Below are 57,671 nucleotides of genomic sequence, written 5' to 3' on the forward strand. Positions count from 1 at the left end.
ACCGCCCGCCGTCAGGTCAACGGGTATGAAGTCGCCATCATGGCGGCCAGGAAATTTGTCCATGTTGCCACCTTACCCATGCAGGAGAATGAACGCGCGATCGCCTTGTGTTCAGCCCTTTTCGGTCACCGCTTCCGCGCCCAAACCAACGTACTGGCAACGTCATTGATCAACATTAATCCCATCGCTCACCTGGGGCTGGCGCTGTGTAACGTCACACGGATAGAAAGGCATGAAAGTTGGCCCCAATATCACTATCTGACGCCAGGGGTTGCCAATCTGATTACCTCATTGGAAAAAGAGCGCCAGACGCTGGCGCAACGCTTTGGGCTCACAATCCACAGTATTGAAGCACACTTTCAGCAATCTTTTGATCTGCCCGAAAGTGAACTGGCCGATATCGCAGAGGAACTTCATCGGCGGCGCGGAGGCCCGGCAGGCCCAACGACGCTGGATACGCGTTTTATTTTAGAGGACACACCGTATGGCTTGGTTTTTGCTGAAGCGATGGCGAAAAAAGTGGGATTGGCATTGCCACAACATACCTCAGTGATTAACGTGGTTGCCGCCATATGGGGACGGGATTTTCGCCGAGATAATACGATATTGCCGATGCTTGAATTAGAAAAAATGCCATTACGCGATTTGCAGCACTGCCTTTCTGTGGGTTATCACTCAAATGATATGAAAGCGACAACATCGTGATATCGGCGTCAGAAACGAAAATTCATCATAACAATAGCGATCGCCTCTGCATTTATTGGCGCTTCCCTTATACTACCCGGCAATAACCAAGACGAGTGGCGAGAAAAACCCGGTAATGATGAACAACGACGTCCTGCGCAGCGTGCGCTATATGCTGAATTTCAATAATGACCACCTGCTGAAGATCCTGGCGCTGGTGGAGATGACCGTCCCTCCCCAGCAGTTGGCGAGCTACGTCAAAAAAGAGGGAGAGGAAGGCTACCAGCCTTGCCCGGACATCGTGATGAGTTATTTCCTGAACGGGTTGATTCTGCAAAAACGCGGTCAAGATGAGAACCAGCCTGCACCGCAGTTTGAACGCAAGATGACCAACAATATTATTCTGAAAAAGCTGCGTGTCGCGTTTTCACTAAAAACGGATGATATTCAGGCGATCCTGTTGGCACAAAATTTTCGCATTTCAGTGCCGGAAGTCACCGCGATGATGCGCGCGCCTGAGCATAAAAATTATCGTACCTGCGGCGATCAGGTGATCCGCTACTTTCTGAAAGGGCTGACGGCGCGAGTCCGTAAAGGCTAAAAGCAACGCGTTAGCGAAAGGACGTGAGCGTTGCCTGACTGACCGCCGTAAAAGGCAGCAGCAACGCTCGATTTCTCGCACATATCAATGCTGTGTTTCATGCAGGATGGTCGTAACCAGTTGCTCCAGCTCTTCTTCCTCAAGCTGAGTGACCTGCTGCACGCTGTTCTTATCCATTCCCGTTAGCAATAAATTACGGGCAATTTGTCTGGCACTGTTTTTCATCCCTTGTTCAATGCCCTGCTCCAATCCTTGCTGAATACCGCGTTGGATTCCTTCCTCGAATCCCATTTTTTTCAATTGTTCTGCAATCGTCATAATGTCCTCCTGACCGGTTGATAGCGGTGCTGCCAGTGCATCAATAAAATCTGCGGGTTTGGATGTGTTTCCCGCTTGTGCAATATAAAATAACAGCGCCCGACGCTGCGTCAGCGGCACCGACCAGCGTTCAAATAGTAACCCAATTTCACGCGCCAACTCCAGCATATCACGGGTACGAACATGTTTCTGTACCAGTTCCAGTAACGCCATGCGTCGGTGCGTGCGAATCTCATCATCCGGAATAGCGGTTAAATCCACCAGTGGGAAAGGCTGTTCATACAACGCTTGTGCCAGTACGGGATCGGCGAAGCTGTCCAGCCAGCGAAGGCTGTAGGGATAAGGACGCGCTCTGCCATGGTAAAACAGCAGCGGCACCACCAACGGTAAGCGATCGTGTCCCTGATCCAGATGCTGCTGCATGGCAGCCAGACAATAGCGCAGCAGCCGGAAAGCCATCTGCTTTTCCGGGCGGCTTTGGTGTTCAATCACACAGTAAATATATCCTTTACCTGCGGTGGTACGCAGCGAGTACAGCACGTCCGATATCCGCGCGCGCAGCTTTTCATCAATAAACGACGCGGACTCCAGTTGCAGCGTGCTGAAATCACAGCGCTCGCGGATTTCATCCGGCAGATGAATAGTTAGAAAATCCCGTGCGACCACGATATCGCTGAGAAACTGTTTGAAGATCGCATCATGCGATGGCATTTCGTCCCCTTCCTTGTCAGACACTGGCTAAAACTCAGTGGGAGGATACTGGGAATGCGATATCAAAACAGAAAACAGCGTAGGAAGTGGAAAGCGCCTCGAAGAAAAACCTGCTTACTTCACATTCCAAATGAGGCGCTAATCATCGAAAGGAATTTGTTGCCGTCAGGCCGCTGCATGCTTTTCCATCATCAGCCGTGCAGGGGCTGCATCAACATGCAGCGCCGGATGACGGCAGAAGCGAACGACGTCACCCACCACCAGCAGGCTGGGCGACTGTGGCTGATAGCGGGCCAGCAGTGCTGGTAAGGTCGCCAGCGTCGCCGTTAATAATCGCTGATCCGGCTGGGTGCCGCGTTCAATAATCGCGACGGGCGTCTGCGCGGACAGACCGTGTTCGATCAGGCGCTGGCACAGTCGACTGCTGTGGCTCAACCCCATATAGAACACCAGCGTTTGCTGGCTGTCCGCCAGCGTCGGCCAGTCCAACTGCGGTTCGCCGTCGCGCGAATGGCCGGTCACGAAGCGCACAGACTGCGCGCAGGCACGGTGTGTCAGCGGTAATCCCACTGCCGCCGCACAACCTGTCGCGGCGGTAATGCCCGGCACCACATGACAGACAATTCCGGCCTGCTGGGCATAGTCCATCTCTTCGCCGCCGCGCCCGAAAATAAACGGATCGCCGCCCTTGAGACGGATCACCCGCTGTCCAGCTTGTGCCAATTCGACCAACAGCTGATTGATTTTTTCCTGCGACAATCGATGACAGCCGCGCGTTTTGCCGACGTCGATACACAGCGCCTGTTCTGGCACCAGATCCATAATCTCCGTCGACACCAGTCGATCGTAAACCACCACATCCGCCTGCTGGATTGCCCGCAGCGCCTTCAGCGTCAGCAGTTCCGCATCGCCCGGCCCAGCCCCCACCAGCCAAATTTCACCGCCGAGTACGGGCTGACGCCGCTGGCCTGCGGCCAATATTGATTGTGTTGTCATCATGTCACACCTCATTACGCCGTGGCGCTCAACCTGCTTTTTTCAATTCATTGACCGTTATCGGTACATGCTGACTCAATAACGCCTTCAGTTCGGGGATACAGGAACCACAGTTGGTGCCGCATTTCAGCGTGCCGCCTAACGCTGCCACGCTGTGACATCCCTTACGAATCGCACCGACGATGATCGCTTCGCCAACGCTATAGCAACTGCAAATCGTGGTTCCCTGCTTCACCTGTCCTTGTGGAGCCTGACCCGCCAGTAACGCGTGGCGTTCGTGCGGTAGCTGCGGTGGAGTGATAAACGCCTGACGCACCGCATCGCTGTCGATACGCAGCGTCTGTGCACTGACATAGCAGGCCAGCACTACGCGCCCTTCACGCCAGCCAATCAGGTGAAATACACCGTTGCCCTGCGCGATCTGGCACTGCATGTTTTCCAACCCATAATGTTCGAGCAGCCATGCCTGCCAATCGTCTACTGGTACACGATCGGCAAACAGATACTGCGTCACGCCTTCATGAGGGATCTTGCTCCAATAGGTTGTGGGCGGCGGCAGAACATCATGCTCTGTAGGTAACGTTAATGGCGCTGGAACGGGTTCGTCGGCAAAAAACAGCGTGGCCTGCCAGGCGGTATGCCAGGGCTGGATGCGGACTCGGCTGTGCTTACTTTCCGGCTGCCCGGAATACGGATCGGTAATCGGCGCAACTAAACTGTCAGCCCGCGCCTGAGCGCTGAACTGCTGATTCCAGTGCATCGGCACAAACACGCTGCCGCGCGCCTGCCCGACGTCGAGACGCGCCCGAGCCAGCATCCAGCCGTGCACCGATGACAGACGTACCAGATCGCCCGCCTGAATATCATGCGTCTGTGCATCCTGTGGATGAAGCTCGCAGTAGGGTTCGCTGATATGACGCATCAGCCGAGCCGCTTTACCGGTACGCGTCATGGTGTGCCACTGATCGCGGATTCGTCCGGTATTTAGCACCAGCGGATACGCCGCGCTCCACGGGCTTTGCGGTAGCGACGGCGTTACCGCCACCAGACGCGCTTTGCCGTCGGCATGCCAAAACCGCCCATCATCACTCAGTCGGGTTCGCCCGTGTGGGTATGCCGCATTCACTGGCCACTGTATCGGTTCCAACTGCTGCCACTGCTGATTACTGAGCGTCGCCAGCCCGCTGATATCAAACGCACGGCTGCCGTCATTCTCAAACCCGGACAGCGCCGCATGTTCACGAAAGATCTCTGCGGGATGCTGATAGGCAAATGCTTCGGCAAATCCCATACGCTGCGCTACCTGACTCAGCATCCACCAGTCAGCTTTGGCTTCCCCCGGTGCAGGCAGAAAGGCACGCTGACGGGAAAGGCGGCGTTCGGAATTGGTCACCGTGCCATCTTTTTCTCCCCAACCCAACGCGGGCAGTAAGATATCAGCGGTTTCTGCGGTATCGGTATGACGCATTACCTCGGAGACGATCACCAGCGGGCAGCGCTCCAGCGCCTGTTTCACCCGGTCGGCATCCGGCATCGATACCACCGGATTGGTGCCCATCACCCATACCGCCTTAATATCGCCGCGTTCTACTGCGCGAAATAGGTCTACCGCATTCAGGCCGGGCTGCGTCGCTACGTTATCGCTCTGCCAGAAACGTCCCACGCGATCGATATCCTGCGGCGTAAAGCCCATGTGGCAGGCAAGCTGATTAGCCAGTCCGCCTACTTCTCGCCCGCCCATGGCATTTGGCTGTCCGGTTATCGAAAAGGGACCGCTACCGGGTAAACCAATTTTGCCGCTCAGCAGGTGAGCATTGATGATCGCGTTACATTTATCACTGCCCGAGGACGATTGGTTAACACCCTGCGAATAGAGCGTCACCACCTTTTCACTGGTGCTGAACAGGTGATAGAAACACTCGATATCGACTTTATCCAACTGACAGAAATCCGCCACCTGTGCCACCGACCATGCTTGCGCTGACTGTAATGCTTCCTCCACGCCGGAAAAGCGTTCAGCCAATGCGGCGCGATCGATACGTGAACCTTGTGCAAGCCAATGCAGCAGGCCGTTAAACAGCCCGGCATCGCTGCCGGGCTGCAGTGGTAAATGCAAATCGGCGATATCACAGGTTGCAGTACGCCGTGGGTCGATCACCACCACCTGCATCTGCGGCCGCTGCTGTTTCGCCTGCACCAACCGCTGATACACCACCGGATGTGCCCAGGCGGTATTAGACCCCACCAGCACCACCACATCCGCCTGCTCAATATCTTCATAGTTACAGGGAACCGCATCCGCCCCCAGCCCGCGCTTGTAGCCAATCACCGCCGATGCCATACACAGGCGCGAGTTGGTATCCATATTGGCGACGCCAATAAAGCCTTTCATCAGCTTGTTGGCGACGTAGTAATCTTCCGTCAACAGTTGGCCTGAACCGTAAAACGCCACCGACTGCGGACCGTGCTGCTGCATCGTTGCCAGCAGCCGTTCAGCCACCGTATCGAGCGCCTGTTCCCAACTCACTCGACGCCCTTCCACCAGCGGCCACAGTAATCTGCCTTTCAAATCCAGCGTCTCTCCCAGCGCGGAACCTTTGACGCACAGACGCCCAAAGTTCGCAGGGTGTGCGGGATCGCCGCTGATTTTTACCGCCCCTTGCCCATCGTGTTCTGCCAGCACGCCACAGCCGACGCCACAATACGGGCAGGTTGTCCGACAGACGGGCGCGTTCATGATGCTTTCGCCATATCATTGTCTGCCAGACCGACGCTTTCCGGCACGGCCAGCGGTTGACGGCATACCCAAATTTCGTCATCTTCCACGCGCACCGGCCAGGCGCGAACATACAACGCACTGTCATCCGTGCTGACGCCATCCCGCAGCTTGAAGCGTTTTTTGTACAGCGGAGAAATCACGACCGGCTCACCCGCCACGTCACCCAGTAGCCCACGCGACAACACGTTCGCCCCGCTGCCTGGTTCGTGGTTTTCTAACGCGTACACCTGCTGCTCGCTGCCCGGCAGGTGGAACAGCGCAATTTGCTGCTGTCCGAGACGTGCCGCCATGCCTGCATGACGCGGAATGTCGCTCAGCGTTGCAACCTGCACCCACTCCGCTTCATGCGCGGCAGGTTTTAGCACAGCGGGTTCTGGCGATACCGTTTTCTCATGATCCTGTGCCGGACGGATCTGCCCGCGTTCTGGCACCATTACCACCGCTTCATCCGGGCTATCGCTGTTCAGGAAGCCGCGGAACAGCGCCAGACGTTCCGGGCTTTCCAGCGTGGTTTGCCATTCGCACTGGTAGGCATCCACCACGCGCTGCATCTCTTTATCTAACTCTTCGCCGATATTCAGGCTGTCTTCCAGAATCACCTGACGCAGATAGTCGATACCGCCTTCCAGATTATCCATCCAGGTACTGGTGCGCTGGAGGCGATCGCCGGTGCGGATATAGAACATTAATACCCGATCGATGGTGCGCAGCAGGGTTTCCGTATCCAGATCGCTGGCGAAGAGATCCGCATGGCGCGGTTTCATGCCGCCATTGCCACACACGTACAGATTCCAGCCTTTGTCCGTGGCAATCACGCCGATGTCTTTGCTTTGAGCCTCCGCACATTCGCGAGTACAGCCAGACACCGCCATTTTGACTTTATGCGGCGAGCGCAGCCCCTTGTAACGGTGCTCCAGTTGGATCGCCAGCCCGGTGGAATCCTGCACGCCGTAGCGGCACCAGGTCGAGCCCACGCAGGACTTCACGGTACGCAGCGATTTACCGTAGGCATGACCGGTTTCAAATCCCGCATCGATCAGCTCACGCCAGATCGCTGGAAGCTGCTCTAAGCGAGCACCGAATAAATCCACCCGCTGGCCGCCGGTGATCTTGGTATACAGGTTATAGCGCTGCGCGACCTGCCCGATTGCGATCAGGCCTTCTGGTGTGATCTCCCCAGCCGGAACGCGCGGCACGACAGAATAGGTGCCGTCTTTTTGGATGTTGGCAAAAAAACGATCGTTGGTATCCTGCAACGGCAAGTGCTGCGGTTGCAGCAGGTAGTCATTCCAGCAGGAGGCCAGCATCGACCCCACCAGCGGCTTACACACTTCGCAGCCCAAACCGTGGCCGTAACGCTCAAGAAGGCTGTCGAACGAGCGGATCTCATGCACGCGAATCAGGTGGTACAGCTCCTGACGCGAATAGGCGAAGTGCTCACAAATATCCTTCTTCACTTCGACGCCCAGTTGCGTCAGCTCATACTCCATCACCTGCTTAAGCAACGGCACACAGCCACCGCAGCCCGTTCCCGCCTTGGTGCAGGTTTTCAGCGCGCCCAGTTCGCCGCAGCCACCCGCCACCGCCGCCGAGATATCGCCTTTGCTGACGTTATGGCAGGAACAGATCTGTGCGCTGGCAGGTAACGCCGCCACACCCAGCCCTTTCGGCGCATCGCCAGAACGTGCAGGCAAAATCAGTCCTTCCGGCTGTGCAGGCAACGGCATGTCGTTGAGCATCATTTGCAGCAGCGTACTGTAATCGCTGCTGTCGCCGATCAATACGGCCCCCAGTAAACGCTTGCCGTCGGCAGACACCACGATTTTCTTGTAGACCTCGTTCGGGCCGTCCGTCCACTGGTAGCTTTGGCTTCCCGCCGTGCGCCCATGTGCATCGCCAATCGAGGCCACTTCAACGCCCAACAATTTCAGCTTGGTGCTCATGTCCGCACCGGTAAATGGCGTATCGCGCTGCGCCAGCGTATCCGCCACGCTGCGTGCCATCTGGTAGCCCGGTGCCACCAGCCCGAAAATCTGCCCTTTCCACAGCGCACACTCGCCGATGGCGAAAATCGCATCATCGGACGTCTGGCAGCGGTCATCGATCACGATGCCGCCGCGCGGCCCTTTCTCTAAATCGCAGCTATCCGCCAGTTTGTCGCGCGGGCGAATGCCGGCGGAAAACAGCACCAGATCGGTTTCCAATATGCTGCCGTCGGCAAAGCAGAGGCGATGTAGCGCCTGCTCGCCGTCGGTAATTTCCCGCGTTTCTTTGCTGAGATGAATCTGTACGCCCAGCGCTTCAATCTTGCGGCGCAGCATGGTGGCACCGCCGTCATCCAGCTGCACCGCCATCAGACGCGGAGCAAACTCCACCACATGGGTGTCCAGCCCCAGTTGACGCAGGGCGTTGGCGGCTTCCAGCCCCAGCAGACCGCCACCAATCACCACGCCGGATTTAGCTTTTTTCGCCTGTGCTGCAATCGCATCCAGATCGTCCAACGTGCGATACACCAGACAGCCGGGGCGCGTGTTGCCGGGAATCGGCGGAACAAAGGCATAAGACCCCGTCGCCAACACCAGTTTGTCGTAGGCGGTTTCTCTGCCCTGCGCATCACTCACGCACTGACGTTCACGATCGATAGCCACGATCTCGCTGGCACTGCGCAGCTCAATGCCGCTCTCGGCAAAAAAGCCGTCTTTCACCAGCGACAGCGAAGCGGCACTGCGGCCGGAGAAATACTCGGAGAGGTGAACGCGGTCATAGGCTTCATGGCGCTCTTCGCCAAAGACCACGATGTGATAATGCTGATGCAGGTCGCGCTCAACCAGTTGTTCAAGAAAATAGTGGCCGACCATACCGTGGCCGACGACCACCAAAATAGGTTTGCTCATGACAGGAATCCTTACAGCTTCAGGCTGTGGGTCAGAATCAGGGGAAGAAAGGCCGAAAAGCAGCGCGGCAGGCGGTATCATCTCGTCTTCAGTGGTGCTCTCCATCGCGGCCAGCAGACGCGGGCTGTCGTCAGTGTCGCCATACAGCAAGACACCGCACAGCCGACCGTCGCGCAGGAGCAGACGACGATAGTGCTGCGTCTGCGGATCAAAAGTGGTGTACACCTCATCATTCGGTGCCACGTTAATATCGCCGCCGCTGACTACGCCAATCCCTGTGACCTTCAGTCGCGTCGTCGCCTGTTCACGCTGATAGTCTTGCGGTGCATGTCCAGCAAGGCGCTGTGCCACCAGCGTAGCCTGCGCGAAACACGGGGCAACCAGCCCAAAGGTTTCGCCATTGAGTTCACAGCATTCGCCGATCGCGCTGATGTAGGGGTCGGCGGTTTGCAGTTGTCCATCCACCAGCACGCCACGGTTGCAGGGCAAGTCGCATTCACGCGCCAGTTGGCTGGCAGGAATCACGCCCGCGGTCACCACCACCAGACCCGCCGGAATCGTGCGGCCATCTGCCAGTGCGACCGCCGTCACCCCGCGTTCATCGCCATGCAGCGCCACAACCTGCACATCCGTCTCGCAGGCAATGCCGCGTTCGCGCAGGCTGTCGCACAGCAGGTCGCTCGCCGTGGCATCCAGTTGACGCTCCATCAGAACCGGAACGCGATGCAGCAACGTGACGTCGGCACCACGCAGTTGCAGCGCTGCGGCGGCTTCAATGCCGAGCAGGCCACCACCAATCACCACCGCAGGGACGGACTGGCGAATCGTCGTCAGCATCAGTTCGACATCATCCAGCGTGCGGAAGCCGCACACGCCCGCCAGATCGATACCCGGCATCGGCGGCATAAACGGCGTGGAGCCGGTCGCCAACACCAGATGATCGTAATGCAGTTGCCGTTGCGTCGTTGTCACCTCACGCTGCTGGCGATCGATATGGGTTACCCGCTCACCCAGCAGAGTGTTCACCGGCAGCGCCGCATCGTCGTCAATAGCAGCTGGCGTCAACAGCGTATCCGTAAACGCTTTTTCGCCGCTTAATACCGGCGACAGCAGGATACGGTTATAGCTGGCGCGCGGTTCATCACCAATCACGGTGATTCGGAAGCGCGTGGCGGCCAGTTGGCGCAGCACATCGACGAATCGCGCACTCGCCATCCCGTTACCAATCACAATCAGATGCGGTTTCATCATCGTTCCGGCCTCGCTGTCAGGCTGCTTTAGGCTGTTTTTCATATAAGAAATGCAGCACCTGCTGACGGTAGTGGTGGTAGCGTGGATCGTCGGCCAGCACGACGCGTGAACGCGGACGTTCCAGCTCAACTTTCATAATTTCACCAACCGTCGCCGCTGGGCCGTTGGTCATCATCAGCACGCGATCCGACAGCAGCACCGCTTCGTCGACATCGTGGGTAATCAGCACAATCGTGGTTTGCAACCGCTGCTGAATCTCCATCACCGCATCCTGAAGATGTGCGCGAGTCAGTGCATCCAGCGCACCGAACGGTTCATCCATCAGCAGGACTTTCGGCTTCATGGCCAGCGCACGGGCGATGCCTACACGCTGCTTCATCCCGCCGGAAATCTCATTAGGCCGCTTGTTCAGCGCATGCCCCATGTGTACCAGTTCCAGATTGTGGGCAATCCACTCATGCATCTCGTGCTTGTTCATCTGCCCGCGAAACACCTGCCGTACCGCCAGCGCCACGTTTTCGTAGGTGGTCAGCCACGGCAGCAGAGAATGGTTCTGAAAGACCACGCCGCGCTCCGGCCCCGGTCCGTCAATTTCACGGTTGTCACACAACAGGCCGCCGCTGCTCGGCAGCGTCAGACCGGCGATCAGATTCAATAACGTAGATTTGCCGCAGCCGGAATGGCCGATCAGGCTGATAGTTTCACCGGTGTGAATATCAAAACTCACCTGATCCAACGCCAGAAACTCACCGCTGGCGGTATTGAAACGCTGGCTCACCTGTTGCACTTGAATAATCGGTGTTGTACGCATCGTCGGCTCCTTAGCGGTTGTCATAGCTGAAACGGTTAGCAATCCACACCAGTCCCTGCTCAAGCAGCAGACCGATAACGCCAATCACCACGATGGCGATAATGATGTTTTCCACATTCAAGTTGTTCCACTCGTTCCAAATCCAGAAGCCGATACCGACGCCGCCGGTCAGCATTTCCGCCGCCACAATCACCAGCCAGGCAACACCAATTGACAGACGCACGCCGGTCAATACGTTAGGCAGCACCGCCGGCAGCAGAATTTTGTGCATGATGGTGAATTCAGAGAGCTTCAGTACGCGCGCTACGTTCAGATAATCCTGTGGAATACGGCGCACGCCTTCGGCGGTATTGAGAATCATCGGCCAGATGGAGCAGATAAAAATGGTCCAACTGGATGCTGGTTCGGCACGTTGGAACAGCAGCAGGCCGATAGGCAGCCAGGCCAGCGGACTGACCGGACGCAGCAGCGAAATGATCGGATTGAGCATGTTGGCCAGAAACGTAAACCGACCAATCAGGAAACCAGCAGGAATGCCGACCAGTGCCGCCAGTCCGAAGCCAATGCCAACACGTTGCAGTGAGGCCAATACGTTCCAACCGATGCCCTGATCGTTCGGCCCTGCGATGTAAAACGGATCGGCAAAGAGGCTGAGCGCCGCAAGCCAGGTCGTCCACGGCGTCGGGAAGTTTTCGCTGTTGAGCGCAGCAATCTGCCAGACCGCAACCAGCAGCCCCAGTCCGAGTGCCGCAGGAAAGAGTTGCTGAAACAGCTTGCGCAGCAGCGGGCGGTAGGCGAAAGCCGGTGCCGCCGGTGCTTTTGCAGGCGTTGCGGGTTTAGTTGGCAGCGGCGTAATTTCAGCGCTGTGTACGGTTTCCGGGGCGTTATCCGCGGTAATTGGAATGACCTGGGCCTGGTTTTTCATCATCAACCTCACTTATTTCTTCACGCTAAAACTGTTGGCATAACCCGCGGGATCGCTACCATCCCAGCGACGGCCATCGATGAGCACGCTGCTGCGCATGTCGCTACCGGGCAACGACACATTCCCCACGGCATCGGCCGCCTGCTTATAGATATCAATACGGTTAACCTGCTTCGCGACGGCCAGATAATCCGGCTCTTCGGTGAGCAAGCCCCAGCGTTTGTGCTGGGTGAGGAACCACATGCCGTCGGACAGGTACGGGTAGTTCACGGAACCGTCGTGGTAGAAACGCATCGCGTGTTCGTCTTTCCAGCTTTTCCCCAGCCCGTTCTCGTACTGGCCCAGCATGCGTCCGACGATGGTTTCTTCTTTGGCATTGATGTAGGCGCGTCCGGCAATGACACCAGCCGTTTCGCGGCGGTTGTCATCAGAGGCATCAATCCAGCGTGAGGCATCGAGGATCGCGGCGGTCAGCGCACGGGCGCTATTCGGATTGCCGTTCACCCAGTCGGAGCGGGTACCCAACACTTTTTCTGGGTGATCCGGCCAAATGTCTTGCGAGGTGGCGGCGGTAAAACCGATTTTTTCGCTGATGGCACGCTGATTCCACGGTTCGCCGACGCAATAGCCAACCATGTTGCCAATCTTCATGTTCATCACCATCTGCGGCGGCGGCACCACCACGGTGCGCACGTCGTTCAGCGGATGAATGCCAGCGGAAGCCAGCCAGTAATAGAGCCACATGGCGTGCGTGCCGGTTGGGAAGGTTTGGGCGAAGGTATAGGTGCCAGCCGGGCTGGCAGCGATATACTTTTGCAACGCGGCGAGATCCGTGACGTTGGCTTCACGCAACTGGTTCGCCAGCGTGATGCCTTGTCCGTTCTGGTTGAGCGTCATCAGTGCCGCCATGTTGCTCTGCCCTCCGGACAGCCCCATTTGCAGGCCATACAGCTGACCATACAGAATGTGTGCGGCGTCCAGCTCGCCCGATACCAACTTGTCACGTACCGCAGCCCAACTGGCTTCTTTACTGGGAACAATGGTGATGCCGTATTTCTTATCGAAACCTTTCACTGCCGCCATCACGACCGAGGCGCAGTCCGTCAACGGGATAAACCCAACCCGAATTTCCTTTTTCTCCGGCGCATCGGAACCGGCGGCCCAGGCGCTATTCATCAACCCTGGCAGCATCAGGCTGCCCCCCAGTGCGGCGCTCCCCAACAGAAATTGGCGGCGAGAGACGGTCATGCTTTTGGTTTTGGAATCACTCATCAACGACACCCTTGCGCAAAACACCTTTTCAGGCGGTAAAAACAAAAACGGCGTCCACAAGCCCATGCAGAATCTGCACGCTTATGGACGCCGTTGTCCGATTAACACCTTCCGCACCGCCGTTGGCCCGAAACGCATTATGAATGTTTGGTTGTTGCTAATGAGTTAAAGCAAGGTTTGTGCCAGCTATCACAGTTTTACATATTGCCGAGGGGAGTGGTTTAATCATGAGGTGAACTGAAATTTAGGTAACAATATGTAATTTAAGGTTATTGTTTCGTGCGCCAGAGTATTGCTATTTCTATGCTACGCCGTAGCACGCGCCCGACACGGGGCGCTCAGTCGTCGCCGCCCCGTGACCCGTGGCTTTTTCGCGAGAAATAACGTCGCTACGCGATACCTTCATAAAAAACAGCCTCTTAACGGACCGCCGTTGACGCGTTCCCGACGCGGCAACGGCTTTCGCGGCTTCCCTGCCGCTCATCCTAAGTCTGTTTTTTCTTCAGCGTTATTTACGCTTATCACAGCACAACGACAGCGAGAACCAGCTACGCACGAAACCACCTCATACTGTTGGTATTCCGTTATTTTACCTCCCACGAGGGCACTCCTTGCACCGCCAACTGGCAGAACACGCACAGTTCATGTGCATATACCCCTTAAGGGGTATCTCCGAATACATCTGCCACCGCGAGCATCGCCGTCGCGATGTCAATCAGCTTTTTATTCTGGCTCATCGCCATGCGACGCAGGGTTTTGTAGGCCTCTTCTTCGCTTAATCCACGGTGTTGCATCAGTAAGCCCTTCGCACGATCGATCTGCTTTCTTTCATTCAACGTGGCTCGCAGCGCAGCCAATTCATGATCCTGCGCCTGTAAGCGACGCGACTGTTGCTGCACCAGCGACAGCAGCGATCGCCCCAGCTGTGGGCTGACGCCGTCACTATGTAGCCAACCGGGCTGCACGTTTTGTCCTTCCACGTCGTGACCGGCGATAAATATCGAATAACCGGGATCGTCACCTTCCTGCTGCGCCATTAGCTCTTCAAAATCAGCCAGTTGATCGCTGCATGCCTTCTCCGCTGCCGCAATACGCGTTCGACAGCGCTGCATCAGCGTCAGCTCCAGTTCATCTTCCATTTTTTTCATTTCATCGATGCGCCGCGTGGCAACCGAAAACCAGTGCAGGCTATCGGCTTCCGACAGTTTTTCTATCGGGCTGCGAGTGCACACGATGCGACGCAGACGTTCAAACTCACTGTCCACCGCGATAGTGCGCCACCGCCGCTGGCTTTCTTCGTCGCTAAAATTCAGGAAGGTATCGAAACAGCGCTCCTGCCGTTCAATTAAGTCCAGTAGCTTTTGCCGGGTGTCCTCATCGACACTCCCCCCAGCATAAGCCGCCGCACCGACAGCACGCTCCTGCCCCGCCAGCTCTTTCCCTTGCATAAAACTGAACATGGCAATCAGCGCCCGGGAAATCCCCGGATCGGCCGCCGTGTCCGACACCTCAAAAACCAGCGCCAATAGGTTACGAATAATGTCGTTGAAAAATGTCATCGCCTGCGGCTGGGGCAGCAAACGTTGGCGAGTCTGCTGACGCAGTGCAGGCAGCAGACTCAGCGCATAGACCACGCTGGCAACACGGCTGAATAGGCGACTCGCCTGCGGCAATTCCGCCGTCATTTTTTCCAACCCGGCCAGATGCGCCATCAGATTCGTCTGCGCCACCTGTACATCCCTTTCACGTAGCATCAGCTCATCGGCGAAGAATCGACCGTCGGAGCAAAGAAACAGATTGGCCGTCCCTCGTTCGCGCTGTAGTAGATGCACAAGCTGGCTGATCTTTCCCACCAGCTCGCCACTTTGCAGCAAGTAACGCAGGCTGTTCAGCTCACACTGGCGCGAGGCGAGTAAAAATCGAATTGTCGTTGAAGGCTCTGCCACCATCGCTGTCTCTCCTGAAAAAATCACATTCAGGAATATGCAATTAGCGCGCCATTTGCACCCATTCACATTTGGCGGGAAGCAAGGACATGTTGTCCGCACGATGGCTGCCGAGCTCGTACACGTTTCACTTCAATTTTTAAACTCCGTTACTAAACCAGCCCCATCGCAAAAGGTACTCTCATCATCGTTACTAAAACTGTTTTATAGCCATCGGCATGATGCTGACATCGGCGTGGAAACAGAAAGAATCGCTGTAAAAGCCGCATCGTAGCGACGTCACAACCATAGGAACGCATGAGCATGGCGAATTTATCTGAACAAGAAAGCTGGATTGATGGAATTTATCAGCTTGAGACATCGGACCCTGTTGTTGCAGGCCCTGGGGGAATCTCCAACCGTCAGGCTGAGCAGTTAGCCAGCCGCACGGCTTACCTAAAAAAAATGCAGGAAACCACGGGCGAGAGTTTGCAAAAGCACCTCGCCGCCAGCGACCCGCATTCGCAATATGCCCCAAAAAATAGCCCAGCGCTGACGGGAACGCCCACCGCGCCAACGACAGCGCAAACGGCAAACAACACGCAAATTGCCACCACGGCATTTGTGAAATCGGCCCTTGCCGCACTGGTCAATGGTTCTCCGGCGGCACTGGATACGCTGCAAGAGCTGGCGAACGCGTTAGGCAACGATCCGCACTTCAGCACAACCGTATTGAATACGATTGCTGATGTGAAAACTGACGTAGCCAATAAGTTGAATGCCCATGCATCAACTCTTGATGCACATCCCCAGTACGCGCCGAAAGCGAGTCCTACATTCACGGGGACGCCAACCGCTCCAACTGCAGCATCCGGTTCTAATGACACGCAACTGGCCACCACGGCATTTGTGAAAGCAGCAGTAGCCGCACTGGTAAACGGTTCACCAGCAGCGCTAGATACGCTGCAAGAGCTGGCGAGCGCGCTGGGGAATGACCCGAACTTTTCCACAACGATGCTGAATGCGATTGCTGGCAAGCTGGCAAAAGACCAAAACGGCGCGGATATTCCTGATAAATCCCAATTCCGAAATAATATTGGACTAGGAAATGCGATGTTACGCGGTGATTATGGATTGGGCGGTAATGCTATATCTATTCCTGCAAATACAGATATCAACACATTTTTTAATACTGCGCCGTCCGGGATTTATGCTGGACACGACGGCGGGTATTTGAATATCCCACCCGGTGATATTTCGTATCTGTTTTTTTGGATGCCAACGCTAAACAACGTATACGGTGTACTGAAATGTCTGGGGCTGAACTCACAGCGTGAATATTATCGGCACCGCTTGAATGGCCAATGGCTGGACTGGCACGAAATATATAGCACTCATAGAAAACCCACGGCTAATGATGTTGGCGCATTTCAGTCGGGATTTGTAGGTACTGTAAATAATACTGATGTGGCGTGGAATGATAATTCGGGCGTTTATAATGCACAGAGGGACAGCTATAGCCAAATGATTGTGCATTTCAATGGCGGATGGGGCAGTTGCCCAGCGTTGCAGTTGCTGGCCGAGTATGGAAATGGCGGATTATCATATCGCACCGCGCGAGATGGCGAGGGATTTGAACAGTCATGGGCAAAAATATATACAACCCAATTTAAGCCGACGGCCAATGATATTGGCGCTCTCGCCCTCGGCGGTGGGGTGATGAACAACGGCATGAAAATCGGCGGGAATGTCGGTGTTGCGATGCCCGTGGATATGGCGATAGTCGGTATGCTATCTAACGATAACTATCGACAAATGATGGCGCTGGCTGGTGACGATACTATCGTCATCGGTAATCGCACGAGCAAACTTGGCATTGTTTCGCGCGATGAAATTTATTTCCGGAATAACGATAATGGAGTGTGGTATACGGTGTACCACACCGGAAACCTTACCCCGCAAACCATCGGCGCACTACCCACATCCGAACTGGTTGGCATGCCGCAGTTATTCCCCGGTGCAGTCGCCCCATCAGGCTGGCTGAAATGCAACGGCCAGCAGTTCGACACTGCACAATTTCCTGTTTTAGCGTCACGATACCCATCCGGTTTCCTGCCCGATTTACGCGGCGAATTTGTGCGCGGTTGGGATGATGGGCGCGGCGCTGATGCGGGACGTGCGTTACTATCTGCGCAGGGTGATGCCATTAGGAATATTACTGGCTCAGTCAGCGGGGCAATAGAGGAGGGGAATGGATACACTGGCGCGTTTTATCAAACAAGTGGAGGACCTGGCGGCAAAGGCGGTGCTGGCGATATGGGATTAGGTCTTGATGCATCCCGCGTCGTCCCGACAGCATCCGAAAACCGTCCTCGCAACATCGCATTTAACTACATCGTGAGAGCAGCATAATGAGCAACTATTCAACACAAATTAAAAACGCAGAACTGAACGAACGTGGGCTGGCAATCAATTCCGGCTGGATTACCGTTTATCACGTTAATCCGGCTACACGGGAATATCAGAGCGCCAGCTATGAATATGTTATGCAAGGTGTTGGCCTGCCAGCCGACAGCTACGCAGACGAACCGCAATTGCCGCCTGTCGGCCACGCCTTGCGCCGTCGTGCAGACGGTAAGGCATGGGAACAGGTGCCAGACCATCGCGGCCAGACGGTTTACAGTACGGAAACTCGACAGGCGCAGACGGTGATGCAGTTCGGTGAACTGCCTGAAAATATGACATTTCTGGCTCCAGCAACCGAATTTGATCAGTGGAATGGAGCGGCCTGGGTGACAAATCTGGAGGCGCAACAGCTTGCCGCAACCAAAAGCCTGCAGCAGGAGTTGGCAGCACGGCGCGCGACAGCAAATACCCGAATTGCCGAGCTGAACTACGCAGTGGACTTAGCCATTGCCACGGATGAAGAGCAAGAGCGGCTAACCCAATGGAAAATTTATCTGGTGACGTTGAACCGCATTGATCTCACCGCTGCGCCAGTCATGTGGCCGGTAGCCCCTTCCGTGTAATCGCTGGCACCCGTATTTCATCATACCAATTAGGTGTGCCGTATTTAGCATACGGCACACGCACATCATCTCCATCTTTTTAGTAAGGATATTCTGATAATTCCCCATTATTTTTATCGCCAAATGTAAAATAAAATAAAAAATGAAACTGTTATATTTACACATCTCAAATCTGTACTATTTTAATTAAATTAAATTTCCAACACCAATAAATAAACAGAATAAAAATCCAGCAATTAAAATAAAATGAAATTAAACACCAAGAGACAATTTTAAATTAAAATATAAAACCAAAATAATGACATTAAAGATAAAAAAACCGAATCAACAAACTGTACTATTTATCCTTCAGTTTTTGCACGCTATAATCCCTGCACGTTTTATTCACTATTCATTCTTATCTCACTTCAATCAGTGACGTTAATTTCTGACGGATGCAAATACCGTCAGCGGTAATTTATTCGCATTTTATTCATCACTATTTATTCCGGCAAGCATCGGAATAACAGCATTTTCCTGCCTGAAGCTAGGAGCCTAACATGTTTGATGTCGTTGAGCTGTCGCGGCTGCAATTTGCCCTGACTGCCATGTATCACTTTCTTTTCGTCCCGCTGACGCTGGGATTGTCTTTCCTGCTGGCCATTATGAACACGACTTATGTGTTGACCGGTAAGCAAATCTATAAGGACATGACCAAATTCTGGGGCAAGCTGTTCGCCATCAACTTTGCGCTGGGCGTGGCAACCGGTCTGACGCTGGAATTCCAGTTCGGCACCAACTGGTCTTACTATTCTCACTACGTGGGCGATATTTTTGGTGCGCCGCTGGCAATGGAAGGACTCATGGCGTTCTTCCTCGAATCCACGTTGATCGGCCTGTTCTTTTTCGGCTGGGATCGCCTGACCAAAGTCCAGCATATGCTGGTGACCTGGTTCGTCGCGCTGGGCTCCAACTTTTCCGCCCTGTGGATTCTGGTCGCCAACGGCTGGATGCAAAACCCGATTGCCGCCGAATTCAATTACGAAACTATGCGCATGGAAATGCTGAGCTTCGCCGAACTGGTGCTGAACCCGGTCGCGCAGGTGAAGTTTGTGCACACCGTGGCAGCGGGCTACACCGCCGGCGCGATGTTTGTACTCGGGATCAGCTCTTACTACCTGTTGAGAGGCCGCGATATCGCCTTTGCCAAGCGCTCATTCGCCATTGCCGCCAGTTTCGGTCTGGCTTCGGTGCTATCCGTGATCGTACTGGGCGATGAATCCGGCTATGTGATGGGCGATGTGCAGAAAACCAAGTTGGCCGCGATCGAAGCCGAATGGGAAACGCAGCCTGCACCCGCCTCTTTCACGCTGTTCGCCGTTCCCAATCAGGAAACGATGCAGAATGATTATGCGATCCACGTTCCCTACCTGCTGGGGCTCATCGCCACCCGTTCGCTCGACAAACCCGTCGTCGGCATTAAAGACCTGATGACACAGCATGAGATACGTATTCGTAACGGTATGACGGCCTATGGTCTGCTGGAGGAACTGCGCTCAGGTAACACCGACCCCGCCGTTCGCGCACGTTTTGAAGCCGCCAAGCGCGATCTTGGCTACGGCCTGCTGCTTAAGCGCTATACCGATGACGTCGCCAACGCCAGCGAAAACCAGATTCAGCAGGCAACCAAAGATTCGATTCCTCGCGTCGCGCCGCTGTATATCGCTTTTCGTCTGATGGTGGGCTGCGGCGTGCTGATGCTCGGCATTTTTGCTCTGTCGTTCTGGAGCGTCATACGCGGCCGCATGGGGCAGCGCAAATGGCTGCACCGCATGGCGCTGTACGGCATCCCCCTGCCCTGGATCGCGATTGAATCCGGCTGGTTCGTCGCCGAGTACGGCCGCCAGCCGTGGGCAGTCGGTGAAGTTCTGCCTACTGCCATCGCCAATTCTTCTCTGGAAGCACACGACATCCTGCTGTCGATGGGGCTGATTTGCGGACTGTACACGCTGTTTCTGATCGCAGAAATGTATCTGATGTTCAAATTTGCCCGACTGGGGCCAAGCAGCCTGAAAACCGGCCGCTACCACTTTGAACAACCGACGACACAATCCCTCGCGACACCTGCAAAACCTTAACGGGAGCCATAATAATGCTGGATTATGAAACATTACGTCTGATTTGGTGGGGATTGATTGGCCTGTTATTCATCGGCTTCGCCATCACTGACGGCTTTGATATGGGCGTGGGCATTCTGCTGCGCCTGCTAGGCAAGACCGATACCGAACGGCGGGTGATGATTAATGTGATCGCCCCGCACTGGGACGGTAATCAGGTCTGGCTGATCACCGCGGCGGGCGCACTGTTCGCCGCCTGGCCGATGGTTTATGCCGCCGCGTTTTCCGGTTTCTACTTCGCCATGATTCTGGTGCTGGCCGCTCTGTTTTTCCGCCCGGTTGGCTTTGATTATCGCTCCAAGCTGGAAAACCACCGCTGGCGCAACATGTGGGACTGGGGCATTTTCATCGGCAGCTTCGTCCCCACGCTGGTGTTCGGCATCGCATTAGGCAACCTGTTGCAAGGCGTGCCGCTGAGCGTTGATAAGTATTTGCGCCTCACCTACCACGGCGGATTCTTTGGCCTGTTAAACCCGTTCGGGCTGCTGGCAGGCGTCGTGAGTGTCGCGATGATCGTCGCACACGGCGCGATTTACCTGCAAATGCGCACCACAGATGCACTTCAGCGTCGCGCGCAAAAAACCGTCCTGATAGCCAGCGCGCTGATGAGCCTCACCTTCTTACTGGCTGGCCTGTGGGTCGTTACCGGAATTGACGGCTACGTAATTACCTCTGCACTGGATAAAGCGGCTCCGTCTAACCCATTGCACAAAGAAGTGGCCCAGCAGGCCGGTGCCTGGCTAACCAACTTTACTGCACATCCCGCGCTGTGGGCGATCCCCGCATTGGGTGTGGTTCTGCCGTGGTTCACCTGCCTCTTCTCGTGCGTGAACCGCTGCGGCTGGGGTTTTCTGACCTCGTCATTGACCATTGTCTGCGTGATTCTGACGGCAGGGATTACGCTGTTCCCGTTCGTGATGCCTTCCAGCTTCGATCCCAATGTCAGCCTGACCCTCTGGGATGCGACATCCAGCCAGCTTACGCTTCAGGTGATGACCATTCTGGCCTGCATTTTTGTCCCCACCATCCTGCTTTATACCAGTTGGTGTTACTACAAGATGTTTGGTCGGGTCGATGCGAGTTATATCGAAGCCAATAAGCATTCCGTTTACTAACGACTGAGGAGAAAGAAGATGTGGTATTTCGCCTGGATACTCGGCACGCTGCTGGCCTGCGCGTTCGCGCTGGTCACTGCGCTGGCGGTTGAGAACCATGAAGCGGGCAGAGACGCCCCTTGAGAGAACGCAGCGCCGCCATCGGGCGCTTCATCATTTTGTACTGATACCGTCATCAGGGCAGACGAAACCCGCCAAGGGCGCTAGAATGCAGACGCTGCGCCCAATCGGATGCCCTCTTTTAACCTGAAATCAGACGACGACATGACAACACCCAGACAGGACAAAACGCCGTGGTGGAGTCAGGGGAAAACCCCAGACTACCGCTTTTCATTAGCGAATGAGCGCACCTTTCTGGCGTGGATTCGCACCGCGCTGGCGTTTCTTGCGGGTGCGGTGGGTATCGATCAATTTACCGTTCATCTCGATCCGCTGGTGCGTCAGGGGCTGGCTCTGCTGCTGGTCGTCTGCGCTGCGCTGCTCGGCGGTCTGGCCTATCGTCGCTGGGTCAGCAATGAGAAGGCCATGCGTCAGGAAAATGATATGCCGTATACGCCGATGCTGCTGATCGTGACGCTGTTCATCACCCTCATTGCCATCGCGCTTGCCGCCATGATCCTGTTCGGGTAGCACATGGAGACAACACGCGATCCGGGGTTACAGCCGCAGCGAACCGGCATGGCCTGGACACGCACCCTGTTTGTGATGTTGATAAATAGCCTGCTGTGTTTTCGTTTAAGTATGGTAGATGACAGCCGCGCCGTTTTTGCCTGCGCCATCCTGCTTTTGTGCGTCTCCGCTCTGATGTCGGTACTGGCGATTCTGCGCTACCGCTTTAACGCCTGTTGCCAACCGGTGTTATCACGCGTCAGCCACGGGCTGATCGTCCTTACGTCATCGTCAATCGCGATAACCGCGCTGGTATTGCTGCTGCACTTCAGCGGCGTGTGGTAAGACACGGTTTTCTAAAAGAAAGGCGGTGAAGCCCAAATGCGCTTCACCGATTAGGCAGGTTATTCGATCGTACTTTCCGGGAACAGGAAGGGGTTGATGCTACTGCGAGAAAACCCTTCTTCCTCCATCTTCACATCCAGTACCAGCGAGGCCAGATCGTCGGCGATGGCTTCTACACGGTGATCTTTTTCCTGATACAACAGTTTCAGATACGTGCCACAGTGACCACAGCTTTCCGCTTTGATAGCGGAATTTTCGCTATCCAGCGACCAATAGTTCAGCTCGCTCGATTCTTCACAGTTACTGCATTTCACCCGCACCATGTGCCATTCGCTCTCGCACAGATTACAGTGCAGATAACGCAGCCCGCTGGAGGTGCCTAACTGCACCACGCCCGATACCGGAATACTGCCGCACACGGGGCAGAACTGGCGATGTTCGCCGGGAACGGCACGCGCTTTACCGGGCAGTTGGCTTGCCATCTGCGCCCAAAACAGCGACAGCGCCGCCCAGATGAACGGGGCTTTATCATTGCTCTCGGCACGAAACTCGTGTTGCAGCAGTGCCGTTGCCTGTTCTTCCAGCTCCTGCTCTGAGGCTTTTTCCAGATTCTCCAGCGTGGATAACACCTGTCCACTGGCATCCGGTTTTAATTCTTCGATCAACGCACGCAGTAGCGTATGCCAGTGTGCATCACGCGGGAACACCGCGATATCGAGCGGCGGACGTTCGCCGGACTGTTTCAGCACGTCACTCAGGTCAAGCTTCAACGGATGATCGTGCAATACCTTCTGCTGGGCTTCCACCACGCCTGCGGCGAAGGTGAGATAATCCCCCAGCGGGTGATCTTCAGCTAGCTGACGCAGACGTTCCGCACGGCTGCTGTACAGGCTTTTCAGATTGGCGAAAAGCAGCGGAGGGATATTTCCTTCCGTCATCGATTTTTCGTTCTGTTCTAACTGTTCCTGAGGAACAATGCGAATACTCATCAGGGGGATTTTTCCTGTTATTTACGTTGTCTATCCGATAGATTTCGGGATGCGGGAAGGCCGCCAGCGCGGTCCGAAAGATAGCGGGTATAGCTCACCTTTAGCCAAGATTATACCCATCATGCCTATCGACTTCCTGATTTCCGGCAAGGTTATAGCTGTTTTTCGCTATCAATAGGAGCGCTTCCTGTCATGACGTAGACAGTAGCAGAAAAGCAGCAAACCTCTCCACACCTCTAAAGAGGTGCTCGTGTCAGGCACTCGCCTATCTGCGTCCGAATCAGCGATGCTAAGACAATCACGCTTTGTTCACAGCGATCGTCCCATTCGTAGGAGGCGTTGAAGCGGAAATAGCGATCGAATTGGTCACCGGTCGTGAACATTTTCCCCGGTGCAATGCTGACGCCTCGCTCCAGCGCACAGCGGTATAGCGCCGTGCTGCTGACGCCTTCCGGCAATTCCAACCAGAGAAAATAGCCGCCTTGTGCATGATTAATGCGGACCTCGCCCGGAAAGTGTCGGCGTAGCGACTGTAATGCCGCATGTTTGCGCTGCTCCAGCGCCCGCCGCAGGCGACGCAGATGGCTGTCATAGCTGCTGGTCGCCAGATAGTCAGCAATCGCCAACTGCATCGGTGCGCTGGTTGATAATGTACTCATCAGTTGTAAACGCTGAATATTTCCCGCATAGCCCCCCGCAGCCACCCAGCCGATACGAAATCCCGCCACCAGATTTTTAGAAAACGAGGAACAGTGCAAGATTGTCCCTTTTTTATCCAACGCCTTCGCGGGCAGCGGACGTTGCAGGCCGGTGTAAAGCTCACTGTAGACGTCGTCCTCGACCAGCCCGACACCGTGTTTCTCCAGCATTGCCACCAGCCGCTGTTTCTTCTCCCAAGACAGCGTGTAGCCGAGCGGGTTATGGAAATTAGTCATCAGCCAGCAGGCTTTGATCGGGTAATCATTCAATGCCTGCTGCAACGCATCGAGATCGATGCCCTGCTGCGGATCGGTCGCGATCGCAATAGCCTTGAGCTTAAGGCGTTCAATCGCCTGTAGCGCACCGTAAAAAGCCGGAGATTCGATCACCACGTAATCGCCCGGCTCCGTCAATACCTGAAGGCTGAGATTAAGGGACTCCATCGCCCCCGCTGTAATCACAATTTCATCAGGCGAGACGGCAATCCCCTGCAACGCGTAGCGCTGAGCAATGTTCTTCCTCAGATTTTCGTTACCCGGGGGCAGATTATCCAGCGCACTTTGTGGTTGCATATGGCGTGCTACCGAGGCCAGTGAACGCGTTAACTGGCGCTGCGGAAAGAGCTGCGGATCGGGAAACGCCGATCCAAACGGCATCACCGTCGGATCTTTGCTGGCCTGAAGCACATCAAAAATGAACGCATTGACGTCCACGTCTTCGGTCAACTGAACGCGCTCCTGCCCCACGGGTGAATGCAGCCTGTCTGCCGGTAGTGCGGACAACTGCGGTGCCGCGTAATAACCCGATTGTGGACGCGACACAATCAGCCCCTGACTTTCCAGCAGTTGATACGCGTGCAGCACCGTCATCAGACTCATGCCCGCATGCAGTGATTTTTCACGCAGCGAGGGTAATTTGTCTCCCGGTTGCCAAATGCCTTCCTGAAGTTGCTCACGGATCTGGTGAGCGAGCTGTTCAAACTTTGCCATAGCGCTACGGTTTCGCCGGGTGAATCGATGATGATTTTTGACTCGATCGTCACCAACCAGTGACGGTCGAGAAACACTTTTTATCGAGAATGATGCGTTGTTCGCGGACTATTTCGCCGCATAGCGCTGTACAAAATCCAGCAGGATCTTGCGTGCCCAGATGGGTTCCTGCGGAATGTCCATCATCCGATCCACATCCCAACCACCCTGTCGCAGCGCCGTTTCATTATGGCGCAGGCACGTCAACATGACGTCCGCGCTGAATTCCGGGTGGAATTGTACCGTCAAGACTTTATCGCTGTAGCGGATAATCTGGCAACCATCCATCTCTGAGCTCGCCAGCACCTGCGCGCCTTCTGGCGCTTCCAGCACGGATTGCTGGTGGGTCAGGTAAGCGCTGAACTGCGGCGGATAGTCACGCAGTAAGGGATCTTGTGCCGCAACGTCGTTGGTTGTCACGACCTGAACACCGACTTCCTTGCCATTCGGGTTATCGCCTACTTTGCCGCCCAGCGCATCGGCCAGCAGTTGATGCCCATAACACACGCCCAGCAGCGGGACATCCGCGTAATACGCCTCGCGCAGCCAGCCAGCGGTGTATTCACTCCAGTCCAGCCGATCCGTAACCATCGACCACGAACCGGAGATAATCGCCGCCACCAGCGTATCAAACGGCGGCAGCGGTTCTCCAAGATCGGGACGAACTACCTGCACCGGCTGCGTTTTCCCCTCGACAGCATCGACAAACCACTTCCCTTGTTGCCCAACCTGAGACGCAATGCCTTCCGGCGGTTGACCCAACTGAATCACCAGCAATACCTTTTCGCTCATCGTCCTGTTCTACCTGTATTTGAAAATCACCCGTTTGATAAACCCGTCGTCTGAAAAACCACAGAATGCGGCGCTCGCTGCTTCTAACGAACGTAGCATTATGACTACATGAAAACCAGCCACCATGAAAATCTGCGCATAGGAAAAGCCATGCGCATTATTTGGTCATCGCGAAATGGGGCGGTTTGAGGGCGGAAATAGTCGGTTAGAGAGAGGGCTGTTGACGATAAGCCAGCGAGAAGACGTCGTAGAAATCAACGTCACCTTTCGTGCGTCGAATTTTCTCTATCCCCACTTTCACAGCGGACGGCACCTGTTCGTTACGTAGCAACTTATCCAATGTATCTTGCGATACATGGCGGATCGTAAACCACTCGCCGTTATAGCAAACGCGGAGATCCAGGGTATCGATGTCTTCAAAGCGATAGGTCGGATTAATATCCATCGAGAGTGCCAGCGACATCACCAACAGGAAGGCAGTAAAGCCAATCAGGTACGGCAAACCAAAATAAGGGGCGTAAAACAGGATCATCGCAACTGGCACGTAACTCACCAGCATCGCGGCAAACAAATAGGGATGTGACTGCATGAATTTGCGGCTAAAACGTATTTTATTGTCGCGTTTTTCTTCCCGATTAATACGTTCGATCTCTTCGGTCAGAAGGCGTTTTACTTCATCCATCGTCATCACCATCGTGCTTGAGGAATACAACACTGCTTGCATCGATTAGAACATAGCCACATGAGAGATAACAGATACAGTTTTCGACAGATTGACTATAACAGTTTGACTGATGCCGGGATGAATTTTCCCGACATCATTGACGACAAAATAGCGAGGATTACGGAATGGCAGGCATCGTGAGATCGGGATCGATCAGGTTGTAAATGTGATTACCGAATACCGGTTGTTGCAACAGTTTATCAACCGCCAGCGCCACATCCCAGCGAGAGACTAGTCCCAGTGTGGCCGCACCTTGTGTCAGTTGCGCATTGTGCGTCGCAACCACATCCAACAGGCCACCGGGACGAACAATACAGTGATCCAACGTACTGCTTTGCAACCAACTTTCTGCCAGCGATTTCTCACGTACTGCGAAACCAAACGCGGCTCTGGCGCGGGGCGACAACTGCGGCCAGCTATCGCCACAGCCCAGCGAGGTCACCAGCAGCATACGCTTGATACCCGCCTGTTCTGCACCGTCGATCACCGTGCGATGACCCTGATAATTTACCGTGCCGCCGCCCATTGTCGACACCACAATGGCAGAAGGCCCCGCCACACGACAGGCTTCCGCTACCGTTTCCGGGTCGCAGGCATCGCCTTCCACTACCGTCATTCCCTGCTCACGCCAGTGTCTGGCCTGCTCAGGATTACGCAATACGAGTACGACCGCCTGCTCGCACTCAATAGCTCGCTGTAATAAGCAGGCACCGACCCCATTGCCTGCGCCAAAAAGTAACCATGTCATACCTGCTCCGGTTGTAATTCACTCGCCAGCGCATGGAACGCCTCAACCTGAGCGCTCAGCAGCTGGCGGTGGCTGTCTCGTCCAAGGAAGATTTTAAACATCGCCGCACCAGTGGCATTAAAGAACACCACGGAGGCTGTGTCCATCCCCATGAACTTACGTTCAATAAACGCAATGTGCTGACAGCTCGTCGCACGGATATGTCCGCTCAGGCCATTTTTGCCACGTAAATTAAAATAACCGTGACGATGCGTCCCGGTTGGCAGCTCGCTCTTAAACTCCAGAATCGCATCCGCCGTGTGGCTGATGAGCGTCACTTCACCCCAGGTCGCAATCGTGTCCCAGACCTGATCGAAACGATCGCCCGTCGCCAGCGTACGCTGAGCCGCAGGCAGCGCCTCAACGACGGCAAACAGCGAAGTATTATATTTTCCGGCAATCTCTTCCAATGTGCCATCAGGGTTGGTTGCCAGTAATTCATTCAGTGTCATGGTCATGGTTGCGTCTCCGGTCAGTGCGCATGCTCTTCGGCATTAAGTTGAGGGATAATTTGTTGTAATGCCTGCATCAGGTTATTCGCCCAGAAGCGGCCATCGTTAGTCAGGCGCAGGCAGGTGGAATCGTCACAGGTTAGCCCCGCCTGATGCCACTGGCTCAGCAAGGGCTGAAGTTCACGGGCATGCTGGGTAAGCTGAGGCAGCTTGATACGACCGACTTCAATACCCGCCTGAAGCTGATGCTGCCACGGCCCGGTAGAACTGGCTGGCGTCATCATCATGATCGGTTTTTGCCCCTGATCGATCTGCTGATAATAGCGCTCCAGACTGCGCTCCATCATGTAGGCTTGGCCGTTTAAATTACCGCCTGCACCGCTTCCCATCGCCAGACAGTCCGCACCTTGCTTAATCAACAGATTGTACAAATTACGTTCACGGGTGGTCCGCGCCCAGTGGCTGTTGCTAAGCTGGTGCCAGCCCGCATCGGCTAGAAATGCCGCCCCCGTCCGGTAAAAATCACGTCGAGCGACCACATCAGGCAGTGCAACACGCTGGTTTTCAGCCGCTTTCGCCAGCGGCGTTGTCGGTAACAGATTAAGCGCATACAGATCGACGCCGTCTAGCGCTAAATCGCTGACGATCGCCAGATCTTCGCGCCAGATTTCCGGCGTTTGTTCCGGCAGGCCAAACATCAGGTCGCATACGACTGCCGCCCTGTCGCGTTCACACAGTCGCTCCAGGAAGCGAATTGATTGTTGTTTATCTGAGGTGCGTGCCATGCGCTGACGAATACGAGTATCAAACGTCTGAATCCCGATGGAGAAGCGGTTCGCCCCCGCATCCAGACAGGCATCGATCCGCTCATCATCAAAATCCATCGCCCGTCCTTCTACCGTGATTTCACAGTCTGGAGCCAGCGGCAGAGAGGTACGGATTGCGCGAATGATCTGCGACAGTTCATCGGCCGCCAGCGCCGTTGGCGTACCGCCACCAAAGTAAACCGCATGAATGGGCGCAGACTGATGCAGCGGGCTGTCCGCTTCCATCGCCAATTCCTGCAACAGATAGCGCGTATAGGTCGCGGTGCTGTCATCACGCAATTTGTTCTGGTAAAAGCCGCAGAACGTGCAGTGCGTGGCACAGAAAGGAATGTGCAGATAGAGCAGGCGCTTACGAGCAGGCAATGTTTGCTGCTTCAGCGCCTGCCAACCGGCCGGAATCTGTTCTGGTGAAAGTGGCACATGGTTGCGCCAAGGCATTGCCATACGTCGGGCGCCAAAAGGCTGCTCACCGGGCTCGGCATAATACGGCGTCAAATCGATGTTCATTAACGGCCCCCAAATAATCAATAAAATAAATTAAATGATAATTATTTTTATTTGGCAACCTGCCCGACAGGCAGAAAGGAGGCTGGTTATTCTTTCCGCATCATTTTTTCTTTAAATTAACCGATTTGCTTATTTTGTTTAAAATTTACCGAGTCAATAAACACAGTTATTTATCATTATTTTCATAGCATTAATCCGCTGCATCGCTTTTAAATGTTAAATAAATGAAAACAAAAACCACTACATTAAAGTTCGTTAACTTTAACAACCAATAAAATATTGCAAGTCATTATTTAATAACAAATGAGACTGGAGTCACATTTTCAAGAATTCATTTAAATTTAATTATTCCCCCTTGCGCCCAAATGATAACGTTAATGAGAATCATTAACTTTTCAGAGAAGAAGCCATGAATAAAAAGGCCACACGCTGGGCTCTATTTATGCTGCCTGCTATTTATAGCGGCGCAATTAGTGCAGCCACAAACGATTTATCTATAAATAATGCATCCACAAGCCATACGACGACAAACAGCGATGAAATAACCGTTATTAGCGCAGGGAGAACGGAACAGAATTTATGGGAAAGTCCCGTCACGATGCAGGTTGTCGATAATGAAAAACTGAATAAATATACCGGTGATTCTATTGCCGAAGCACTGCGTGATATTCCCGGCGTCGATATTACCGACACCGCATTAGCCGGTCGTAAACAAATACGTATTCGCGGTGAAGAGGCCTCACGCGTATTAGTGTTAATTGACGGACAAGAAGTCACTTATCAACGCGCCGGACCTAATTACAGCCTCGGATTATTAATTGATCCTTCTTATATCGAACGCATCGAAGTGGTAAAAGGCCCGCATTCGGTATTATATGGCTCACAGGCTATCGGCGGCGTGATCAACTTTATTACCCGCAAGGGCGGAGACAAGCCGCTGAGCGGCAAAATCAAAGCCGTTTACGACAGTGCCACCGCAGGCTGGCAGGAATCAGGTTTAGCCTACGGCTCTATCGGTAATTTTGATTATCGCCTTAGCGGCAGTTATAGCGATCAGGGCAACCGTAGCACACCGGATGGCCGCCTGCCGGATACGCATTTCCGCAACAGCGGCCAATCCGCCTGGCTCGGCTATCGCCTGGGCGATCATAAATTCGGCCTGTCGCTGGACAGTTTCAAACTCAGCACGCAGACCTACACCGATTCGACTGAATACGACAGCTTCAGCGTGCGTATTCCTGAATTGGAAAGAAAGAAGATTGGCCTGTTTTATGACTGGCAACTCGGCGGCGATGTGCTGAAAAACCTGCATCTGGATGCCTACCAGCAAAATATCACACGCGAATTCCGTAACGACCTGTCACAGAGCGGTAACCCGTTGCGTTATAACGGCATGGCGCTTTATCAGGGCAAAATGACGATGAGCACAGGAACCGATGACAGACAGACCAGTCGGGGATTGACCTTACAGGCAGATATCACGCCATTCACCGATCATACGCTGATTGCCGGGGGACAGTGGCTCTCCGATGTCGTGAAGCAAAATGCGTTCTCTGATGTTCATGCAGATGGTTTTCTCTCCCCTGTCTCACCTTTCCCTACCTCGGTTAACCCCAGCTCGGTATCCAACAACCACTGGCGCCAGAATAGCTGGGCACTGTTCGCACAGGATGCATGGAAAATAACGCCGGACTGGACGTGGACGCTAGGCGCACGCCAGTATTGGGTTGAGTCGCTCTCATACGGCGGACAAAAGACAGGCACAATAAGAATGAACAGCATGGTGATGCCGAACAACAGCACGTTCGCCACCAAAAAGGAAAATGACAGTACATTAGTGACCGCCAGCAGTCTGCACTATTCCGGTTTCGACAATATCCAACTGCGCGCCTCTTTTGCGCAAGGCTATGTCTACCCGACCCTGACGCATAAGTTTTACGACACGGCAGCGGGTGGAAATACCACTTATGGCAACGCCAGTCTACAAGCGGAAACGTCGGATAATTATGAGGTCGGCATGCGCTATAAAGATGAGAGCTGGCTGCTGGACAGCGCGATCTATCACTCACGCGCCAAAGATTACATCACCACGCTTAACTGCGCGGGTAACGCCATCTGTTCCGGCAGTACAGCTCAGGGTAGTCGCTACTATGCCAACGCCAACCGTGCAACCACGTATGGGATGGAAATGTATGCGGAATACCTCGGCTGGACACTGTCTCCTTACGTTAACGGAAACATCATCCGTCGTGAGCTAGAACTGCCGACCCGCAGCACCTATCGTACCGGGGAACCCACTTTTACTGGCAAAATCGGCCTCAAAAACATCACGTTATTCGAGCGCATGGAACTGGAATCCGATCTCTACTTCCGGGCAGCCTCACGCGCTAAGGATGAAACGGCAGATACCGCCGTCCAGCACAGCGGTTGGGCAACGGCCAATCTGGAATTCACCAGTACCTTCGGCAGCGAGAATCAGTATCAAGTCACACTGGCATTGAACAACCTGCTGGATAAACGCTACACCACCGCACATGAAAGCATTCCGGCATCCGGCTTCAGCACCGCGATTGGCGCGGCGTTCTCTTTCTGAGAACCATGATGAAGGCGCTTATCGCGTTAATGCTCTTTGGGCTGTCTTCTTTCACTTGCGTGGCCGAACCGCGCGTGGTGATTGCCGGTGGCTCGCTGGTGGAAATCGTTTATGCGCTTGGCGCAGGCGATACGGTGGTGGGCGTGGATCAGACTACCACTTACCCGCCACAAACAGCAGCGCTACCCAAAGTCAGCCACTGGCAGCAGTTGACGAGTGAAGGGATTTTATCGCTGCACCCAACGTTATTAATGACCTGGCAGGATGCCAACCCACCGCAGGTGCTTAACCAGCTTGAGCAGGCTGGCGTAACGGTAGCCCGTTTTACCCGCACGCCCAGTACGCCAGCGCAGCTGTTGAGTAATATTCGCCAGGCTGGCGCACTGCTCCATCGCTCTGAGGCTGCCGAGCAGTTGGCCACGCGCCTCTCTCAGCAGTTGAGTGCGGTATCAGAGCGGCTGGCAACACGGAAGGATCGCGTCAGCGTCGTGTTTTTGCTGAGTGTCGGCAGCAGTGCGGCGCAGGTTGCGGGAAAAAATACCGTGGTGGATAGTCTGATCGCGTTGGCAGGCGGGAAGAATGTTGCCACGCATAGCCAATATCGTATTTACGGCGGCGAAGCGCTAATTGCGGCCAATCCTGAGGTGATTGTCGTGACCACGCAAAGTGTGGAAAACGGCGTGGAGGTGCTGGCGGCAGTACCCGGTTTGACGCAAACCGCAGCCTGGAAAAACCAACGTATTATCGCGCTCGATCAGGCGATTTTATTGGGAATGGGGCCACGCGTCGCCGAGGCGGTGGAAGCCCTGAATCGCGGCTTTTATCCTTAACAAAACGAATACATCCCCTAGATAATTCGAGTTGCAGGAAGGCGGCGACACAGTGAATCCTCAGGAGCTTACATCAGTAAGTGACTGAGGTGAGCGAGGAAAGCCAACGCACATGCAGCTTGAAGTATGACGGGGATTAACGGCCTCAATAATGAGGCCGTATCACACACTTACTGAATACCCTGACTGCGCAGGTAATCTTCATAATTTCCGGTGAAATCGTTCACTTTATTTGGCGTCATTTCCAGAATACGGGTTGCCAACGAGCTAACAAACTCACGGTCATGAGAGACGAACAGCAGCGTACCTTCATACATTTCCAGCGCCATATTCAGCGATTCAATGGATTCCATATCAAGGTGGTTGGTCGGTTCATCCATCACCAGAATATTCGGACGCTGCATCATCAGCTTACCGAACAGCATACGGCCTTTTTCACCACCGGATAATACCTTCACTTTCTTCTTGATATCATCCTGGCTGAACAGCAAACGACCCAGCACGCTGCGTACTGCCTGCTCGTCGTCTTTTTCCTGTTTCCACTGGCTCATCCAGTCAAAAACGGTCAGCGTTTCATCGAATTCGTATTCGTGATCCTGTGCGTAGTAGCCGATTTTGGAGTTTTCAGACCACTTCACGGTGCCGCTATCCGGCTCGAAATCACCAACCAGCGTTTTCAACAGCGTCGATTTACCAATACCGTTGGTCCCCAAAATAGCGACTTTCTCACCGACTTCGATCATCAGCCCCAGTTTGCTAAACAACGGGCCGTTATCAAACCCTTTGCTCAACGCTTCCACTTCCAGCGCATTACGGAACAGTTTCTTATCCTGGTCAAAACGGATAAACGGGTTTTGACGGCTGGAGGCTTTCACTTCATCCAGCTGGATTTTATCGATCTGGCGCGCACGCGATGTCGCCTGTTTGGATTTAGAGGCGTTGGCGCTAAAGCGGCTGACAAACGATTGCAGTTCGGAAATCTGCGCCTTCTTCTTGGCGTTATCAGCCAATAAACGTTCGCGAGCCTGCGTCGCTGCCGTCATGTATTCATCATAGTTACCCGGATAAATACGCAGTTCACCGTAGTCCAGATCCGCCATGTGCGTACACACCATGTTCAGGAAGTGACGGTCATGCGAGATGATGATCATGGTGCTGTTACGTTCGTTCAGCACCTGCTCCAGCCAGCGAATCGTATCGATATCCAGGTTGTTGGTCGGTTCGTCGAGCAGCAGGATATCGGGATCGGCAAACAGCGCCTGAGCCAACAGAACACGCAGTTTCCAACCGGGAGCAATTTCACTCATTAAGCCATAGTGCTGCTCTACCGGTATCCCCACGCCGAGCAACAGTTCGCCCGCGCGTGATTCTGCGCTGTAACCATCCATCTCACCGTATTCCACTTCCAGATCGGCCACTTTATAGCCGTCGGCTTCACTCATTTCAGCCAATGAGTAGATGCGATCGCGCTCTTCTTTTACCGCCCACAGCTCGCCGTGCCCCATGATGACGGTATCCAGCACGCTGTATTTTTCAAATGCGAACTGATCCTGACGCAGTTTACCCAGACGTTCATTAGGATCGAGGAAGACGTTACCGCCGCTCGGCACCAGATCGCCGCCGAGAATCTTCATAAAGGTGGATTTGCCGCAGCCATTTGCGCCAATCAAACCGTAACGGTTGCCGCCGCCAAATTTAACGGAAATGTTTTCAAACAACGGCTTGCTGCCGAACTGCATGGTGATATTGTTGGTACTTAACACAGCACTTATACTCGAGTCGGAATGTGATTTGGCGCGCATTATGCCACAAGCGCGCGCCAGGATCGCGGTTAGTTTTGAGTAATATTTAATCGATAGCGCATACAGGAGAGAAATGCGATGCCTACAGTACGTCGTTTCAAACAGGTCGACGTTTTCACCCAGCAGCCTTTCAAGGGCAATCCGCTTGCTGTGGTTATGGAGGCGAAGGGGTTAACCGATGCGCAAATGCAGGATATCGCGCGTTGGACAAACCTGTCAGAAACCACGTTTGTCCTGCCCGCTACCGATCCCTTGGCGGATTATCATGTTCGTATTTTTACGCCAGAATCGGAGATGCCATTTGCCGGACACCCCACGCTAGGCACCGCACATGCCCTGCTGGAAGAAGGATTGCGCCCTAAATCGCCGGGTCAGTTGGTGCAGCAATGCGGCGTTGGCTTAGTTCCAATCAACATCGGTGATGACGGGAGTCTGGCTTTTCACTCGCCGCAGGCCACCATGGTTCCGTTTGGTGACGAGCACACACCGCTGCTGGAAAAAGCGCTTGGCATAACCGGTCTTGGTACTGCCCACATCGATAAGCGCTATTCACCCACCGCGGTACACATGGGCATTCGCTGGCTTGTGATTCGGGTCGACAGCGCCGACACCTGCCTTAACATCATACCGGATGCAGAAGCGCTCTCAGCCGCGCAAAACCTCAGCCAAACTAACGGCATCGCCATCTATGGCCCGCACAATAATGCGACGCCAGCCGATTATGAAGTTCGCGCGCTCTACATTGAATGCGGCCATCTTAAAGAAGATCCGGTTACCGGCAGTGCCAACGCCTGCCTGGCTGCGCTGCTTCGCCAGCAGCATTCCACGAATAATGTTACCGCACCACTCAGCTATCTTGTTCGACAGGGTACAATGCTGCACTGCGATGGCCGCATTACCGTAACGTACCTGAACGATGAACCATGGATCGGCGGACACAGCGTCACAATCGTTGACGGGACGTTGCAGTGTTAAAAGGGAGAGGTTTTATGGAAGCACCACTGGTAGATACGTTATTTACAGATAAATTGTATCAATTACGTCATCAGCCCCACCTACGCTTAACAATACAGGAAGAGAGCGATGCCGATGCGATCTTTACCCTAATCCAACAGGAAAAATCGCGTCTGCGGCGAACGTTGCCCTGGCCGGATTCCGTCAAAACCGTTGATGACACGCGTGAAACCATTCGCGGCAACAGAAAGGAATTCTTCGCCAAAACGGCCGCCGTGTATGTCATCCGCTGGGACGACATGCTAGCGGGCATCGTCTCCTTCAATACGATTCAGGATAAGGAAGGCGTCATCGGGTATTGGATCGCAGAAGAATTCGAAGGTAAAGGCATCGTTTCTCAGGCCGTCAGTACACTGATAGAAGCCTATGCCGATGCAAGCCTCATTGAGCGTTGTGTCATCAAAGCGTCAACCGCCAATACACGCAGTAACGCCGTCGCCCAACGGCTTGGTTTCCGTTTTCATCACACGGAAAAGAATGCCGAGAAGATTAGTGAGCAGTGGTTCGATCATAATATTTATCACTATTCCGCCTGACACGACTTCGTATTGTATTCCCTCACCTGATTCGCTGCTCTATCGGGCGCGCATCAGGTTCTTTTCGCCCCACTGTGCATTCCATTTGCCAATTCGTTATATTTTTGTGACTAACATCACAAAAATGTTGAAATCCAATTTCATCTCCGCTACCATTAAAAACGTGATGAACATCACACTTAATTAACCCGTTAGAGGAGTCTGAAAATGACTATGTTTCGTAAAATCAGCAAATTCTTCAAAAGAATGGGAGATGTTTATGTCAGCTACTGTGAACGTATTGGGTCAATCATCAGCCCGTTCTGATTGTGATATAAACAATCTCTAAAGCCGCCTTCTATCAGGCGGCTTTTGTTTTTCTTGCGCCCCTATTCCCGTTTATCTTCCTTTCTTTTTTGTCTACCCGCACAGCACAGATTTGTGTAGCACGCCGCATGCCTGAACATTCTCTTTTAAAAACAGCCCAATGCATTTCTCTCTCACGGCAAAATCACCATTAACAGACTATGCTTTCCTGTAGCTGTACTTGCTTCGCGTCCCCGACGTCTGCGTTAAAAGATATAAGGACATGACTATGAGTAAAGTTAAACAACAGGATATTGACCGTCTGATCGAATTGGTCGGTGGGCGTGAAAACATCGCTGCCGTCACGCACTGTATCACTCGCCTCCGCTTCGTCTTGCACGATGCTTCCAAAGCACATCCCAAAAACATTGAAGAAATGCGAATGGTGAAAGGCTGCTTCACGAATGCCGGGCAATTTCAGGTCGTGATCGGCACTGATGTAGACGAGTATTATAAGGCGCTGCTCGCTACCACGGGCAAAGGTGAAATCAATAAGGAAGAAGCCAAAGTCGCCGCCCGCCAGAATATGAGCTGGTTTGAACGCAGTATTTCACATTTTGCCGAGATCTTTTTTCCACTGCTTCCCGCGCTCATCAGCGGGGGCTTGATCCTCGGCGCACGTAACGTTATCGGCGATATCCCGATGCGCGACGGGCAAACGCTGGTACAGCTCTACCCAACCTGGCAAACCGTTTATGATTTCCTCTGGTTATTGGGCGAAGCCATCTTCTTCTATCTTCCTGTCGCCGTCTGCTGGTCAACCGTACGTAAAATGGGTGGCACGCCCATCCTCGGCATTGTACTGGGTATCACGCTGGTGTCGCCGCAGTTGATGAACGCCTATCTCATCGGCCAACAAACACCAGAGGTGTGGAATTTTGGCTGGTTCACAATTGAGAAGATAGGTTATCAGGCACAGGTTATCCCTTCCGTATTAGCCGGGATGGCGTTGGCGCTGATCGAAACGCGGCTGAAAAAAATCGTACCGGATTACCTCTATCTGGTGGTCGTACCCGTAACGTCGCTTATTCTGGCCGTTTTCCTGGCACACACGCTGATTGGTCCGTTTGGTCGCATGATTGGCGATGGCGTCGCCTGGGCCGTTAAAGCAGTCATGACAGGCAGTTTTGCCCCCGTTGGTGCTGCGCTATTTGGGTTTCTGTATGCGCCGTTGGTCATCACAGGCGTGCATCAAACCACGCTGGCGATTGATATGCAGATGATTCAGAGTATGGGAGGCACGCCCGTCTGGCCGCTCATTGCGCTGTCCAATATTGCACAGGCTTCAGCCGTCATCGGGATAATTCTCGTCAGCCGGAAAGCCAATGAACGCGAGATTTCTGTCCCCGCCGCAATCTCAGCCTTTCTTGGCGTGACCGAACCTGCCATGTACGGGATTAACCTGAAATACCGCTTTCCGATGCTATGTGCCATGATCGGCTCCGCTGCCGCCGCGCTTATTTGCGGCCTCTACGGCGTAACCGCAAATGGCATCGGCGTGGGAGGACTACCGGGCATTCTCTCCATCAAGCCACAGTTTTGGGGAATCTTTGCCCTCGCCATGCTGGTCGCTGCCGTGATTCCAATTGTGCTGACGTCGCTGGTCTATAAGCGCAAAATCCGCAATGACACGCTAGATCCCGTATAACTGTCCCACTCTCTATTCAGCCACGTCTGTTGAGCCGTGGCTATATCGCTACAGGAGGATTTTTCATGAGTACATCACTCCCCTGGTGGCAAAACGGCGTAATTTATCAAATCTACCCGAAGAGCTTTCAGGACAGTACCGGCAATGGCATTGGCGATATCGCCGGCATCACTTCCCGACTCGATTACCTGCAACAATTGGGCGTCGATGCGATTTGGCTGACTCCGGTTTACCTCTCTCCTCAGGTTGATAACGGCTATGACGTCGCCGACTACTGCGCCATCGATCCAACCTACGGCACCATGGCCGATATGGAAACGTTGATCGCCGAAGCACATCGACGCCATATCCATATCGTTATGGATATGGTGTTCAATCATACTTCTACGCAACACCACTGGTTCCAGAATGCTCAGGATCGCCGTAGCCCCTATCGCCATTTTTATATCTGGCGTGATGGTAATGACGGCGCACTGCCCAATAACTGGCGTTCAAAATTTGGTGGCCCAGCCTGGCAGTGGCACGCGGAAAGCAAACAGTACTATCTGCACCTGTTCGCCACCGAACAGGCTGACCTGAATTGGGAGCATCCGCGTGTGCGGGATGAACTAAAACAGGTCTGTGAATTTTGGGCAGATAAAGGCGTGGATGGACTGCGACTGGATGTGATCAATCTGGTTTCCAAACAGCAGGATTTCCCATCAGATGCACAGGGCGATGGACGCCGTTTCTATACCGATGGTCCACTTATTCATGGGTACTTACAGGAGTTCAGTCAGGATGTTTTTCAGCCTCGCGGCCTAATGACCGTCGGCGAGATGTCATCGACCTCGTTAGATCACTGCCGCCGCTACGCGGCGCTGGACGGCAGCGAACTCTCCATGACGTTCAATTTTCATCATCTGAAAGTTGATTATCCGAATGGGGAAAAATGGGCGCTGGCGGAACCTGATTTTATTCAGCTCAAGCAAATTTTTAATCACTGGCAACAGGGTATGCACAACCACGCCTGGAACGCCTTGTTCTGGTGTAATCACGACCAGCCGCGTATTGTGTCGCGTTTTGGTGATGAAGGTGAATTCCGTGTGCAATCCGCCAAGATGCTGGCGATGCTGCTTCACGGTATGCAAGGCACGCCCTATATCTATCAGGGTGAAGAACTGGGCATGACGAATCCTGGCTATACGCAAATTGAACAATATCGTGATATTGAAAGCCTGAATCAATTTGCCGAACAGCGCGATCGCGGCCAGGTAGATGACCACATATTAGCGATCCTCGCCAGCAAATCGCGCGATAACGGTCGTACGCCAATGCAATGGAATGGCAGCAAACATGCTGGATTCACGACCGGTACGCCGTGGATAACTCCATGCCAAAATTTCACCCACATCAACGCAGAGCAAGCGCTAGCAGATAAAGCGTCCGTCTTCTATACCTACCAGCAGCTTATCGCTATGCGTAAAGCCCTGCCGCTGCTGACGCACGGAGACTACCGGGATTTGCTACCTGACCATCTCACTGTCTGGTGCTATCAACGTATCTGGGAAGGACAGCGACTTCTGGTTTTGGCAAACCTCAGTAAACAACCCCAGCGCTGGCAGCCACCAACGGATACCCATGAACACCGCTGGCGGCTGTTATTCAGTAATTATTCTGATGCACAGCCCCAACCCGCCATTCTGGTACTACGCCCATTTGAGGCCATATATTGGGTACAAGGAATGCAGGAAAAAGAGGGAAAGGTTTAGAAAGTATCAAATATCAGGTGAGATGTAGCGGGTCATCCCGCTACATTGCCAATGATCTAACATGAGCCATTCGGCTGTTTACACTGATATTGCTCGTCATGTTGTATGGGATGACAGAGCGATGTTCTCAGAGAGAGATTTCATTCTCAGAAACATTCCAACTCAGTGCGGAAAAAATTAGCGCTTAGCCAGCAGCAATCCCAATACCAGACCGACGGTGGCACCAATGCCAATACCGTGCCACGGTTTGTCATGCACATAAACATCGGCTTTGTCGGCCACCTGCTTTGCACGTGCATAATAGCTGTCAGTCACACCGATACGGGCTTTAACTTCCAATAGTGCTTTTTCCGCCCCCTTCTTCAAATCAAGATAGGCTTGGTCTGCCTGATCGCCCGTATAACGCAGCACCTCATCTAACGTCTCGGACAGAAGTTTTAAATCATCATCGACACGAATTTCTTCAGGCTGTTTTTTTATCGCTGCCATAAAGTGCTTCCTTCTGTTATGAAAAGTCAGTAGTTATAAATCGTTGTCTTTTTAACTATAGACAATTTTTCCTGCCTTCTACGGCTTTAGCAGACCAGATCATTCCTAAAACGTACTTTGCTTACTATCACCACCTCCCGAAGTGGCGATAATTTTGCTGACAAAAAAACGCAGGGAGCGTTTTTCAACGTCGCTTGCGACGGCCCGAAGGGTGGCGAGCAGGAAGCTCGCCATAAAAAAACGCCGTTGACTCTCATCAACGGCGCTTCATTATTCAACCTGACATTCGTCAGTGGTTACATCATTGGCTGCGCCAACTGCACCAGAGAGATAAGCGGTTGCGGGTACAAACCAAGGAACAGCACCGCGATGGAGGAGATCAATACGACCACACCGCCAGCCGTTAAGGCCCAGTTATTTGGTGTATCACGCTGTAGCTGTTGAGGCGCATTCAGGAACAAGCTGACCATCACACGCAAGTAGTAGTACAAACCAATAGCACTACCCAGCACGACGGCACCGGTCAACCACCACAGCTCAGCATTCACGCCGACGGCCAGCACGTAGAATTTACCGAAGAAGCCCAGCGTCATCGGGATACCCGCCAGCGACAGCATCATCACGGTCATCACCGCAGACAGAATCGGTTTATGCCAGAACAAACCACGGTAAGAGAACAGCGAATCAGCATCTGGCCCGCGGTACGGGCTGGACATCAGGCTAACCACACCGAACGCGCCCAGGCTGCTGAACAGGTAACCCACCAGATAAACACCAACGGTTTCCAGCGCCAACTGATGGCTCTGAACCGCAATCAGGGCAACCAGCAAATAGCCCAGATGCGCGATGGAAGAGTAGCCGAGCAGGCGCTTGATGTTGGTTTGCGACACGGCCATCACGTTACCGAACAGGATCGACGCGAACGCAATGACGCCCAGCACGATTCTGACGGATTCGCTGTCAGCCACCGGTGCGTACAGGAACAAACGCATTACCGCACCGAAAACCGCAATTTTACCGGCTGTCGCCAGAAACGTAGACACGGGCGCAGGTGCACCCTGATACACATCTGGCGTCCACAGCTGGAACGGAACCAGAGACAGCTTGAAGCCCAGACCAACAATCATCATCCCCAGACCTGCCAGCAACAGCGGTTCATGGATTTGGTGATCGCTCAGGCTTTTACCGAGGCTGGCAAAGCTCATATCGCCCGATTCGGCATAAATCAGCGCCATACCAAACAGCAGGAAGGAAGACGCCGCCGCCGACAGCAGCATGTATTTAATACTGGCTTCCAGCGAACGTTTCAGGCGGAAGGCATAGCCGACCAGACCAAACAGCGGAAGAGAAAGCAGTTCAATTCCGATGAACAACGAAGCCAGATGATTGGCGCTCGACAGCAGAATTCCACCTAAGGCAGCAATCAGCACCAGCAGGTAGAACTCGTCACGGTTGTCTGGGTAGCCTTGCAGCCACGGATAGGCAAACGTGCTGGTTGCCAGACTGGCAAGCAGAACCAGCCCGGTATAAAACATCGAGAAGCCATCAACACGCAGCAGCGGCGTCACGTCCGTTGGGCCAACCTGACCGACAAAGTACAGTGACAGCAACGCAATATTCAGGCCGATAACCGTCATGGTTGCGTTGACAAAATGGTTGCGTCGCCACGCAATGCACAGCATCACAACCACTACCGTCAATCCGACGATCAACAGCGGCGATAGCGCAATTAGTTGTTGAAGAGTTATTGTCATGGCGAATTACGGCCTTGTTGTTGAAATAATTGAATCTGGAGCAGACGACATAAACCACTGCTGGATATTTGACATCGCGGCACTGGAGGTATCCAGAATCGGTTGCGGGTAAACCCCTAACAACACCAGTAATACCACCAACAGCAGCACGATAGACAATTCGCGGATCGACATACCCTTCAATGGCTCATCAGATTTAGGCGTACCGTAATAAGCACGCTGGATCATGATCAGCGAGTAGACCGACGCAAATACCAGACCGAAGGTTGAGATCACCGTAATGACTGGCACAACCTGATAGCTGCCGAACAGAATCATGAATTCGCCAACAAAGTTGCCCGTTCCCGGCATCCCCAGTGTCGCCACAGCAAAGAACAGAGACAGCGCAGGCAGGAACTTCAGACGCGACCACAGACCGCCCATTTCACGCATGTCGCGGGTATGCAGGCGCTCGTACAGTTGACCACACAGAATAAACAGACCCGCAGCAGACAAGCCGTGCGCAATCATTTGAATCACCGCACCCTGATAAGCCAGTTGATTACCAGAATAGATGGCAATCATCACGAAGCCCATGTGCGACACCGAGGTATAAGCGATCAGACGCTTGATATCCGTCTGTTTGAACGCCAGCCACGCGCCGTAGAAAATACCAACCACACCCAGCCACATAGCAATCGGTGCAAAGGCATGAGAGGCATTCGGGAACAGCGGTAGGCTAAAACGCAGCAGACCATAGGCTGCGGTTTTCAACAAAATACCAGCGAGGTCAACAGAACCTGCGGTAGGAGCCTGACTATGCGCATCCGGCAACCAGCCGTGCAACGGCACGACAGGCATTTTTACGGCAAACGCGATGAAGAAACCCAGCATCAGCAGATATTCGACGCCATATGACATTGGTGTCTTCAGCAGGTCTTCGTAGTCGAATGTCCAAACTCCAGTGGCATTGTGATGCACAAAGACCAACGCCAGAATCGCAATCAACATGATCAGACCGCTTGCCTGGGTATAAATGAAGAACTTGGTCGCCGCCGTAATTCTGGTTTTACCGTCAGAGCCTTTATGCCCCCACAGTGCAATCAGGAAATACATCGGTACCAGCATCATTTCCCAGAAGAAGAAGAATAGGAACAGGTCAATGGCAAGGAACACACCAATAACGCCGCCCAGAATCCACAGCAGATTCAGGTGGAAAAAGCCCTGATAGCGCTGAATTTCATTCCAGGAACAGAGAATTGCCAACACACCCAGCAGCCCCGTCAGCACGACCATCAGCAGTGACAAGCCGTCCAGCGCGAGGTGAATACCAATGCCAAAGCGCGGTATCCACGGCACAAAGTATTCAACCTGCCAGTCTGGCGCACCTTTCGGCGCTACGAGTGAATAACCGCCTTGCAACCACAGTTGTAAAGACAGTGCGAGTGTCAGCCCCATTGCAATCAACGCTATCCAGCGCGGTACTTTCGTACCAAAACGCTCTAACTGCCAACACAGCAGACCGCCGATAAAGGGGAGAAGAATTAGCCAAGGTAGTAGCATGGCGTTTTGTGTCCCTAAATTAAAGAAATCTGAAAACTTGCCGTGGCAGGCATTCCTTTATACGGAATGCCCTGCCTTTCATACGTTACCGGATACTGCCTTACACCAGCAGTAACAAGCCCAGCACCAGCACGGCACCAAAGCCCATAGAGGCAACATACCAGCGCAACTGACCATTCGCACTGAGCGCCAGCCCACGATTACCCCAACGGGTGATGATGGCAGGCAGGGTCATCAGTGCATTTAACGGATCACGCTGCAACAGCTTCGCGATAGCCAGATACGGTTTAACAAAGACATGGTCGTACAACCAGTCGAAGCCCCATGCATGGAACCACCAGGTTGAGAAGAAACGGCCTGGAGCACTGTTCGCAATGCTATTCACCGCCTGACGTTTACCCAGCCACAGCACAGCGGCAAGCAGAATACCGGCAATCGCCACCACGCCAGAGGTAATTTCCAATGTCAGCAACTGGCCATGTTCAAGTGCTGTTGTTGCCGGCAATACGCCATGCAACGGCGGAACAATCATCGCACCAATAAAGGTGGACAGAACCATCAGCACAACCAGCGGTAAGTGGTGAGAAATGCCTTTTCCTGCATGCGCCTTGGTTTTCTCTTCACCGTGGAACACGATGAAAATCATACGGAACGTATACAGCGAGGTCATGAAGGCACCGGCCAATCCAGCCACCATCAGATTGATGTGACCATTTGCCCATGCACCAGCCAGAATCTCGTCTTTACTGAAGAAGCCTGCGGTAACCAGCGGCAGTGCAGCCAGCGCCGCGCCCCCGACCAAGAAGCAAACATAAACCAGCGGAATCGTTTTGCGCAGGCCACCCATCTTGAAGATGTTCTGTTCGTGGTGGCAGGCCAGAATTACCGAACCAGAAGAGAGGAACAGCAGCGCTTTAAAGAATGCGTGCGTCATCAGGTGGAAAATCGCGGCATCCCATGCCTGCACGCCCAGCGCCAGGAACATGTAACCAATCTGGCTCATGGTAGAGTAAGCCAAGACGCGCTTGATGTCTGTTTGAACCAAGGCAGCAAAACCTGCCAGCACCAACGTGACTGCACCCACGATACCTACCAGATGCAGAACATCCGGGGCCATCAGGAACAGGCCGTTAGTACGCGCAATCAGGTAAACCCCCGCGGTAACCATCGTGGCGGCGTGGATCAGTGCAGATACCGGAGTTGGACCAGCCATCGCATCTGCCAGCCAGGTTTGCAGCGGCAGCTGTGCAGATTTACCGACCGCACCACCCAGCAACATCAGCGTAGCCCAGGTGATTTCAGGTGAACCTTCAGCCAGTTTCTGCGGTGCCAGAACCATCAGTTCGCGGAAATTGAGTGTACCCAACTCTTTGTAAAGGATGAACAGCGCAAAGGCTAAAAAGACGTCACCCACACGCGTAACGATAAAAGCCTTCATCGCTGCCGCACCGTTCTTCGGATTGGTGTAGTAGAAACCGATCAGCAGATAACTGCACAGCCCTACCCCTTCCCAACCGAGATACATCAGCAGCAGGTTATCAGCCAGTACCAGAACAACCATACTTGCGATGAACAGGTTGGTGTAAGCGAAGAAGCGAGAATATCCCTCTTCCCCACGCATATACCAAGAGGCAAACAGGTGAATAAAGAAGCCGACCCCCGTCACCACAGACAGCATCGTCACCGAGAGACCGTCGAGCACCAGCGTTACGCTAATGTCGAAATTGCCAACGGTCATCCATGTCCACAAATGCTGGTTAAAGAAGGTGACACCGCCGCTGTGCTGCTGAGCCATGAAATCAACCACAACCCAAGCGGTAACTAACGCTGCCAAACCAATCGAGCCAACACCGACCGTCGCGGACGTGTTTTCAGACCAGCGACCACGAGAAAATGCCAGCAGCAGAAAGCCGAGCAGCGGAAAGAGTATTGTTAAATAGAGTAAGTTCATCCGCGCATCTCACTGACTGTATCAATATTCAGGGTTTGACGACGACGATACATCTGCAATAACAGCGCCAGACCAATACTGGCCTCAGCCGCCGCCAGCGTAATCGCCAGAATGTACATCACCTGACCATCCGGCTGCTGCCAGTAACTGCCTGCGACAACAAAAGCCAGTGCAGCTGCATTGATCATAATTTCCAAACTAATCAACATAAACAGCAAGTTACGACGAATTAATAGACCAGTCAGCCCCAGAACAAACAAGATAGCGGCTAAAATCAATCCATGTTGTAACGGAATCATGCGCGTTCCCCCGTTATTTTTTTCTCAACGTCCTGGTTCGCGCCTTCTTTATTGATAACGTCACCACGTTTATCTTCACGACCAATGTGGAAAGCGACAACCAATCCCGCCAGCAGTAGCATTGACGCTAATTCAACTGCCAGAACATAAGGCCCAAACAGGCTGATACCCACGGCTTTCGCCTCAACAGGCGTGCCAGTGATGCCCTGCTCTTTCAGGCTCAGGATGGCGTTAACCACAATCACCAGTAACGCCAGTGAGAGAATGCTCGGACCGATCCAGACGCTCGGTTTCAGCCAATTCCGCTCTTGTTCTTCTACGGAATTACCGAGGTTGAGCATCATGACCACGAACACAAACAGCACCATGATGGCACCCGCATACACGATAATGCTCAGCGCGCCGGCAAAATTAGCCCCCAGCGAGAAAAAGACGCCCGCAATCGCCATGAGCGAGGTGACCATATACAACAATGCATGCACAGGATTGGTATGCGTAATGACGCGCAATGTCGCCAGTATCGCAATCAAACCTGTGGTATAAAAAGCGAATTCCATGCTAGCTCCTTAGGGCAACAGGCCTTTGACATCAATAGGTTTGGCTTCGTTTTCAGCTTCGCCTTTGTCTTTCCCATCGATTGCCATACCAGCCATCCGGTAGAAATTGTATTCCGGATATTTACCCGGCCCCGATATCAGCAGATCTTCTTTCTCGTACACCAGATCCTGACGTTTGTAATCGCCCATCTCGAAATCCGGCGTCAGCTGGATAGCGGTTGTCGGACAAGCTTCTTCACAGAAGCCACAGAAAATGCAGCGCGAGAAGTTGACGCGGAAGAACTCGGGATACCAGCGACCATCTTTGGTTTCCGCTTTCTGCAATGAGATACAGCCGACCGGACAGGCCACCGCACACAGGTTGCAGGCAACGCAACGCTCTTCACCATCGGGATCGCGCGTCAGCACGATACGACCACGGTAGCGCGGCGGTGGATTCACAGGCTCTTCTGGGTACATCCTGGTTTCGCGCTTCTTGAAAGCATTCGATCCCACCATACAGATACTGCGTATCTGGGTGCCGAAACCAACCACTAACTCTTTCAATGTCATGGTTTATTCACCCCTTCTTAAGCGTTGTACAAAATGACGGCCGCTGTTGCCAGCAGATTCAAAAGCGTTATCGGCAGACAGACTTTCCAACCGAAAGCCATCACCTGGTCATAACGTGGACGGGGTAACGAAGCACGAATCAGGATGAACATCATCATGAAAAAGCCTGTTTTCAGCGCAAACCAGACAAACGGAGGCAAGAACGGACCATGCCAGCCACCGAAGAATAAGGTTACCATCAGCGCGGAAACGGTCACGATCCCGATATATTCGCCCACAAAGAACAGACCGAATTTCATACCGGAATATTCAATGTGGTAACCATCGGCCAGTTCCTGTTCAGCTTCAGGCTGGTCAAACGGGTGACGGTGACACACCGCCACGCCTGCGATGGCAAACGTAATAAAGCCGAAGAACTGTGGAATTACGTTCCACAGATGTTCCTGAGAATCAACGATATCACGCATATTGAACGAACCCGCCTGCGCGACAACACCCATCAGTGACAGGCCGATAAACACTTCGTAGCTCACAGTCTGAGCGGAAGCACGTACCGCGCCGAGCAGCGAGTATTTGTTGTTACTCGCCCAGCCGGCAAACAGCACCGCGTAAACGGCCAGCCCCGCCATCATCAGGAAGAACAGGATACCGATGTTCAGATCGGCGACACCCCAGGTTGGTGTGATCGGCACAATCGCAAAGGCAATCAGCATTGACGTAAACGCGATCATCGGTGCCAGCGTGAAGATCACCTTATCGGTAAAATTCGGCACCCAGTCTTCTTTGAAGAACATTTTGATCATGTCAGCAACAAGCTGTAATGAACCGCCCCAACCTACCCGGTTCGGTCCATAACGTCCCTGGAAGAGGCCGAGCAGTCGACGCTCACCCATACTCATGAACGCGCCACAGGTCACGACAACCAGCAGAATCACGATCGCTTTTCCGACGGTGATCAGAATCTCGATTAATTCCGGCGTTAACCAACTCATTGTGCGGCCTCCCGCAGATTTTCAACGGTTGCACCCGCCAGCACCGGTGCGATACCCGGCAAGCCCAGCGGTAAACCAACCTGTCCCTGACTCAATGCCGCACTTAAGCGCAGTGGCAGACGTAGCGTTTGCCCTGCACAAGTCAATTCCAGCAACGCCCCCGAGTTTACACCCAGTGTCGCCGCATCAGCTGGATTCACCATCACGTAAGGCTCTGGCATACGCTGCTGAATTACGTCAGAACGCTGTGACATTTCGTCACTACCGAACAGGTGATAATACGGCGCAACGCGCCACTGACCCGCTTGTGGGACGAAAGCCGCAGGGATGTTGTCGAAGTACGCCAGCGAACCTTCTCCAGCTTCGATCATACGAACGCCAGGATCGCCATGACGCAAATGCCCACCCACTTCGTCCTGGAATTTGTTCCAGGCTTGCGGTGAGTTCCAACCTGGTGCCCAGGCAAACGGAATTTGCTGACGGTTGGCTGTCGGACTGTTGTTCCCTTCCATTGAGAAGGCAAACATCGTGTCTTTGTCAACAGGCTGACGCGGTTCATGCACGCTGATATTGGCACGCATCGCTGTACGACCGCTGGAGCGAATCGGTGAACGCGACAGTTTCTGCCCACGAATACGGAACGACGCGTCCGGCGCAGCATCTTTAATCGCCGCCAACTGCGGCAATGCCGTAACACACGCGTCAATCACGTTATCCAGCTGCGTCCAGTCAACCTGACGGCTGTTATAGGTGATATACAGCGAGTGCAGCCAGCGCCAGCTTTCCAGCATCACAATCTTGTCGTTGTAGTACGTTGGGTCATAAACCTGGAAGAAACGCTGAGCACGGCCTTCCTGATTCACCAGCGTACCGTCGCTTTCAGCGAAGCTGGCGGCAGACAGAATGATGCTGGCCTTGTCCATGATGCGAGTACGCTGATGATCGACCACAATCAGGTTTTCAGCTTTTTCCAGCGCCGCGTCAACGCGAGCGATTGGGGCATGACGGTAGAGATCGTTCTCCAGAACCACCACGCTATCGGCGTTGCCGTTTTCCAACTGCGCCAGCGCGTCATCCAACGAACCGCCGCCCATGATTGACAGCCCGATGCTGTTAGCAGCAGGTGCAACAAAGGTAATGCCGACGTCAGAGCCGCGATTTTTCAGCGCTTTAGCAACGTTTGCCGCTGCGGAGATCACTTCCTCGCTACCTGAATTGGTACCGGAGATGATGAGCGGCTTTTTCGCACCGGCCAGCGCCTGTACGATAATATCGACTTTCTGGTCAAGACCCGCAGCCAGATCGGTAACTGCCGGTGCGCTGCTATCCAGACCGTGTGCAATGGCAAAACCAAGGCGCGCCTGATCGGCAACCGGCGCACGATAGTTCCATGCCGCAATATCGTCCAGACGGGTGTTATCGACGTTGGTGACAAACAGCGGGTGCTTGGCATGCTGACCAATGTTCATGATCGCCGCAATCTGCCAGTCAGCCACTTTCTGTGCTGCCGCCATTTCGCGGGCTTTGCCTTTAACGGCTTGACGAACGGCCAATGCGATACGCGCGCCAGTTTGGGTTAGGTCTTCACCCAGAATCAGAACCGCATCGTAGCCTTCGATTTCACGCAGCGCTGGCGTTCTGACACCGCTTTCGCGTAGCACTTTCAGAATCAGTTGCAGACGATTTTGTTCTTCCTGCGCGATACCCGTGTAGAAGTTCTCTGCCCCTACCAGCTCACGTAATGCGAAGTTGCTTTCAATGCTGGCACGCGGCGAGCCGATACCGATCGTTTTCTTCGCCTGACGCAGCACATCCGCCGCACCTTGCAGTGCCTGGTCGGCATTCAGTGCGATCCAGTCATTACCACGACGTTGCAACGGCTGGTTCGGGCGGTCTTTCTGGTTGACATAACCGTAACCAAAACGACCACGGTCACACAGGAAATAGTGGTTTACGCTACCGTTGAAACGGTTTTCGATACGACGCAGTTCGCCATAGCGCTCACCGGGACTGGTATTACAGCCGACGCTGCACTGTTGGCAAACGCTCGGTGCAAACTGCATATCCCATTTACGGTTGTAGCGCTCGGAGTGCGTTTTGTCGGTGAATACGCCAGTAGGACACACTTCAACCAGGTTACCGGAGAACTCACTTTCCAGCGTGCCATCTTCCGGGCGACCGAAATAGACGTTGTCGTGTGCGCCATAAACACCAAGATCTTTACCATCCGCATAATCCTTGTAGTAACGAACGCAGCGATAGCAAGCAATACAGCGGTTCATCTCATGAGAAATAAACGGCCCGAGATCCTGATTACGATGGGTACGCTTGGTGAAGCGATAGCGACGGAAGTTCTGCCCCGTCATGACCGTCATATCCTGCAAATGACAGTTACCGCCTTCCTCACACACCGGACAATCGTGCGGGTGGTTGGTCATCAGAAACTCAACTATCGTCTTACGGAATAGCTTCGCCTCTTCATCTTCGATCGCGATGAACGCGCCATCGGTTGCTGGTGTCATACAGGACATCACCAGACGACCGCGGGTGTCTTCCGCGTTTTGATACTGTTTTACCGCACAGAGGCGGCAAGATCCGACGCTCCCGAGCGCGGGGTGCCAGCAAAAGTAAGGAATATCAAGTCCCAGAGTCAGGCAAGCTTCCAGAAGGTTGTCTGCTCCGTTTACTTCATACTCTTTGCCGTCTACATGAATAGTAGCCATAGTCAGCATGCTTCCATAATGGCCCGTGTTGCCACGGGCGCTAATCAAAAATTCTGTATACCCTCATCTTTCAAGCCGCAAATGCGTTGGCTACCTGCGCCTTGAAATCTATTGGGTTTATGAGGGTGGCTTATTTGCGTCACCCTGCGGATACATTCACTGCATCTCGCACGTATTGAGCGATAGCTTACCAGCGCTCTTTCAACAGGTTAGGCTGAATACCGCCAATCGCCTTGAGGTTGCCTAAATACTGTTTAGAGATACCCGCTTCGAATTCTTCCCGGAAATACTTGATGGCACTTTGCAGCGGTTCGACCGCACCCGGCGCATGCGCACAGAAGGTGTTACCCGGTCCGAGGAAGCGGCAAAGCTGCTCTAGCGTTTCGATATCGCCAGGCTGACCTTCGCCATTCTCCAGCGCACGTAAAATCTTCACGCTCCACGGCAAACCATCACGGCACGGCGTACACCAGCCACAGGATTCACGGGCGAAGAACTCTTCGAGGTTACGCGTCAACGAAACCATATTGATCTCGTGATCGACGGCCATCGCCAGCGCAGTACCCATACGGCTACCTGCTTTCGCAATGTGCTCAAAATCCATGGGTAGATCGAGGTGACTTTCCGTCAGGAAATCCGTACCTGCACCGCCCGGCTGCCAGGCTTTCAGCTTCAGACCATCGCGCATGCCGCCCGCGTAGTCTTCCAGAATTTCACGCGCAGTCGTACCGAACGGCAGTTCCCACAGACCTGGATTCTTGACCCGACCCGAGAAGCCCATCAGTTTCGTGCCTGCATCTTTACTTTTACCCGCAGACAATCCCTGATACCACGCTGCACCGTGCTCGATAATTGCCGGTACGTTACACAGTGTTTCCACGTTGTTGACGCAGGTCGGCTTACCCCAAACACCCGCAGACGCTGGGAACGGTGGCTTGGAACGTGGGTTGGCACGACGGCCTTCCAGCGAATTAATCAGGGCAGTTTCTTCACCGCAGATGTAACGCCCGGCGCCCGTATGCACGAACAGCTCGAAATCAAAACCGCTGCCCAAAATATTCTTGCCCAGCAAGCCAGCGGCTTTTGCTTCTTCAATTGCGCGACGCAGGTGAACCGCAGCTTCGATGTATTCACCGCGTAAGAAGATGTAGCCGCGATAGGCTTTCAGTGCAAAGGCGCTGATCAGCATGCCTTCAACCAGCAGATGAGGCTCTTGCTCCATCAGCAGGCGGTCTTTATAAGTACCCGGCTCCATCTCATCCGCGTTACACAGCAGGTAGCGGATGTTCATGCTTTCGTCTTTCGGCATCAGGCTCCACTTCAAGCCTGTTGAGAAGCCCGCCCCGCCACGCCCTTTTAGGCCAGCGTCTTTAACCAGTGAGACCACTTCATCCTGAGCCATGCCGGTTAACGCTTTTTGCGCTGCGACATAGCCGTTTTTGCTGCGATATTCATCCAGCCATACTGGCTGTTTGTCTGCGCGTAAACGCCAGGTCAGAGGATGCTGCTCAGCCGTCAGAACAATGTCTTTACTCATTGATACTGCTCCAATAACGTTTCAATACCTTCCGGCGTCACATGGCTGTGGGTATCGTCATCAATCATCATTGACGGCCCCTTATCACAGTTCCCCAGGCAACAGGTCGGCAACAGCGTGAAACGTCCATCAAACGTTGTCTGTCCTGGTTTAATGCTGAGCTTACGCTCCAGCGCAGCCTGAACGCCCTGATAACCATTGATGTGGCACACAACGCTGTCGCAATAGCGAATAATGTGACGCCCGACAGGCTGGCGATAAATCTGGCTGTAGAACGTAGCCACACCTTCCACATCGCTGGCAGGGATACCCAGCAAGTCGGCAATCGCGTGGATAGCACCATCCGGCACCCAGCCGCGTTCTTTTTGCACAATTTTCAGCGCTTCAATTGATGCGGCTCGTGCATCTTCATAGTGATGTTTTTCGTGCTCAATGGCGTCACGTTCGGCGTCACTCAATACAAAAGTACTTTCTTTTGTCAGCGAATCGACAGCCGGTTGTCCCAGAGCGTCAATATGATCGTGATTGTTATGATCATGCATAATTAGCGGTCCACATCTGACATTACGAAATCAATACTGCCGAGGTAAACGATCAGATCGGATACCAGACATCCGCGAATTACAGAAGGAATCTGTTGCAGATGCGCATAGCTCGGCGTGCGAATACGGGTACGGTAGCTCATCGTGCCGCCGTCACTGGTCAGGTAATAGCTGTTGATACCTTTTGTTGCCTCAACCATCTGGAATGATTCATTGGCAGGCATAACCGGTCCCCAGGAAACCTGAAGGAAGTGGTTAATCAGCGTATCGATATGCTGCAACGTGCGCTCTTTTGGTGGCGGCGTCGTCAGTGGGTGATCCGCTTTGAACGGCCCTTCCGGCATGTTTTTGAGGCACTGATCCAGAATGCGCAGGCTCTGACGCAGCTCTTCAACTTTCAGCATCACGCGGCTATAGCAATCGCTGATGCCGTCGCCGACTGGCACTTCAAAGTCAAAGTTTTCATAGCCAGAATAGGGACGCCATTTACGCACGTCGAAACCGATGCCTGTAGCACGCAGACCCGCTCCCGTTACCCCCCATTCCAATGCTTCTTTCGCATTGTAAGCGGCTACGCCCTGAGTACGACCTTTCAGAATGGTGTTCTGCAATGCGGCTTTAACGTAGGTATCCAAACGGCTCGGCATCCAGTCGAGGAATTCCCGCAGCAGACGCTCCCAGCCGCGTGGCAGATCGTGCGCCACACCGCCAATACGGAACCACGCCGGGTGCATACGGAAGCCGGTAATCGCTTCAACCAAATCGTAAATTTTCTGGCGGTCAGTAAACGCAAAGAACACCGGTGTCATCGCACCGACGTCCTGAATATAGGTACTGATATACAGCAGATGGCTATTAATACGGAACAGCTCGGACAGCATCACACGAATCGTTTTCACACGATCCGGCACCTCGATACCCGCCAGTTTCTCAACGGCCAATACATACGGCATTTCGTTAACGCAGCCGCCGAGGTATTCAATACGGTCAGTATAAGGAATGTAGCTGTGCCAAGACTGGCGCTCGCCCATTTTCTCCGCACCACGATGGTGGTAACCCACATCAGGCACGCAGTCGACAATTTCTTCACCATCCAATTGCAGGATAATACGGAAAGCACCGTGTGAAGACGGGTGGTTCGGACCAAGGTTGAGGAACATGAAATCCTCATTCTCAGTGCCGCGCTTCATGCCCCATTCTTCTGGTTTGAACGTCAGCGATTCCATTTCCAGATCTTCTTTCTGCTTAGTCAGCTCGAAAGGATCGAACTCGGTCGCACGCGCCGGATAATCTTTACGCAGTGGATGCCCTTCCCACGTCTGCGGCATCATGATGCGCGTCAGGTTTGGGTGACCATCGAAGGTCATGCCGAACATCTCCCACGTTTCCCGCTCATACCAGTTGGCATTCGGGAACAGTTTGGTTACGGTCGGTAAATGCAGGTCATTCTCAGCCAACGCGACTTTGAGCATAATGTCGCGATTACGCTCAATGGAAATTAAGTGGTAAAAGACGGAGTAGTCGGCGGCAGGTAAACCTTCACGATGGGTGCGCAAACGTTCATCCATACCGTGCAGGTCAAACAGCATGACATAAGGCTTCGGCTGTTTTTTCAGGAATGCGACAACATCCAGTAATTGCTCACGCTTGACCCACACCACCGGGATACCTGTGCGGGTTGCCTGTACAGTAAATGCATCTGGTCCAAAACGGTTACACAGTTCGCCAACGACCGGATCGTTAAGGTGATCGCGGGTTTGCCAGCCTGGCTGAGCGAGATCGTGTGTCGTTAAATCTGTCATAAATATGTCACCACATTAAATGTGCTATTTCTGTAGCTGATAATGACCGCACACTATTATCGAGGTATTACACGGTCACCGGGTTTATCATCTACAGGTCAAATCTCATCAGGCGAACGCAGGTTGGTCACAGCGATTCGCTCGCCGCGTTTGCGCTCACGCTCAGATTGCATGTTGGCGCGGTAAACGCCCTGTTCACCCACCACCCATGACAGAGGGCGGCGTTCTTTACCGATGGATTCTTTCAGCAGCAACAGCGCTTGCATGTAGGCTTCCGGACGCGGCGGGCAACCCGGAATATACACATCAACGGGCAGGAATTTATCTACGCCCTGAACAACGGAATAGATGTCGTACATGCCGCCGGAGTTAGCACACGCGCCCATGGAGATAACCCATTTAGGCTCAAGCATTTGCTCGTACAGACGCTGAATAACGGGTGCCATTTTGGTGAAACAGGTTCCCGCGACGACCATGAAGTCAGCCTGACGTGGCGACGCACGCAGAACCTCAGCACCAAAACGCGCAACGTCATGAACGGCGGTAAATGACGTCACCATTTCTACATAGCAACAGGAAAGACCAAAGTTATACGGCCACAGGGAATTCTGACGACCCCAGTTCACCGTATCGTGTAATGCATGTTCCAGTTTGCCCATGTAGACACTGCGGTGAACATGTTGCTCCAGAGGGTCGGAAACGATCTCCTGACGTTGCAGGGGATAACGGTCATTCTCACCGTCCGGCTCTATGCGGGTGAGCGTATAGTCCATCTTAAAATGCCTCGCTGTTACTGCGGATGAGTGTTGGTAGTGTTGATGATGTCTGATTTAACAACTTGTCTCTTGGATCGAACCGGGGTCCAGTCAAGTGCCCCAACGCGAACCAGATAAACCAAACCAGCCAACAGCACCAAAATGAAAATGGTTGCTTCAATGAAGCCTATCCAGCCGCTTTCTTTGATAGACACCGCCCAAGCGTAGAGATAGAGGGCCTCAACGTCGAAGATAACGAAGAACATAGCGACAAGATAAAATTTAGCAGACAGACGTAGCCGCGCTGAACCCACAGAGTCGATCCCGGATTCATAAGGTACGTTTTTGGCCCTGGCTCTGGCTCTCCCACCCAGCAAGAACCCACCGGTCAGCATGAAAACGCACAGGCCTACGGCAATGATAAGGAATAGCGCAAAAGCCCAATGATGGGCGAGGATTTCAGTAGTTGTTGACATTCTCTTTGCTTACTCATCAAAAGTGGCGGGTAATATCTCTGCTCTGTTATCGGCAGTTAATGCGCCACATCGATTAAAAGGAAGGATTAATAACCACAAAAAAGCACGGAAACGTATCAGGTAAGCCTTGCTTGGTATGGTTGAGCCCCAAATTTGTAACCTTTTTTTCAACCTTACTAAAAATAACAGTACATTACTTTACATGCACGCTGTTTTGTTAACATTTTGTGTTCTCACTCGTAGCTAAATCGAGTCAGTGCCTTCGTCAGTTAACCAGAGCGCAGCGACACAGAAAGCAAGTTTGCACCGCCACTATACCATTTTCACAGAAAATGCCTGTTCCCCCATGTGGTTATTAGGGGTATTTTTTGATCCAGCACACATTTTTACCAATTTAGTTAGTAAAAAAACCACACTGATTCAAGGCAAGGTTGGGCATCATTTTCCATAACATAATTTTAAAAAAACAGAACCGTCGTTTTATAAAAGCAAAATATGCCCTATATCGCCACGTCTAGCCTATTGATGCCAAATGGAAAACGCAAAGTGGAATAAAACTGGGGAAATGAGGTCAATCAGACCCTGTCTACGCGGGTTTAACACATTAGTCATAAATCATCATCATTCGGGGTGCATCCCTACCCTCCCCGAATGATAATTAACTACCCATTACGATTAGATCACATCCTTCAGCGACGAATCGGAAGACAGCGTTCCATCCGCGCTGTTTGCCAACATGCTGACAGGCGTAATGTGAGAAGGCTTCCCTGATTCAATCACATTGAAAATTGCCGTCGCCAGTTCATTCTCCTGGTTAGGATTCTGGCAAAGAAAATAACGGGTTTCAGGCAATCTCGGCAACCCTTCCTCTTCGCCCAGCACCCGCAGTTCCGGACTCATCATTTCCACCGAGCGTACGGTGATACCCATGCCAGCCTTCACCGCGGCGCGCACAGCAGAGAGCGTTGAAGCCACATACGCGATTCTCCAGGGAATCCCTGCGGCCGTCAGTTGCTGCGTGGCCAACGAGCGGAAAGGGCTCGGTTCATCCAGCACAACCAGAGGAATAGGTTCATTCGCTCTGAACTGGTAATCTGCCGCGCAATACCATAACGTCGGGGAACTACGTAATAACACATGCGGAAACACCACACCGTTCATTGTGGTAATAACCAGATCTATTTTCCCCTGATTCAACATGTCCATCATTTCAGCGCTACGTTTTACGCTGACATTGACGGAGAGTTTAGGAAATACAGAGGTTACCCGATGTAAAATATAAGGCAGGATAGTGTCTGCCGTATCGTCAGACGCCCCGATAGTTAGCGTGCCTTGAATATCACTGTACATTAATGAAATACAGGCTTCATCATTGAATTGTAATATTTTTCTGGCATAACCTAGAAACTGTATACCGTGTTCGGTCAGCAATTTATTACGCCCGTGCCGGGCGAAAAGCTCCTTTCCGATGAGTTGCTCCAGCCGCTGCATCTGCTGGCTGACTGCCGATTGAGTCCGGTTGACGGCGGCGGCCGCCGCTGCAAATGTATTTAAATCTGCAACGGCAACAAACGTCCTCAGTAAATCAAGATCGAGATTAAGTACTGGTCGATTTGCACTGGTCATACGATTTTTCACTTATCTATTTTAATTTTAACAAAATATTCCTGGTGTTTTATTACATGTACGGGTAATGGCCGATACATTTAAAGACACTATCGCAGACGCACGATAAGGGCAAAAAAATACTTATATTTCGTTACCCCTATCGCCTTTCCATTGGTAAGACATCACATAATTAAATGGCTCACCAGCCTTAATCCTTTATTCAATAACAACGACACTTTCTCTTTATTTCATTCTGCGAAATAAAGACGTTCTACACGTAAATAAACGAGCAATCCCTGCCACCCTATTCTTGCACTAAAAAGTGCGTCCTGAACTGTTGTCTGCCC

Annotated in this window: 46 protein-coding genes; 15 read left to right on the forward strand and 31 right to left on the reverse strand. The window is 53.3% G+C overall.

Translation table 11 applies throughout. The features are described from left to right. Window positions 1-705: NAD/NADP octopine/nopaline dehydrogenase family protein (locus tag EDI29_RS06160; protein ID WP_193555644.1), on the forward strand; the 705-nt coding region annotated here is incomplete at its 5' end. A 115-nt stretch (window positions 706-820) separates the two neighbouring features. Further along, the gene (locus EDI29_RS06165) at window positions 821-1,285 is read left to right on the forward strand and encodes a YehS family protein (protein WP_137740185.1); all 465 of its coding nucleotides are present in this window, start codon (window positions 821-823) and stop codon (window positions 1,283-1,285) included. Window positions 1,286-1,369: 84 nt separating this feature from the next. Here the strand turns inward: EDI29_RS06165 and EDI29_RS06170 are convergent, their stop codons facing one another. The 8 genes from EDI29_RS06170 to EDI29_RS06210 all read right to left on the reverse strand — a co-directional run bounded on the left by EDI29_RS06170 (window position 1,370) and on the right by EDI29_RS06210 (window position 15,191). Further along, complete coding sequence (locus EDI29_RS06170; protein ID WP_137740186.1) at window positions 1,370-2,314, reverse strand: Rpn family recombination-promoting nuclease/putative transposase; 945 nt, start codon at window positions 2,312-2,314, stop codon at window positions 1,370-1,372. Between the two features lie 165 nt (window positions 2,315-2,479). Continuing rightward, window positions 2,480-3,313: a uroporphyrinogen-III C-methyltransferase gene (gene cobA / locus EDI29_RS06175; protein ID WP_137740187.1), complete on the reverse strand. Its 834-nt coding sequence runs from the start codon at window positions 3,311-3,313 to the stop codon at window positions 2,480-2,482. A gap of 25 nt (window positions 3,314-3,338) precedes the next feature. After that, complete coding sequence (locus EDI29_RS06180; RefSeq protein WP_137740188.1) at window positions 3,339-6,047, reverse strand: nitrate reductase; 2,709 nt, start codon at window positions 6,045-6,047, stop codon at window positions 3,339-3,341. After that, on the reverse strand, window positions 6,044-10,231 hold the full coding sequence (nirB, locus tag EDI29_RS06185; protein WP_137740408.1) for a nitrite reductase large subunit NirB: 4,188 nt from the start codon (window positions 10,229-10,231) through the stop codon (window positions 6,044-6,046). Before nirB ends, EDI29_RS06180 begins: the two co-directional genes overlap by 4 nt. A gap of 19 nt (window positions 10,232-10,250) precedes the next feature. Then, window positions 10,251-11,045, reverse strand: a complete 795-nt coding sequence (locus tag EDI29_RS06190) for an ABC transporter ATP-binding protein (RefSeq protein ID WP_137740189.1) — start codon at window positions 11,043-11,045, stop codon at window positions 10,251-10,253. Between the two features lie 10 nt (window positions 11,046-11,055). Continuing rightward, the gene (gene ntrB, locus EDI29_RS06195; protein ID WP_137740409.1) at window positions 11,056-11,970 is read right to left on the reverse strand and encodes a nitrate ABC transporter permease; all 915 of its coding nucleotides are present in this window, start codon (window positions 11,968-11,970) and stop codon (window positions 11,056-11,058) included. Between the two features lie 12 nt (window positions 11,971-11,982). Continuing rightward, window positions 11,983-13,242, reverse strand: coding sequence for a CmpA/NrtA family ABC transporter substrate-binding protein (locus EDI29_RS06200; RefSeq protein ID WP_137740190.1), 1,260 nt, complete (start codon window positions 13,240-13,242; stop codon window positions 11,983-11,985). 659 nt (window positions 13,243-13,901) lie between these two features. Beyond that, window positions 13,902-15,191: a nitrate regulatory protein gene (locus EDI29_RS06210; RefSeq protein ID WP_137740192.1), complete on the reverse strand. Its 1,290-nt coding sequence runs from the start codon at window positions 15,189-15,191 to the stop codon at window positions 13,902-13,904. Window positions 15,192-15,491: 300 nt separating this feature from the next. Between EDI29_RS06210 and EDI29_RS22945 the strand changes: the two genes are divergently transcribed. From EDI29_RS22945 to EDI29_RS06250, 7 genes are all read left to right on the forward strand, one after another. Continuing rightward, window positions 15,492-17,579, forward strand: a complete 2,088-nt coding sequence (locus tag EDI29_RS22945; RefSeq protein ID WP_241664893.1) for a phage tail protein — start codon at window positions 15,492-15,494, stop codon at window positions 17,577-17,579. Beyond that, complete coding sequence (locus EDI29_RS06225; protein ID WP_137740193.1) at window positions 17,579-18,196, forward strand: tail fiber assembly protein; 618 nt, start codon at window positions 17,579-17,581, stop codon at window positions 18,194-18,196. The genes EDI29_RS22945 and EDI29_RS06225 overlap by 1 nt, the downstream gene beginning before the upstream one ends. A 539-nt stretch (window positions 18,197-18,735) precedes the next feature. Then, entirely contained in the window at window positions 18,736-20,313 is a 1,578-nt protein-coding gene (gene cydA, locus EDI29_RS06230) for a cytochrome ubiquinol oxidase subunit I (RefSeq protein ID WP_137740194.1), read from the forward strand. Between the two features lie 14 nt (window positions 20,314-20,327). Then, on the forward strand, window positions 20,328-21,467 hold the full coding sequence (gene cydB / locus EDI29_RS06235; protein ID WP_137740195.1) for a cytochrome d ubiquinol oxidase subunit II: 1,140 nt from the start codon (window positions 20,328-20,330) through the stop codon (window positions 21,465-21,467). Window positions 21,468-21,485: 18 nt separating this feature from the next. After that, window positions 21,486-21,590 (forward strand): cytochrome bd-I oxidase subunit CydX, encoded by a 105-nt coding sequence (cydX, locus tag EDI29_RS06240; RefSeq protein ID WP_137740196.1) that lies wholly within the window; start codon window positions 21,486-21,488, stop codon window positions 21,588-21,590. 141 nt (window positions 21,591-21,731) lie between these two features. Further along, the gene (locus EDI29_RS06245; RefSeq protein WP_116166225.1) at window positions 21,732-22,097 is read left to right on the forward strand and encodes a YidH family protein; all 366 of its coding nucleotides are present in this window, start codon (window positions 21,732-21,734) and stop codon (window positions 22,095-22,097) included. Window positions 22,098-22,100: 3 nt separating this feature from the next. Next, window positions 22,101-22,421, forward strand: coding sequence for a DUF202 domain-containing protein (locus EDI29_RS06250; RefSeq protein ID WP_137740197.1), 321 nt, complete (start codon window positions 22,101-22,103; stop codon window positions 22,419-22,421). 59 nt (window positions 22,422-22,480) lie between these two features. Here the strand turns inward: EDI29_RS06250 and fdhE are convergent, their stop codons facing one another. From fdhE to hutW, 7 genes are all read right to left on the reverse strand, one after another. After that, a complete protein-coding gene (gene fdhE / locus EDI29_RS06255; protein WP_137740198.1) occupies window positions 22,481-23,410 on the reverse strand; it encodes a formate dehydrogenase accessory protein FdhE in 930 nt (309 codons plus the stop codon). A 236-nt stretch (window positions 23,411-23,646) separates the two neighbouring features. Further along, a complete protein-coding gene (locus tag EDI29_RS06260) occupies window positions 23,647-25,098 on the reverse strand; it encodes an aminotransferase-like domain-containing protein (RefSeq protein ID WP_137740199.1) in 1,452 nt (483 codons plus the stop codon). A 108-nt stretch (window positions 25,099-25,206) separates the two neighbouring features. Continuing rightward, window positions 25,207-25,929, reverse strand: a complete 723-nt coding sequence (locus EDI29_RS06265; RefSeq protein WP_137740200.1) for a glutamine amidotransferase — start codon at window positions 25,927-25,929, stop codon at window positions 25,207-25,209. Between the two features lie 205 nt (window positions 25,930-26,134). After that, window positions 26,135-26,611, reverse strand: a complete 477-nt coding sequence (locus tag EDI29_RS06270; protein WP_167494483.1) for a YlaC family protein — start codon at window positions 26,609-26,611, stop codon at window positions 26,135-26,137. Between the two features lie 160 nt (window positions 26,612-26,771). Continuing rightward, window positions 26,772-27,401, reverse strand: a complete 630-nt coding sequence (locus EDI29_RS06275) for an NAD(P)H-binding protein (RefSeq protein WP_137740201.1) — start codon at window positions 27,399-27,401, stop codon at window positions 26,772-26,774. Further along, window positions 27,398-27,898, reverse strand: a complete 501-nt coding sequence (gene hutX, locus EDI29_RS06280) for a heme utilization cystosolic carrier protein HutX (protein WP_137740202.1) — start codon at window positions 27,896-27,898, stop codon at window positions 27,398-27,400. The genes EDI29_RS06275 and hutX overlap by 4 nt, the downstream gene beginning before the upstream one ends. A gap of 14 nt (window positions 27,899-27,912) precedes the next feature. Further along, complete coding sequence (hutW, locus tag EDI29_RS06285) at window positions 27,913-29,226, reverse strand: heme anaerobic degradation radical SAM methyltransferase ChuW/HutW (RefSeq protein WP_137740203.1); 1,314 nt, start codon at window positions 29,224-29,226, stop codon at window positions 27,913-27,915. Between the two features lie 409 nt (window positions 29,227-29,635). Between hutW and EDI29_RS06290 the strand changes: the two genes are divergently transcribed. Continuing rightward, window positions 29,636-31,819 (forward strand): TonB-dependent receptor plug domain-containing protein, encoded by a 2,184-nt coding sequence (locus EDI29_RS06290; protein ID WP_137740204.1) that lies wholly within the window; start codon window positions 29,636-29,638, stop codon window positions 31,817-31,819. A gap of 8 nt (window positions 31,820-31,827) precedes the next feature. After that, the gene (locus EDI29_RS06295) at window positions 31,828-32,649 is read left to right on the forward strand and encodes a heme/hemin ABC transporter substrate-binding protein (protein ID WP_137740412.1); all 822 of its coding nucleotides are present in this window, start codon (window positions 31,828-31,830) and stop codon (window positions 32,647-32,649) included. Window positions 32,650-32,819: 170 nt separating this feature from the next. Here EDI29_RS06295 and EDI29_RS06300 read toward each other — a convergent pair whose 3' ends face one another. Next, window positions 32,820-34,412 carry an ABC-F family ATPase gene (locus tag EDI29_RS06300; RefSeq protein WP_137740205.1) on the reverse strand — a complete coding sequence of 531 codons (1,593 nt, stop codon included), beginning with the start codon at window positions 34,410-34,412 and terminating at the stop codon, window positions 32,820-32,822. Window positions 34,413-34,529: 117 nt separating this feature from the next. Between EDI29_RS06300 and EDI29_RS06305 the strand changes: the two genes are divergently transcribed. The 4 genes from EDI29_RS06305 (at window position 34,530) to treC (ending at window position 39,745) form a co-directional block, all read left to right on the forward strand. Further along, window positions 34,530-35,426 (forward strand): PhzF family phenazine biosynthesis protein, encoded by an 897-nt coding sequence (locus tag EDI29_RS06305; protein ID WP_137740206.1) that lies wholly within the window; start codon window positions 34,530-34,532, stop codon window positions 35,424-35,426. Window positions 35,427-35,440: 14 nt separating this feature from the next. After that, window positions 35,441-36,001: a GNAT family N-acetyltransferase gene (locus tag EDI29_RS06310; RefSeq protein WP_137740207.1), complete on the forward strand. Its 561-nt coding sequence runs from the start codon at window positions 35,441-35,443 to the stop codon at window positions 35,999-36,001. Between the two features lie 574 nt (window positions 36,002-36,575). Continuing rightward, window positions 36,576-37,994: a PTS trehalose transporter subunit IIBC gene (gene treB / locus EDI29_RS06315; protein ID WP_137740208.1), complete on the forward strand. Its 1,419-nt coding sequence runs from the start codon at window positions 36,576-36,578 to the stop codon at window positions 37,992-37,994. A gap of 65 nt (window positions 37,995-38,059) precedes the next feature. Next, on the forward strand, window positions 38,060-39,745 hold the full coding sequence (treC, locus tag EDI29_RS06320; protein WP_137740209.1) for an alpha,alpha-phosphotrehalase: 1,686 nt from the start codon (window positions 38,060-38,062) through the stop codon (window positions 39,743-39,745). 177 nt (window positions 39,746-39,922) lie between these two features. Here the strand turns inward: treC and elaB are convergent, their stop codons facing one another. From elaB to lrhA, 15 genes are all read right to left on the reverse strand, one after another. Then, window positions 39,923-40,234, reverse strand: coding sequence for a stress response protein ElaB (elaB, locus tag EDI29_RS06325; RefSeq protein ID WP_137740210.1), 312 nt, complete (start codon window positions 40,232-40,234; stop codon window positions 39,923-39,925). Window positions 40,235-40,530: 296 nt separating this feature from the next. Next, window positions 40,531-41,988, reverse strand: coding sequence for an NADH-quinone oxidoreductase subunit NuoN (gene nuoN / locus EDI29_RS06330; RefSeq protein WP_137740211.1), 1,458 nt, complete (start codon window positions 41,986-41,988; stop codon window positions 40,531-40,533). A gap of 6 nt (window positions 41,989-41,994) precedes the next feature. Continuing rightward, window positions 41,995-43,530, reverse strand: a complete 1,536-nt coding sequence (nuoM, locus tag EDI29_RS06335) for an NADH-quinone oxidoreductase subunit M (protein WP_137740212.1) — start codon at window positions 43,528-43,530, stop codon at window positions 41,995-41,997. Window positions 43,531-43,630: 100 nt separating this feature from the next. Continuing rightward, a complete protein-coding gene (nuoL, locus tag EDI29_RS06340) occupies window positions 43,631-45,481 on the reverse strand; it encodes an NADH-quinone oxidoreductase subunit L (RefSeq protein WP_137740213.1) in 1,851 nt (616 codons plus the stop codon). Then, window positions 45,478-45,780: an NADH-quinone oxidoreductase subunit NuoK gene (gene nuoK / locus EDI29_RS06345; protein WP_005969835.1), complete on the reverse strand. Its 303-nt coding sequence runs from the start codon at window positions 45,778-45,780 to the stop codon at window positions 45,478-45,480. Before nuoK ends, nuoL begins: the two co-directional genes overlap by 4 nt. Further along, entirely contained in the window at window positions 45,777-46,337 is a 561-nt protein-coding gene (gene nuoJ / locus EDI29_RS06350) for an NADH-quinone oxidoreductase subunit J (RefSeq protein WP_137740214.1), read from the reverse strand. The genes nuoK and nuoJ overlap by 4 nt, the downstream gene beginning before the upstream one ends. Before the next feature lie 9 nt (window positions 46,338-46,346). Continuing rightward, entirely contained in the window at window positions 46,347-46,889 is a 543-nt protein-coding gene (gene nuoI / locus EDI29_RS06355) for an NADH-quinone oxidoreductase subunit NuoI (protein WP_010278884.1), read from the reverse strand. Window positions 46,890-46,906: 17 nt separating this feature from the next. Beyond that, on the reverse strand, window positions 46,907-47,881 hold the full coding sequence (gene nuoH, locus EDI29_RS06360; RefSeq protein WP_048259481.1) for an NADH-quinone oxidoreductase subunit NuoH: 975 nt from the start codon (window positions 47,879-47,881) through the stop codon (window positions 46,907-46,909). Then, window positions 47,878-50,604, reverse strand: coding sequence for an NADH-quinone oxidoreductase subunit NuoG (gene nuoG, locus EDI29_RS06365; RefSeq protein ID WP_137740215.1), 2,727 nt, complete (start codon window positions 50,602-50,604; stop codon window positions 47,878-47,880). The genes nuoH and nuoG overlap by 4 nt, the downstream gene beginning before the upstream one ends. Window positions 50,605-50,791: 187 nt before the next feature. Beyond that, entirely contained in the window at window positions 50,792-52,141 is a 1,350-nt protein-coding gene (nuoF, locus tag EDI29_RS06370; protein WP_113626142.1) for an NADH-quinone oxidoreductase subunit NuoF, read from the reverse strand. Beyond that, window positions 52,138-52,683: an NADH-quinone oxidoreductase subunit NuoE gene (gene nuoE / locus EDI29_RS06375; RefSeq protein WP_137740216.1), complete on the reverse strand. Its 546-nt coding sequence runs from the start codon at window positions 52,681-52,683 to the stop codon at window positions 52,138-52,140. The genes nuoF and nuoE overlap by 4 nt, the downstream gene beginning before the upstream one ends. A 2-nt stretch (window positions 52,684-52,685) precedes the next feature. Next, the gene (gene nuoC / locus EDI29_RS06380) at window positions 52,686-54,485 is read right to left on the reverse strand and encodes an NADH-quinone oxidoreductase subunit C/D (RefSeq protein ID WP_137740217.1); all 1,800 of its coding nucleotides are present in this window, start codon (window positions 54,483-54,485) and stop codon (window positions 52,686-52,688) included. A gap of 98 nt (window positions 54,486-54,583) precedes the next feature. Continuing rightward, window positions 54,584-55,258: a NuoB/complex I 20 kDa subunit family protein gene (locus tag EDI29_RS06385; protein ID WP_005969846.1), complete on the reverse strand. Its 675-nt coding sequence runs from the start codon at window positions 55,256-55,258 to the stop codon at window positions 54,584-54,586. A 17-nt stretch (window positions 55,259-55,275) separates the two neighbouring features. Next, window positions 55,276-55,716 carry an NADH-quinone oxidoreductase subunit A gene (locus EDI29_RS06390; protein WP_107170538.1) on the reverse strand — a complete coding sequence of 147 codons (441 nt, stop codon included), beginning with the start codon at window positions 55,714-55,716 and terminating at the stop codon, window positions 55,276-55,278. A 675-nt stretch (window positions 55,717-56,391) separates the two neighbouring features. Continuing rightward, window positions 56,392-57,342, reverse strand: a complete 951-nt coding sequence (lrhA, locus tag EDI29_RS06400) for a transcriptional regulator LrhA (RefSeq protein WP_137740219.1) — start codon at window positions 57,340-57,342, stop codon at window positions 56,392-56,394. Window positions 57,343-57,671 lie beyond the last annotated feature (329 nt).

This window comes from Pectobacterium polonicum (genome assembly GCF_005497185.1).
GTDB lineage: Bacteria > Pseudomonadota > Gammaproteobacteria > Enterobacterales > Enterobacteriaceae > Pectobacterium > Pectobacterium polonicum.

Bases quoted from the DNA above. Each gene is read 5' to 3' on its own strand.
- EDI29_RS06165 (WP_137740185.1), top strand. From the start codon at position 821: ATGATGAACAACGACGTCCTGCGCAGCGTGCGCTATATGCTGAATTTC.
- EDI29_RS06170 (WP_137740186.1), bottom strand. From the start codon at position 2,314: ATGCCATCGCATGATGCGATCTTCAAACAGTTTCTCAGCGATATCGTG.
- cobA (WP_137740187.1), bottom strand. From the start codon at position 3,313: ATGATGACAACACAATCAATATTGGCCGCAGGCCAGCGGCGTCAGCCC.
- EDI29_RS06180 (WP_137740188.1), bottom strand. From the start codon at position 6,047: ATGAACGCGCCCGTCTGTCGGACAACCTGCCCGTATTGTGGCGTCGGC.
- nirB (WP_137740408.1), bottom strand. From the start codon at position 10,231: ATGAAACCGCATCTGATTGTGATTGGTAACGGGATGGCGAGTGCGCGA.
- EDI29_RS06190 (WP_137740189.1), bottom strand. From the start codon at position 11,045: ATGCGTACAACACCGATTATTCAAGTGCAACAGGTGAGCCAGCGTTTC.
- ntrB (WP_137740409.1), bottom strand. From the start codon at position 11,970: ATGAAAAACCAGGCCCAGGTCATTCCAATTACCGCGGATAACGCCCCG.
- EDI29_RS06200 (WP_137740190.1), bottom strand. From the start codon at position 13,242: ATGAGTGATTCCAAAACCAAAAGCATGACCGTCTCTCGCCGCCAATTT.
- EDI29_RS06210 (WP_137740192.1), bottom strand. From the start codon at position 15,191: ATGGTGGCAGAGCCTTCAACGACAATTCGATTTTTACTCGCCTCGCGC.
- EDI29_RS22945 (WP_241664893.1), top strand. From the start codon at position 15,492: ATGGCGAATTTATCTGAACAAGAAAGCTGGATTGATGGAATTTATCAG.
- EDI29_RS06225 (WP_137740193.1), top strand. From the start codon at position 17,579: ATGAGCAACTATTCAACACAAATTAAAAACGCAGAACTGAACGAACGT.
- cydA (WP_137740194.1), top strand. From the start codon at position 18,736: ATGTTTGATGTCGTTGAGCTGTCGCGGCTGCAATTTGCCCTGACTGCC.
- cydB (WP_137740195.1), top strand. From the start codon at position 20,328: ATGCTGGATTATGAAACATTACGTCTGATTTGGTGGGGATTGATTGGC.
- cydX (WP_137740196.1), top strand. From the start codon at position 21,486: ATGTGGTATTTCGCCTGGATACTCGGCACGCTGCTGGCCTGCGCGTTC.
- EDI29_RS06245 (WP_116166225.1), top strand. From the start codon at position 21,732: ATGACAACACCCAGACAGGACAAAACGCCGTGGTGGAGTCAGGGGAAA.
- EDI29_RS06250 (WP_137740197.1), top strand. From the start codon at position 22,101: ATGGAGACAACACGCGATCCGGGGTTACAGCCGCAGCGAACCGGCATG.
- fdhE (WP_137740198.1), bottom strand. From the start codon at position 23,410: ATGAGTATTCGCATTGTTCCTCAGGAACAGTTAGAACAGAACGAAAAA.
- EDI29_RS06260 (WP_137740199.1), bottom strand. From the start codon at position 25,098: ATGGCAAAGTTTGAACAGCTCGCTCACCAGATCCGTGAGCAACTTCAG.
- EDI29_RS06265 (WP_137740200.1), bottom strand. From the start codon at position 25,929: ATGAGCGAAAAGGTATTGCTGGTGATTCAGTTGGGTCAACCGCCGGAA.
- EDI29_RS06270 (WP_167494483.1), bottom strand. From the start codon at position 26,611: ATGGATGAAGTAAAACGCCTTCTGACCGAAGAGATCGAACGTATTAAT.
- EDI29_RS06275 (WP_137740201.1), bottom strand. From the start codon at position 27,401: ATGACATGGTTACTTTTTGGCGCAGGCAATGGGGTCGGTGCCTGCTTA.
- hutX (WP_137740202.1), bottom strand. From the start codon at position 27,898: ATGACCATGACACTGAATGAATTACTGGCAACCAACCCTGATGGCACA.
- hutW (WP_137740203.1), bottom strand. From the start codon at position 29,226: ATGAACATCGATTTGACGCCGTATTATGCCGAGCCCGGTGAGCAGCCT.
- EDI29_RS06290 (WP_137740204.1), top strand. From the start codon at position 29,636: ATGAATAAAAAGGCCACACGCTGGGCTCTATTTATGCTGCCTGCTATT.
- EDI29_RS06295 (WP_137740412.1), top strand. From the start codon at position 31,828: ATGAAGGCGCTTATCGCGTTAATGCTCTTTGGGCTGTCTTCTTTCACT.
- EDI29_RS06305 (WP_137740206.1), top strand. From the start codon at position 34,530: ATGCCTACAGTACGTCGTTTCAAACAGGTCGACGTTTTCACCCAGCAG.
- EDI29_RS06310 (WP_137740207.1), top strand. From the start codon at position 35,441: ATGGAAGCACCACTGGTAGATACGTTATTTACAGATAAATTGTATCAA.
- treB (WP_137740208.1), top strand. From the start codon at position 36,576: ATGAGTAAAGTTAAACAACAGGATATTGACCGTCTGATCGAATTGGTC.
- treC (WP_137740209.1), top strand. From the start codon at position 38,060: ATGAGTACATCACTCCCCTGGTGGCAAAACGGCGTAATTTATCAAATC.
- elaB (WP_137740210.1), bottom strand. From the start codon at position 40,234: ATGGCAGCGATAAAAAAACAGCCTGAAGAAATTCGTGTCGATGATGAT.
- nuoN (WP_137740211.1), bottom strand. From the start codon at position 41,988: ATGACAATAACTCTTCAACAACTAATTGCGCTATCGCCGCTGTTGATC.
- nuoM (WP_137740212.1), bottom strand. From the start codon at position 43,530: ATGCTACTACCTTGGCTAATTCTTCTCCCCTTTATCGGCGGTCTGCTG.
- nuoL (WP_137740213.1), bottom strand. From the start codon at position 45,481: ATGAACTTACTCTATTTAACAATACTCTTTCCGCTGCTCGGCTTTCTG.
- nuoK (WP_005969835.1), bottom strand. From the start codon at position 45,780: ATGATTCCGTTACAACATGGATTGATTTTAGCCGCTATCTTGTTTGTT.
- nuoJ (WP_137740214.1), bottom strand. From the start codon at position 46,337: ATGGAATTCGCTTTTTATACCACAGGTTTGATTGCGATACTGGCGACA.
- nuoI (WP_010278884.1), bottom strand. From the start codon at position 46,889: ATGACATTGAAAGAGTTAGTGGTTGGTTTCGGCACCCAGATACGCAGT.
- nuoH (WP_048259481.1), bottom strand. From the start codon at position 47,881: ATGAGTTGGTTAACGCCGGAATTAATCGAGATTCTGATCACCGTCGGA.
- nuoG (WP_137740215.1), bottom strand. From the start codon at position 50,604: ATGGCTACTATTCATGTAGACGGCAAAGAGTATGAAGTAAACGGAGCA.
- nuoF (WP_113626142.1), bottom strand. From the start codon at position 52,141: ATGAGTAAAGACATTGTTCTGACGGCTGAGCAGCATCCTCTGACCTGG.
- nuoE (WP_137740216.1), bottom strand. From the start codon at position 52,683: ATGCATGATCATAACAATCACGATCATATTGACGCTCTGGGACAACCG.
- nuoC (WP_137740217.1), bottom strand. From the start codon at position 54,485: ATGACAGATTTAACGACACACGATCTCGCTCAGCCAGGCTGGCAAACC.
- EDI29_RS06385 (WP_005969846.1), bottom strand. From the start codon at position 55,258: ATGGACTATACGCTCACCCGCATAGAGCCGGACGGTGAGAATGACCGT.
- EDI29_RS06390 (WP_107170538.1), bottom strand. From the start codon at position 55,716: ATGTCAACAACTACTGAAATCCTCGCCCATCATTGGGCTTTTGCGCTA.
- lrhA (WP_137740219.1), bottom strand. From the start codon at position 57,342: ATGACCAGTGCAAATCGACCAGTACTTAATCTCGATCTTGATTTACTG.